The sequence below is a fragment of the Antarctobacter sp. genome (assembly GCF_048262615.1).
In the GTDB taxonomy this organism is placed as follows: Bacteria; Pseudomonadota; Alphaproteobacteria; order Rhodobacterales; family Rhodobacteraceae; genus Antarctobacter.
The window spans coordinates 111,963-165,559 of sequence record NZ_JBLXFB010000001.1 but is presented as its reverse complement, the minus strand read 5'-3'; the positions used below and the strand labels follow the sequence as shown (position 1 = coordinate 165,559).

Here is a 53,597-nt window from a genome sequence, read left to right as displayed (position 1 = left end):
TCGCAGATCGGGCAATCCAGCGGGTGGTTGATGAGCAGGAACTCCATCACCCCTTCGCGGGCCTTCTTGACCATGGGAGAGTTGGTCTTGATCTCCGGCAGCTCGCCATTGCGGCCGCCGCGCACGTCGCGCACCTGCATCGCGCAGGAGGCGGCGGGCTTGGGCGGACCGCCCACAACCTCGACCAGACACATCCGGCAGTTTCCGGCAATCGACAGACGTTCGTGATAGCAGAATCGCGGGACTTCGACCCCGGCCTGCTCACAGGCCTGAATCAGGGTCAACGCCCCGTCCACTTCGACCTCTTGCCCGTCGATGATGATCTTTCGCAAATCGGACATGCCCGTGCCTCTCCCGTTCTTCGGCTGGCAGCGCCCACTGGCACGCAGGCCGCAGTCCTTCGGGTTCTAGCCTGCCCTGCCGGACGTTACCAGATGCAGGTGCAGCGAAAAGGCAGGAAAAAACGACGCGGCGCGCGGGTTTTGCCCCGGCACCGCGCTTTAGTTATTACAATGACTGAATACGTTACCGCCTGTTGCGCCGATTTCCCGACTCAGCGCAGGAAGTAGCCGACCGGCCCGCCACGGGCGATGTCGTCCCGTCCGAACTTGCACAACGCCTTTTCGTCGTTCGCCGCGATGCCCTTGGACGCCAGCCATGTTTCGGCCTTTTTGCGCATCCGCTTCTTTTCAGCTTTGGAGTTCACATAGGCGTCGATCTCTGCGTCGGAGTATCCCAGCGCCTTGGCGCGCTGCTCCAGCGCCTGAATCTGCCGGTAGGCCCGGATCATCCGCGCGCTGATATCGCCGCAGGATTTGCGGATTTCATCGGCAATGGCGATGGCCATCAGACCGTCATCGATTTCCGACACCTGACTGAGCGGCGTCTTGGCCCAGACCGGGGTGACAAGGGTCAGACAAAGGCCAAGGCAAAAGATCGGGGCAAGGAAAAAGCGCATGCGTGGAACTCCGTTTAGATTCTTGTTGCCCTGAGGTGGGGGCACCGGGCGCGGATATTCAATATCCGCGCCCGGTGCGCGCCCATTTGGGCGGGTTTCCACAGGCTCTGCGCGGGGAGTCGCCGGTCAGACGTCGCGGCAACGGCCCCGGAAGGTGATGGTGTCGCCGGTCACCGGCAGCGCCTGCGGATCGGTGTCCGGTCCCACGGTCCAGTCGATCTCGGATGTGCCGAAATACTGGATGCAGTGCTGGACGCTTTTGTATTCGCCAGCGGCGATTGCGCCTTTCATGGATTTCGACACCGTGCTGACCGTCACCGCAAATTCCTGACGGTTCTTGCGATCCGACGATACCTTGGTGCGAAACCGCTCACCGTCAAAAACCGGCGCGTTGCGGTTAAAGACACCGACGCGTTCACAACCGCCAACCGTGGCCGCAAGGGCCAGAATACAAATCACGCGGGTCATCATCTTATTGGCCTCCCCGGCACAGCACTTCGAATTCCGCCGCCGTTGTCGTGACCCCTGACAGGATCGTGGCCAGCGCCCGTTTGTCGCCGCAGCCCGCCTTGGCGGCAAAGGCCCCTGCCGCCTTGACCTGCCCCTGCGCCGGCACCGCGCCCGCGACCGTTTTCACGCTGACATAAGCCTGCACCGCGCGGGTCGCGCCCGCCCCGTCACGCGCCTGCAAAGTCATCGCGCGGCGCTGGATGTCCCCGACAAAGCTTTTTGACCGCACGGTTTCCGCCTGCGCCGCCGACGCCAGCGCCGCGATCAGCACTGCCGTCCCCAAAATCCGTTTCATGTCCCGTCCTGTTTTTCTAGCTCGCCCCGGTTGCGCGCTGCCACCCGGACTACATCCGCCTTTTGGCCCGATGCGTCCGGCAGGGCGCGCCGACACTGTCCCCGTTGCGCCGCAGGAGGTCAAGCCGCCCCAGACCGGGGTGTGGCCTTGGGCGATGTCCTGCCGGACCCCCGCTGATACATGCGGACCGCAACCGGCGCGCACCCTCCGATGCATCGCTGTACCGGTCGCCGCCCAAGGGGCCCGCCGCGCGTCAGTCCCCCAGTGGTTTGCGACCGTGCCAGGCCTTGTCGAGAAAGGACAGCGTCACCCCCGCACCGACAAGGACCAGACCGGCCACAGCCCCGTAGACCCAGACCGGGGCCAGCCCCGCGTCGATCGCCACATGGGCAAACCATGCGGGAACAAAGCAAAAAGCGGCGGCCAAGACCGCCGCCGCCAGATTTTGCAGGGTTCTCAGGACTCGTCCCAGAACAGACTTCACAGCGTCACTCCGCCGCGACGGCGCTCATCCGTCCGGTCTTTTGCGCCTTGATGCGGTCCTCGATCTCATCGCGGAAGTTGCGGATCAGACCCTGGATCGGCCAGGCCGCCGCGTCGCCAAGCGCGCAGATGGTGTGGCCCTCAACCTGCTTGGTCACGTCCCACAGCATGTCGATTTCTTCCGCGTCGGCCTCACCTTTGACCAGACGTTCCATGACCCGCATCATCCAGCCGGTGCCTTCGCGGCACGGCGTACATTGGCCACAGCTTTCGTGTTTGTAGAACTTGGCCAGACGCCAGATCGCCTTGATGATGTCTGTCTCTTTGTCCATCACGATCACCGCGGCGGTGCCAAGACCCGACCCCAGTTCACCGCGCAGATAGTCGAAATCCATGATCGCATCGCGCATCTTTTCGCCGCGCACACAAGGCACCGACGACCCGCCGGGGATCACCGCCTTGAGGTTGTCCCAGCCGCCTCGAATGCCGCCGCAATGCTTTTCGATCAACTCCTCAAAGGAGATCGACATCGCCTCTTCGACAACGCAGGGGTTGTTGACGTGGCCCGAGATGGCGAACAGCTTGGTGCCCTTGTTGTTGTCGCGGCCAAAGCCAGAGAACCATTCGGCCCCGCGCCGCAGGATCGTCGGCACGACGGCAATCGATTCGACGTTGTTCACCGTGGTCGGGCAGCCGTACAGACCCGCGCCCGCCGGGAACGGCGGCTTCATCCGGGGCATGCCCTTCTTGCCTTCAAGCGATTCCAGCAGGGCGGTTTCCTCGCCGCAGATGTAGGCACCCGCGCCGTGCGCCACAAACAACTCAAAGTCCCAGCCGGACCCGGCGGCGTTCTTGCCCAGAAGCCCCGCGTCATAGGCCTCGTCAATGGCGGCTTGCAGGGCCTCCCGCTCACGGATGTATTCGCCGCGAATGTAGATGTAGCAGACATGCGCCTGCATCGCGAAAGAGGCGATCAGGCATCCCTCGATCAGCGTGTGCGGATCGTGGCGCATGATCTCGCGGTCCTTGCAGGTGCCGGGCTCTGATTCGTCCGCGTTCACCACCAGATAGGCGGGTCGGCCATCCGATTCCTTGGGCATGAAGGACCATTTCAGACCGGTCGGAAATCCGGCGCCGCCGCGGCCGCGCAGGCCAGAGGCCTTCATTTCCTCGACGATCCACTCACGCCCCTTGCCAATGATGTCCTTGGTGCCGTCCCAATGGCCGCGCTTTTTCGCGCCATCAAGCGTCCGGTCATGCATGCCATAGAGGTTGGTAAAGATCCGGTCCTGGTCCTGAAGCATCTCTCAATCCTTGTCTTTCTGGCGGTCCCGCCAGAGCCCGTATACCATCCACAGCGCCCAGACAAAGCCCCCGAGTGCGGCAAGGTCGAAAAGCGCGCGCAGGCGCTGGCTCCAGTCCAGCGCCCCGCCGATTGCCGTGGCCGCGATCCAGCCGACGCCGGTCCCGGCGATGACCAACGCGATAACGCGGCCCCGTCGGTTGAAATCCTGCTGATCGGCCATGCGCGGTCCCGGCTTTATTTAATCAGGTCGGCGGCCTGAGCCACCCATCCGTTGCGCGAGGCGCGGCCGCGCACTCCGGCGAGGTTTTCGTCAACCCATGCCACATTGGCCTTGGACCATGCGGCGATCTGGGACAGCTTGTAAATCCCTTCGGCGTTCAGCGCCTCGGCCAGCTTGGGTCCGACACCGTTCAGGACGGTCAGATCGTCCGCGCCGTCTTTGGGAGCGGCCAGCATCGAGGGCTTTGTCATGGCGGGCGCTACTGCCTCTGCCGCAACCGGCGCGGCAACAGCTTCGGCCTTGACCGGCTCGGACACGGGCTTGGCTGCGTTCGTCACGGGTTTCGCCGCTTCCGCCACCGGTTTCGCCGCGTCGGTCACGGGTTTCGCCGCTTCCGCAACGGGCTCGGCCGCTTCCGCAACGGGCTTGGCCGCTTTCGCTACCGGCTTCGCCGCTTCCACCACGGGCGTTACGGTTTTGGCCACCACCTTGGCGGGTTCCGCCGCCTTGGGTGCGGTCGCCACGGGCGCGACCGGCTCGGCGGTCTTTGCCACGGCTTTGGCCACCGGCGCGACGGTCTTAACCGGGGCCACGGCAACGGTTTCGGCGGGTTTGGCCGCGTCCACGGTCTCGGCCACGGCATCGATCACCTTGTCGGTGGTCGCCACGACCGTTTCCGCAACAGGTGCCTTGATCGTTGCAACCGAGGCGGCGACGCCAAAGCTGCCCATCGGCGTGCGCACGGCTCCATAGCCCTTGGGCAGTCCGGCCCAGGGCAGCATCGCCAGCTTGAACATGCCTTGGCTTGCCTCCATGGCAAACCGGGTCTGAAGCTCGATCAGACGCAGGAAAGGGGTAAAATTGGGTGTTATCGCATAATTTGGGGTCGTCATGGTCACGTCCTCGCTCCACTAATCGGGCGCAGTCTACTGCGCGGGTCTTAGCGCCGTTCCTCCCCAACAGAGCCGGTGCCACGCCTTGCATACTGCGGCGCGGCACGCAAGACATGGCGTTGTCGCACGGGCCCGATCGGCGGGTTCCGGACACCGTGCTGACCAATCAGTAGACGTCGCCGTCCTTCACCCGCGACGAAAACTCTGTCTGGCCCCCTTCGGCCAGCACCCTGGCCTGCGCGACCCACTGATCGCGGCTGACCCGCCCCTTGAAACCTTCGAGGTTGGCATCGACCCATGCGATTTCCTGATCGGTCCAGTTGGCGATCTGGTCGAAATGGTAAATGCCCAGCGAGTGACACAACTGTTCCAGCTTGGCCCCGATGCCTTTGACCTGCTTGAGATCGTCGGCCCCGCCGTCGCGCGGAGCATCCAGCATTGCGGGTTTTTCGCCCTCGTCCTTGCCTTCGAAGATACCGTCCCTGTCATAATCCTCGCCCATGGGCGCGGCTGTCGGTTCAGCGGCGGGCGCGGTGTAGACCCATGTCCCCTTGCGGCTGGCAAGCTCTGCCTGCCCGGCCAGCGGGGTCGAGGGCAGAACCCGTGGTCCGGCATCCTCGGGGGTCTCCGCCACAGGTTCGACCGAGGGCGGCGGCGCGACCGGGTCCGGCGTGGCCTCGATCACCGGATCGGGCGTCGGCTCCGGCGTGGCCTGTGGCCGGGCCGCGGGCGCGGCACCGGTATAACGCCACTCGCCCTTGCGCTCTGCCAGTTCGGCCTCTCCGGCCAGCGGCGTCGAGGGGGCAACGCGCGGGCGCTCCTGCGCCGCCGGGGCCGCGTCCGTCACAGCGGTGGCCGGCGCCTCTGGCGCGGCCTCCGGCGCGGGGTCCGCCGGGCCGGTCTTGGCGCGGGCCGGAGTCGCGGTCGCTGCCCTTGGCGCGGGCACCGAAGGCGCGCCGCACAGGAACCGGTTCAACAGAACCCCCAGCCCCACCAGCAGCACAACCGCCACAACCAGCGCCGCGAAAAAGCCCCACTCCCCCACCGCCAGCAGCAGCACAAACGTCAGCAACGCCGCCAGAGCCGCAAGGCCCCAGCAGATCTTGGGGCAATCGCCCCGTTCCGTCGTATTGGTCATCAATTGGCCTCCCAACCCTTTTTCACGACGATACATGCGGGCACGACCGTCGCAAAGTGGGATGAAAGTACCAGATCAGCCTTTGGCGTTATTGGCCAGATCGCGCGCCTGAGCCACCCACTCATCCCGAGTCGCGCGCCCCTTGAAGCCTTCAAGGTTGTCATCGACCCAGGCCAGTTCCTTGTCCGTCCAGGCCGCAACCTGATCGAAATGAAAGAACCCGAGCGAGTTCAGAAGCTTTTCAAGCTTCGGACCGACGCCCTTGATTTCCTTGAGGTCGTCCGGCTTGCCATCGCGCGCGGCTGCCAGACCTGCGGGTTTGTCGCCGGCTGTCGGCGCGGCCTCCGCCGCAGGCGCGGATTTGGTTTGCGGGGCCTCGTAGCGCCATGTGCCCTTGCGCGCGGCCAGCTCTGCCTGACCGGCCAAAGCGGTGCTCGGCTGGATCAGCGCATCTTTGACCACGGCCGGGGCCTCGGCCAGTTTTTCCGGCACCGGCTCGGGCTTGGCGTCCTCGGGAACGTCCGCCTCGGGGGCCTTGGGCTGATCGCGCATCGCCTCGCGGGTGCCGGACTGGTCGTTCCACGGGGCGGCCAGCGGCACTTCGGTGCCGTCGATCCGCTTGACCGTATCGCCGATGTCATGCGCCAGTTGCGCGCTGGCATTCAGGGTGATCGAGCCGTTGACATACTCTGTCAGCGTGGTGATCCCCGATTTTGGTTCCGAGGCAAAGCGCCCGTTCTGCGGCCCCGCCTGCGGCACCTCTCCGCGCGCCAGCGCGTCCAGCAGATTGCCCAGCGTTTCCGCGGTCAGATCCTCGTAATAATCCTTGCCGATCTGGGCCATGGGCGCGTTGGCGCAGGACCCAAGGCATTCGACCTCTTCCCAGCTGAACTTGCCATCCGCCGACAGCGCGTGCGGCTTGGCCGCGATCTTGTCACGGCAGACCGCCATCAGATCCTCGGCCCCGCAGATCATGCAGCTTGTGGTGCCGCAGATCTGGATATGCGCGACAGAGCCCACCGGCTGAAGCTGGAACATGAAGTAGAAGCTCGCCACTTCCAGCGCCCGGATATAGGCCATGCCCAGCATGTCGGCGACATATTCGATGGCCGGGCGGGTCAGCCAGCCCTCCTGCTCCTGCGCGCGCCACAGCAGCGGAATGATCGCGCTGGCCTGACGGCCCTCGGGGTACTTGGTGATCTGCTCCCGTGCCCATGCCAGATTGGCGGGTGCGAAGGCGAAACGATCGGGTTGCTCGGGGTGCAGTCGGCGCAGCATGGCTTTCGGCTTTCCGTCTTACGTCGGGCGCTGCCGGACAGCGCCCCCTTGGGTTACATCTTTGGTCGTCCGGCCCCGTGGGCCGCAGTCATCAGGTCGCCGCGGGCGCGGCTTCGGCCCCGTGGGCCGCAGTCATCAGGTCGCCGCGGGCGCGGCTTCGGTCTTGGGGGCGCAGGCACCGGTCACAAGGCGCACGCCGCCGTTCGACAGCGTCACCGCTTCGCCCTGATCGACCTTGTATTGCGCAACAGTCACCAGCTTTTCACGCGGCATCCCGGTTTGCAGTTCCACCGGCAGGTAATCGCTTTCCGTCGCCAGATCGCACCCGATAGAGGTGACGGCGGCGTCAAAGGACAGCAGGTCTTCCTCTGTCACGCCTTCGGGCAGGATACAGCCCGACACCAGCGCCACCGCGACCATGGCAATTGCAGTCTTCTTCATCCTGTCGTCCCTCACGTCACACAGCCATTTTCGTGGCACACTTCCCGGCCCGTATTACGGGCAGTCCAATAGCCGCGCCGTCCCTGCGTCGCGATCCACAACAACCTGACCGTTCCGGACCAGCCGTTCGGCGGCATCTTCGGTGATTTCCCCGATTTCTTCGATGCCGTCGGGCGTGAGCGGCCCCTTGTATCCGGTCATCGTCGCCAGATTGTCGGCCAGAACGCTTTGAAACTGGTCTTCGCCTTCGCGGAAATTCACCACGCAGCTGACGTCTTTCAGCGACTTGATCACCGCCGGCAGCAGCGTCTCGATCGGCATACGCTCCAGCGCCTCGATAAAGTCGCCCTCATCGGTCAGTTTCGCCATCCGCGCCTTGGACATCTTGGCGGCGGCCTCGGGGCCAAGGACGGGCACGCATCTGCTCATGAAAAGATAGGCCTCGTCCGGTCCCTCATCGAGCTCGCAGTAAAAGATGTGGCGGCCGCTCTCGATGACCAGACCGTCATCGATGACGCCCTTGATCTCATAGCTGAAGCGTTCGTTGAACTCCGGCAGGTCCTGCGCCAGCGCAGGGGCCGCAACCAACGAAAAGAGGGCCAGCCAAGCTCTCATCTGTCGATCTCCCCGAACACCACGTCCATCGTGCCGATGATCGCCGCCACATCGGCCAGTTGATGGCCCTTGGCGACGTGATCCATCGCTTGCAGGTGCAGATAGCCCGGTGCGCGGATCTTGGCGCGGTAAGGTTTGTTGCTGCCATCGGCCACAAGGTAGACGCCGAATTCGCCTTTGGGGGCCTCGACGGCGGCGTAAACCTCACCCTCGGGGACGTGAAAACCCTCTGTGTACAGCTTGAAGTGGTGAATCAGCGCCTCCATCGAGCGCTTCATCTCGCCGCGTTTGGGCGGGGTGATCTTGCCACGGGCCAGAACCTCGCCCTGCCCTTCGGGGGCGCGGAGCTTTGCAATCGCCTGATGCATGATCTTCAGCGACTGACGCATCTCTTCCATGCGGACCAGATAACGGTCATAGCAGTCGCCGTTCTTGCCGACAGGGATCTGGAATTCGAACTCGTCGTAGCATTCATAGGGCTGCGCGCGGCGCAGGTCCCACGCAAGGCCAGAGCCCCGCACCATGACGCCGGAAAAGCCCCATTCGTTGATCTCTTCTTCGTTCACCACGCCGATATCGGCGTTGCGCTGCTTGAAGATGCGGTTTTCGGTCAGCAGCCCGTCGATGTCCGCCAGAACGCGCGGGAAGTCATGCGCCCATTCCTCGATATCGTCGATCAACTCGGGCGGCAGGTCCTGATGCACGCCACCGGGCCTGAAATAGGCCGAGTGCAGCCGCGCGCCGCAGGCGCGCTCATAGAAAACCATCAGCTTTTCGCGTTCCTCAAACCCCCACAGCGGCGGCGTCAGCGCGCCCACGTCCATGGCCTGCGTGGTCACGTTCAGCAGGTGGTTCAGGATGCGGCCGATTTCGGAATACAGCACCCGGATCAGCGAGGCACGGCGCGGCACCGGCGTGCCGGTCAGCTTTTCGATGGCCAGACACCAGGCGTGTTCCTGGTTCATCGGCGCCACGTAATCCAGCCGGTCGAAATACGGCAGGTTTTGCAGATAGGTCCGCGATTCCATCAGCTTTTCGGTGCCACGGTGCAGCAGGCCGATATGCGGGTCGCAGCGCTCGACGATCTCGCCATCCAGCTCCAGCACAAGACGCAGCACGCCGTGGGCCGCCGGGTGCTGTGGGCCGAAGTTGATGTTGAAATTGCGGATCTTCTGCTCGCCCGTCAGGGCGTCTTCGAAACCTTTGGAGCCGTCCATCATGGGATCATTCCTTCAATCAGACCAACGCGCCGATCAGCACCGCAATCACGCCGCCCACAGCCCCGAAAGCCAGTGGCAACGCAGTGAGTTTCCAGAACTCCGACCGTTCCGGCTGGCGGGATTCGGCACGTGTCGGCGCGGATCGGCCTTCCCGCGTCATCCCTTTGCCTCTTCCGTCTTCTCGTCACCCGGCAGCACGTAGTGCGCGCCTTCCCACGGAGACATGAAATCGAACTGCCGGTATTCCTGCACCAGGCTCACCGGCTCATAGACGACGCGTTTCTGCTCATCGTCATAGCGCACCTCGGTGTAGCCCGTCGTCGGGAAATCCTTGCGCAGCGGATAGCCCCGGAACCCATAGTCCGTCAGGATGCGGCGCAGGTCCGGGTGGCCGGAAAACAGGATGCCGAACATGTCGAACACTTCGCGTTCGAACCAGTTGGCGCTGGGATGCACCGTCACGATGGACGGCACCATCTCATCCTCGCGGATGCCCACCCGCAGGCGGATGCGGTGGTTCTGGTACATCGACAGAAAGTGATAGACCACGTCAAAGCGTTTGGGCCGCGCCGGGTAATCCACCGCCGTGATATCCACCAGAGTGGAAAACCGGCAGGTCGGGTCGGTCTTGAGAAACTCGACAAAGCCGCGAATGTTCGACGGGGCCACGTCGACGTTCAGCTCGCCATGGGTGACGTCCCATGTGATCACGCAGTCGGGGCGCTTGCTCTGGATATGGCCGCCCAGTTCGTTGAGTGCGTCTGTCATGGCTTTCCCCTTAGCGGACCAGCGTGCCGGTGCGGCGGATCTTTTTCTGCAACGCAAGGATGCCGTAGACCAGCGCCTCTGCCGTCGGCGGGCAGCCGGGCACATAGATATCCACCGGCACAACACGGTCGCAGCCGCGCACGACGCTGTAGGAATAGTGGTAATAGCCGCCACCGTTGGCGCAGGACCCCATCGAGATCACATAGCGCGGTTCCGGCATCTGGTCGTACACCTTGCGCAGCGCCGGGGCCATCTTGTTGGTCAGCGTCCCGGCGACGATCATCACGTCGGACTGGCGCGGGCTGGCGCGCGGGGCAAAGCCAAAGCGTTCCACATCGTAACGCGGCATCGCGGTGTGCATCATTTCGACCGCGCAGCAGGCCAGACCGAATGTCATCCAGTGCAGCGACCCGGTGCGCGCCCAGTTGATGATATCCTCGGTCGAGGTCAGCAGGAATCCCTTGTCCTGCAAATCGCGGTTCAGGGCCTGAGTGGCCACCTCGCGGTCAGGCCCCGCGGTGTTCGCTCCGGTCATCACTCCCATTCGAGCGCCCCTTTCTTCCATTCGTAGGCAAAGCCGATGGTCAGCACGCCCAGAAACACCATCATCGACCAGAAGCCCAGCATCGACACATCCTTGAACGCCACCGCCCACGGGAACAGAAAGGCAATCTCAAGGTCGAAGATGATGAACAGGATCGAGACAAGGTAGAACCGGACGTCGAACTTCATCCGCGCATCGTCAAAGGCGTTGAAGCCGCATTCATAGGCCGACACCTTTTCCGGATCGGGATTGCGCACGGCGATGATCACCGCGGCAAGGATCAGGACAAGACCTAGACCGATGGCAATGGCCAGAAAGACAAGGATGGGAAGGTATTCCCGCAGCATCTCTTCCAAGACGTGGCTCCTTTAGGGATCGGGCGCATGGGCGCTTGGCTTACTGTCCCATATAACCGCCTCATGGCAGGGTCAACACAGCCCGAAAGCATTCAAATCCCTGCGAATAAACAGATTTCGCACGCGCAGCGAGATTTCCCTTTATACACAATAGGATGCGGAAAATGCCGGAAAAATCACCGGATTAATCCCGCGCCCAAGCGTCGCGCCCGCCCCCTGCTCCAAGGCGTCCTTGGCTGGTCCCCGGAGCCGTGCCGCCACAACAGGCCAAGGACATGTCGCCGGTACAGAATGTCCTGCCAAAGGGCTGGCGGCTGGGCGATGGGCTCCCGAGTCCCCGCCCGTCCCCTCACACCATGGTGGAAATCATCACATAGGCCGCCAAGCCCGCCATCACCAGAACCACCGGAAACCACAGCGCCCGCTCCGGGGCCGAGGGCGTCACGCCATTCAACACCGCGCTGACCGCGCTCACCGTCACCGCCGCCCACCCGGTCCAGCGCGGCCAGTCCAGACCGGGGAACCCCGCCGCCGACAGCACCGCAAGCGCCTGAAACAGCAGCACCGGAACCGAAACCGCCGCCACAATCCGACCCGACAGCAGCAACCGTCCCGGATGCCGCCCGCCCTGGGTCCAGCGCCCCAAGGGCGCGCCACCGATCAGCGCGCACTGGAAAAACACGACCGCCAGACAGGCGGTGGCATAGAGATGGGCCATCTGGACGATCATGTCCCGCTCCGTCACATTCTCGACTTTGGACAGGGGCCTGCCCCATGATACCCTTCACCGCAACCGCCCCACGACAGGACACATGCCTTTGACCCGCCACTGCCTGATCCTTTTGCTCTGCCTCCCGGTGCCGCTGCCGGCGCAGCACAACCTGTCGGAAACGGGCGAAACCGCGCTGCCCTGTCCGGGGCCGTCACGGGCGATACCGCTCACCCCGGCGGGCGATCTGGATCTGGACGGCAGGACCCGCCACCTGACCTTTGGCCCCGACCTGCGGGTCTGCTTTAACGCGACCGATGTGACGGTGATGGACGGCGCAACCGAACCCATGGCCATTGCCTGCACCGCCATCCGCGACAGCGACGATGAGGGGCTCGGGCATTATTTCACCGCCGAAGGCATCCCCCATCACCTCTGGTTCCACATCGACGCCACCGAACCCGCGCCGTCGCTGCAAATCGGCCTCTACCGCGAAGAGGCCGAACTGGCCTGGATCGACACCGCCGTCCCGATCTGCGGCGGCTAGGCCCGCGTCAGGCCCAGGGGGCGGGGCGCTTGTCGAAAAAGGCGGCGATTCCGGTGCGCGCCTCCGTGGTCTCCCAGCGCTCGGCCAAGGCGTCGATGGCCCCCTCCACCGCCTCCGGCGTGACCTCCCCCGCCAAACGGCGCAACAGCGCCTTGGCGTCGCGCACGGCACCGGGTGCGCAACCCAGATAGGGGGCCACCTCGGCCTCGACGGTCTCGTCCAGCGCATCCGCCCCGGCGACCCGGTTCACCAGCCCCAGCCGCACCGCCTCATCCGCCCCGAAGATGCGCGCGTTCATGAACACCTCCTGCGCGTTCCGCGCGCCCATCCGGTGGATCACATAAGGCCCGATATTGGCCGGGATCAGTCCCAGCTTGACCTCCGTCAGACCGAATTTCGCGGTGTCCACGGCGACCGCAACATCACAGACAGAGATCAACCCCAGCCCGCCGCCAAAGGCGTTGCCCTGCACCCGCCCGATCAGCGGCTGCGGCAGCGCATGCAGCGCGCCCAATGCCGTGGCGATACGCGCCGATTCCACCCGCCGCGTGGCCCGGTCCATCTCGAACTGTTCGCGCATCCATGCCAGATCGCCCCCGGCGCAGAAACTCCGCCCCTCGGCGGCCAGCACCACCACCCGCACATCGTCGTCGGTCGCCAGCGCCTTGGCCGCCGCCTCCAGCTCTGTCATCATCTGCGCCGACAGCGCGTTGTGCTTGTCGGCGCGACACAGCCGGATCTCCGCCACGCCGCGCCCGTCCCGGCGCACTTCGATATAGTCCATACTGTCCCTCATTGCTCTTTCTCCCGCCGCAACAGGCTGATCTGAAACCGCTGTTCACCGCCGCCGGGCGTCACATGCACAAACCGCTCCGACGCCTCCAGCCGCAGACCGGCCCCCAGCGCCGACAACAGATCCTCCGGCGCATAGCGCCTCACCGGCAGGCCGGAACACCGCTCCGGCCCGTCCTCGGCAAAGGTCGCGATCACCGCCGCCCCACCCGGACGCAGCCCCGCCCGCAGGCCGTTTGCATAGGCCAGACGATCCTCCGGCGTGGTCAGGAAATGAAACACCGCCCGGTCATGCCAAAGGTCAAAAGGCACAGCGGCGCGCCAGCGCGTGATATCCCCGGCAACCCAGGCAATCTGCGACGCCCCCGCGCCCAGTCTCTCCTGCGCCAGGTCCAGCGCCGTGGTGGAAATATCCAGCACGGTCACCTCCCAGCCCATCCCGCGCAGACGACCCGCCAGCGCCGAGGTGCCACCGCCGACGTCAATCGCCCGCCCCGGCACCAACCCGGCCCGCGCGATCATCCGCAAAGAGGCCTCGGGCGCGGCCTCAAACCAACTGACGCGATCTCCGGCGCAATAGGCCGCGTTCCAGTGCGCGCGATCCATCTCAGCCGCGCCGCATCGCCTGCGCCATCTCTGCCCCGCGCCTCAGGACCGCCCGGTCCAGACCGGTCTCGTAGCCAAGCGCGACCAGATGATCGTGCACCGCCTCTGTCGCCACGTTCCCCGCCGCGCCGGGCGCATAGGGGCACCCGCCAAGCCCGCCGACCGCCGCATCAAAAACCCGCACCCCCCGCGCCAAGGCCACGTCGATGTTCTCCAACGCCCGGCCAGAGGTGTCGTGAAAATGCCCCGCCAGCCGTGCGGCAGGCAATTCCTCTAGCACCGCGCCCAACATGGCCTCCACCGCCTCCGGCCGTCCGCGCCCGATGGTGTCGCCCAGCGACACCTCGTAACACCCCATGTCCCGCAACGCGGCGACAACCCGCGCCACCGCCTCCGGCGCCACCGCCCCGTCATAGGGACAGTCCACCACGCAGGACACATAACCCCGCACCGGCAGCCCCGCCTTACGCGCCGCCTCGGCCACCGGCACAAACCGCGCCAGCCCCTCATCCACCGAGGCATTGATATTGGCCCTGGAAAAGCCCTCCGAGGCCGCGCCAAACACCGCCACCTCATCGGCCTTCGCCGCCAAAGCCCGCTCCAGCCCCGTCAGGTTGGGCGTCAAAGCGGCGTAGGACACCCCCTCCACCCGGCGGATCCCGGCCAGAACCGCGCCACTGTCGGCCATCTGCGGCACCCATTTCGGACTGACAAAAGACGCGCACTCGATCCGCCGGAACCCGGCCCCCGCCAACAGATCGACCAGGGCCACCTTCTCCGCCGTGGGAATGGCGCGCTTTTCGTTCTGCAAGCCGTCGCGCGGCCCGACCTCAAAGATCTCGACGTAGTCCGCCATCACAGCCCCCGGTTTCTTCTGTCCAAAAATATCCAAAACCCCCGAGCACACCGCCGCAGGCGGGGCGCGAGACAACCAGCGCGCCGCAGGCGCACAATCGGATCCCCCCCTATGCCTCGGGCACGGGATAGAAATCCTTGTCGTAGAACCGCTGCGGCCCTTCGCGCGCCACCGCGCGGCGGTTCGCCTCGCGCGCCTCGATCCGCGCCTTGTAAGCGGCCACCCGCGGGAACCCGTCCAACCGGACATAGTAGGGCACCGCAAACAGGTTGAACCCCATCATCACATCCGCCGCCGAGAATCCCGAGGGCAACAGCCAGTCCCGCGCCCCCAGCCGGTCCTCCATCCCCTGCAAGGTCTGGCGCAAACGTGCCACGGTCAGCTTGACCACCACCGGAGAGGGTTTCGCCGGGGGCCGCAGAAACACCATCATCAGGTTGAGCTGTTCGATCAGGCTCGCCTGCGTTTCGGCGTAATGAATCCATTGCAGGTAGGCGGGCCGCTCCGGATCGCCGGGCGGACGGCCCAACGCAGGCGCATAGGTCTCTGTCATGTATTGAACGATGGCGCCGCTCTCGCTCATCTCCAGACCGTCGATCACCACCGCCGGAATCCGCACCGCCGGTGAGATCCGGCCCAGATCGCTCTCGCGCATCTCCTTTGTGCCGATCCGGTGCTCGACGATCTCCAGCCCGCCAAAGCGCTCCAGCCCGATCTCCTCCAGCAGCCAGAGCACCCGGAAGGAGCGCCCGTATTGCACATGGTGCAATGTCACTGTCGGTTTCGCGTCCCTCATGCGTCTTCCTCCTCGACCAGCACCACCAAGGGCGCGCCCGCCTCGACCTGATCGCCCTCCGTCACCAGCACCTCGGCCACCTGCCCGGCGCGGCCCGCGCGCAGCGTGTGTTCCATCTTCATCGCTTCCAGCACCACCAGCCGGTCGCCTTCTTCGACCGCCTGCCCGACGGCCACATGCACCGACACGACCCGCCCCGGCATCGGCGCAAGCGCCCCCGCCGCCGCCTGCGCGCCTGCGCCGCGCGCCAGGGGATCGGGCCGCGCAAAGCCGACGCCATAGTTGGCATACACCGTCACACGCTCTGGCGTCACAAAGGCACCGGCAGCGGGCTGCCCGTCAAAGGTCCAGCCCCGCGCGCCGCGGAGCGCCGCAACCTCCTGCTCCGAGACCAGCACCAGCGCGCTGTCCGGCCCGCGCAGCTTGACGCCAATTTCGCGGGTCTCGCCGCCCTGTTCCAGCACCACCGCGCGCCATTCCGGCCCCCATAGGGTGAACCCCGCGTCCCAGCCCTGCGCGTTCAGCAGACCCAGCGCCGCCATCGCCGCCTCGGCCCAGACCTGCGGCGTCACCTCTGCCGCAGCCGTCAAAGCCTCAAGGTCACGCCCGATCAACCCGGTGTCCACCTCACCACGGGCAAACCCCGCGTGTTCGGCCAGCGCGCCCAGAAACCCAAGGTTGGTCACCGTCCCGGCCACCCGCGTGTCGCGCAGGCCGCGCGCCAGACGGCGCAGCGCCACCGCGCGGGACGGCCCATGCACCACCAGTTTGGCAATCATCGGATCGTAATGCGGGCTGATGGCATCGCCCGAGCGCACCCCGGCCTCGGCCCGCACGCCTTCGGGAAAGGCCAGTTCCGCCAGCGTCCCGGTGGCGGGCAAAAAGCCTGCGGGCACATCCTCGGCATAAAGCCGCGCCTCAAAGGCATGGCCGTTGATCGTCAGATCGTCCTGAACCGCGGGCAGAGGTTCCCCCGCCGCCACGCGAATCTGCCATTCGACCAGATCGACGCCGCAGATTTCCTCGGTCACCGGGTGTTCCACCTGAAGCCGCGTGTTCATCTCCATGAACCAGAAGCCATCGGGCCGCAGCCCGTCGGAGCCGTCGACGATGAATTCCACCGTGCCCGCGCCCTTGTAGGCGATGGCCTCGGCGGCCTTGACCGCCGCCTGCCCCATGGCGGCGCGCATCTCGGGCGTCATGCCCGGCGCGGGGGCCTCTTCGATCACCTTCTGGTGGCGGCGTTGCAGCGAACAATCCCGTTCGAACAGATGCACCGCACGATTGCCGTCGCCAAAGACCTGCACCTCGATGTGGCGCGGACGCTGGATGAACTTTTCCAGCAGCACCGCGTCATTGCCAAAGGCGGTGCGCGCCTCGGCCTTGGCCCGCTCCAGCGCGTCGACAAAATCCTCTGGCCGCTCGACCAGCCGCATCCCCTTGCCGCCGCCGCCCGCGACCGCCTTGATCAGCAGCGGATAGCCGACCTTCTGCGCCTCGACCTCCAGATGGCCGGGGTCCTGGTCTTCGCCCATGTAGCCGGGCACAACCGGCACCCCCGCCGCCTGCATCAGCCGCTTGGCCGCGTCCTTGAGACCCATCTGCCGGATCGCCTGCGCCGATGGCCCGATAAAACTCAGCCCCGCCGCCTCGACCGCCTGCACAAAGTCCGGGTTTTCGCTGAGAAACCCATAGCCGGGATGGATCGCCTGCGCGCCGGTGGCCTTGGCCGCCTCGATGATCACATCGCCGCGCAGATAGCTTTGCGCGGGGGCCGCCCCGCCGATGCAAACCGCCTCATCGGCCAGTTCCACGTGCAGCGCATCCGCGTCCACGTCGGAATGCACCGCGACACAGCGCACCCCCATGGTTCGGGCGGTCCGGATCACGCGGGCCGCGATCTCGCCCCGGTTGGCAATCAGGATGGTGTCAAACATGGTTTTGTCCTTCCGACCGGTGCGCCGGTGTTCCGGCTGTGCCATCGCAGAGGCGGATGGCCTGTGCATGGGTTGTGCATGGGTTGTGCATGATGTGTGTCCCCTGCAAAATCACATCCGGAACACGCCAAAGCACGTGTCCTCAATGGGCGCATTCAGCGCCGCGCGCAGGCTGAGCGCCAGCACGCCCCGCGTCTTGCGCGGGTCGACGATGCCGTCATCCCACAGCCGCGCCGAGGCATACAGCGGGTGCGACTGGCGTTCGAACATGTCCAGCGTCGGCTGTTTGAACGCGGCCTCTTCCTCTGCCGACCAAGAGCCGCCGGACCGTTCGATCGCGTCGCGTTTCACGGTGGCCAGAACCCCCGCCGCCTGCGGTCCGCCCATGACGGAAATACGGCTGTTGGGCCATGTCCACAGGAACCGCGGCTGATAGGATCGCCCCGCCATGCCGTAGTTGCCCGCGCCAAAAGAGCCGCCCACCAGCACCGTGACCTTGGGCATCGAGGTCGAGGCGACAGCCGTCACCATCTTGGCCCCGTGCCGGGCGATGCCCTCATTTTCGTATTTGCGCCCCACCATAAAGCCGGTGATATTTTGCAGGAAAACCAAGGGGATCTTGCGTTTTGAGCACAGTTCGACGAAATGCGCGCCCTTCGCGGCGCTTTCACTGAACAGCACGCCGTTGTTGGCGACGATGCCGACATCCATGCCGTGCACCTTGGCAAAACCGCAAACCAAGGTCTCGCCGAAGCGGGGTTTGAACTCATCAAAGTAAGAGCCGTCCACCAGCCGCGCGATGACCTCGCGGATGTCATAGGGCGTGCGCAGATCGGCGGGCACCACACCCAGCAATTCGTCGGGATCATAGGCCGGGGCCTCGCCGATCATCGACAGGTCCGCCGCGCCGCCACCCAGTGAGCCGACCGCGCGCCGGGCCAGCGCCAGCGCGTGGGCGTCATCCTCGGCCAGGTAATCCGCCACGCCGGAAAGGCGCGTGTGAACGTCGCCGCCGCCAAGGTCCTCGGCGGTGACCACCTCGCCCGTCGCCGCCTTGACCAGTGGCGGACCGGCCAGAAAGATCGTGCCCTGTTCCTTGACGATGATGGAAACATCAGACATCGCAGGCACATAGGCCCCGCCCGCCGTACACGACCCCATCACCACGGCAATCTGCGCAATGCCCTTGGCCGACATCCGCGCCTGATTGTAAAAGATCCGGCCAAAGTGGTCGCGGTCCGGAAACACCTCGTCCTGATTGGGCAGGTTCGCACCACCTGAGTCCACCAGATAGACGCACGGCAGGCGGTTTTCCTCGGCGATCTCCTGCGCGCGCAGGTGTTTCTTGACCGTCATCGGGTAGTAAGTACCGCCCTTCACGGTGGCGTCGTTGCAGACCACCATGACCTGCCGCCCCTCGACCAGCCCGATCCCCGCGATCACCCCCGCGCAGGGCGCGGCCCCGTCATACATGCCATGCGCCGCCGTAGCGCCGACTTCCAGAAACGGCGAACCGGGGTCCAGCAGGTTTGTCACCCGCTCACGCGGCAGCATCTTGCCCCGGCTCACATGCCGGTCGCGGGATTTCTGGCCACCGCCCGCCGCCGCCTGTGCCGCTGCGGCCTCGATCTGCGCCAAAGCGTCCAGATGGGCCTTGCGGTTCGCGGTAAAGGCCTCGCCCGCTGTCAGCACCTGGGATTGCAGTTTCATGTCCTCGACCCCTTGTTATTCATCTCGCAGATGGGCTGTTTCATGTCGTTTCCGCCGCCGCCATGGCCTTGAGCTCCTTGCGGATCACCTTGCCGGTGACCGTCATAGGCAGCGCCTCGACAAAGGTGATTTCCCTTGGATAGGAATAACTTGCCAGCCGTTCCTTCACCCATGACTGAAGTTCCTCCGCCGTGACCGTCACCCCCGCCTTGGGCACCACGTAGGCCTTGACGATCTCGGTGCGCAGCGCGTCGGGTTTGCCCACCACCCCCACCGTCGCCACGCCGGGATGGGTCAGCAGGCAATCCTCGATCTCGGCGGGTCCGATGCGATACCCCGCAGAGGTGATCACGTCATCCTCACGCCCGACAAAGCGGATGAACCCATCTTCCACGACGCCGCGATCCCCGGTCACCAGCCAGTCGCCGCGAAACTTGTCCGCCGTCGCCTGCGGGTTCTGCCAGTACTCCAGCATCATCGAGGCACAGCCGCGCCGCACGGCAATGTCGCCCTCACCATCGGTGACCTGCCCTGCCGCGTCGATCACCGCCACGTCAAACCCCGGCACCGCGCGGCCAAGGCAACCGGGCCGCGCGCCGAACAATGCGCCGCAGGAACTGGCCACCATGTTGCATTCGGTCTGGCCGTAGAACTCATTGATGGTGACGCCAAAGGCCTGACGCCCCCAGGCCAGCATTTCCGCACCCAAGGGTTCACCGCCGCTGGCGACAGAGCGCAGGCCCGGCAAACGCATGTCCGCCGCCTTCATCATCCGCAAAGCTGTGGGCGGGAAAAACACATTCCGAACAGAGTGTTTCCGGACGATCTTTGCGCAGTCATCCAGATTGAACCGCCGCATCCGCACGGCGACAACCGGTACCCCCAGCGCAAGCCCCGGCATCAAAACGTCGAACAACCCACCAATCCATGCCCAATCGGCGGGCGTCCACAACAGGTCGCCGGATTGGCCGAGGAAATCATGGCTCATCTCGACCCCCGGCAAATGGCCCGTCAGGACGCGGTGCCCGTGCAAGGCCCCCTTGGCCTTGCCGGTGGTGCCGGAGGTATAGATCAGCACGGCGGGCGTGTCCGGACCGCTGTCAATCGCCGGACCCTCTGCACCGTCAGCGGGCAGATCACTCTCGCGCAGGACGTCCAGATCAAAGGGGGCCAGCATACCCGCGCCCTCCTCATCCGTCACAACAACCCGCGCGCCGCTGTCCTCCAGCCGGGCGCGCAGGGCGTCCTCACGGAACAGCATGAACAGCGGGACAGAGATCGCGCCCATCCGCCAGCAGGCCAGATGCGCGGCGGCACAGAGCGGCGACTGGCTGAGCAGCACCCCCACCCGGTCGCCCGCCTGCACACCACGCGCCACCAGCCCCGCCTGCACCCGGCGCGACAGATGCGCCAGTTGGGCGTAGGTCACGTCCGCGCCGCTGGCGTGGTCGATGATCGCCACCCGGTCAGGCGCGCGCAGCACCCAGCGGTCACAGGCCTGCTCGGCCATGTTCAGTCGGGCGGGCAGATCCCAGCGAAACCCGGCGCGCAAGGCGTCATATGTGGGCGCGGGTGTCAGCATCAGCCGGGGGTCACCATGCTTTCGATGTACCATGTCTGCTTTGCGGTCTCGCGCATCATACATTCCGCACCCGCCGGTCCCGCCCCGGTGCCGCCGCCCCAATGGCTGCGTTCATAGGCACAGGTCGCGTCGCGGAACCTGATCCAGGCGCGCTGCATCTCACGCAGGGCATCCACCTGCGAGGGGCCAAAGCCGCCGTTGTCCACATCGGATTGTTTGGCGAAATCCATCGCAAAGCCATACGACAGGTTCAGCCGGTCGTCCCACCATTCGAACTCGCGGCTGTAACAGCCGCTCATCCCGACGGTGCTGTAACCGCCGTCCGTGTCGGTGATGCAGGCCTCGGCGGACAGGCCGATGCAGCTGCGGAAATCGGCGCCGGACCCAAGGCAGGTTTCGGTCGCATCGGATGAAAACGCCAGTTCCTGCGCCGCCGCCGGGGCAGCACACAGGGTCAGGGCAAGGATCGAAAAAGCGCGCATTGCGGATCTCCTCAGGTTTCTGGGCGGCGCAGGCCACTGTCCGGCGCGACGCCTGTACTATGCGGGGTCAAGCCTCGCACAAACTGACCCAAACGGTCGACGTCGTATTGATACTGCCGGGACGGATCATTCGACGGTCCGCAGAATATGCGCAGCCAGATCCCCGTGTCCTCGCCGGGGTAGGCCACACAGTCGCTGACCCGCGCGCCGGTCCCGGTGCCATCCTGCGCGCGGTCCTTCAGATACCGCTGCGCGTAGGCCGCGATCACTTCGCCCTCTGTCAGGTTGGCGGCGATCCAGCCCAGCCGGAAAAAATGCACCGCCATCAGCGAGACCAACGCCACAAGCGGCATCCACCATACCCAGCCCGGCATCATCCCCCCTTTGCGATCCGCCACCCGCCTACTCCAGTGCGCGCCGCAGCCCCGCCCCTATTTTCACAGCATGGCCGACATCAGTTCGCGCCCGACCAGCATCCGGCGAATCTCGGACGTGCCTGCGCCGATTTCCATCAGCTTGGCATCGCGGAACAGCCGCGCCACCGGCGCATCGGCAAGGAAGCCCGCGCCGCCAAGCGCCTGCACCGCCTGATGCGATTGCACCATCGCCTGTTCGGAGGCGTACAGACAGCAGGCCGCCGCGTCCTGCCGCGTGACCTGCCCCCGGTCGCAGGCCTTGGCCACCTCGTAGACATAGGCGCGGGCCGAGTTCATCGCCGTGTACATGTCGGCGATCTTGCCCTGCATCAGCTGAAAGTTCCCGATCGGCTGGCCGAATTGCTTGCGCTCGGACAAGTAGGGCATGACCTCATCCAGACAGGCCGCCATGATCCCCAGACCGATGCCCGCCAGCACGACGCGCTCATAATCAAGGCCCGACATCAGGACGCGCACGCCCTTGCCCTCTTCGCCAAGGATGTTCTCGAACGGCACTTCGACGTTGTCAAAGATCAGCTCGGCTGTGTTCGACCCACGCATCCCCAGCTTGTCGAAATGCGGGCTGGTGCTGAAGCCGGTCATCGACTTTTCGATCAGGAAGGCGGTGATGCCCTTGGCCCCGGCCTCTGGGTCCGTCTTGGCGTAGACCACCAGAGTGTCGGCGTCCGGCCCGTTGGTGATCCAGTACTTGTTGCCATTCAGAACAAAGCGGTCGTTCCGCTTTTCGGCGCGCAGCTTCATGCTGACTACGTCCGATCCGGCTCCCGGTTCGGACATCGCCAATGCGCCGACATGTTCGCCCGAGATCAGGCCCGGCAGGTATTTCTGCCGCTGCGCATCCGTGCCGTTCAATTTGATCTGATTCACGCAGAGGTTGGAATGCGCCCCGTAGGACAACGACACGCTGGCAGAGGCGCGCGCGATCTCTTCGACCGCGACGGTATGGGCCAGATAGCTCATCCCGGCACCGCCGTACTCCTCAGGCACGGTCACGCCTAGCAGACCGAGGTCGCCCATTTCCTTCCACAACTCAGGCGGAAAGACGTTCGAGCGGTCAATCTCTGCCGCCATCGGCTTGACCCGCTCCTGCGCCCATTTGTGGACCATCTCGCGCAGCGCCTCGACGTCTTCGCCAAGGTCGAACTTCATCGTTGCCGTGAACATTGCCGCTCCCCCCCCTCCCCGGTTAATGAACAACTGTTCAATAAATTCGTATCAGGCCTGCGCGAGTCGGTCAATCCGGGACTTTCGCGGCCCCAAAATGCAAAAAGGGCGGCTCCGCAGAGCCGCCCGAGGCAGGTTAAAGTCCTGTGTGGCTTAGCGCACCACGTAAACGATGGTCCGTTCGGTCGGGTCCACCAGCACCGGCTGACCGTTCACGTAGACATAGCGCAGATCCGAGTCGGGGATCTCGACCAGTTCGACCGTTTCCGGCAGGATCGCGCCGGTCACGACTTCGCCTTCGAGATAGACAGGCTCCACCGTGTTGGTGCGCACATAGGTCACGACGCGCGCGTCCGGTTGGGCGGCAGCGCCCGCGCCCCCGGCCAGAAGACCGCCCGCCACGGCACCGACCGGCCCGGCGATCAGGGCACCTGCCACGGCCCCCACGGTGCCCGCGCCGGCAAAGGCCTCGACGTCTTTCGAATTGTCATAGGTCACGGTGCCTACGATCACCTCGGCTTCCGGCTCGACGATCGCGGTTTCGGCGTCTTCGATCATGGCGGTCAGATAGGCACCATAGGCCCAGCCCTCCTGGCCTTCATAGCTCACCTTGCACCAGTTGACCTCGTCAAGGCAGCCGTCGACCTCGGCCTGATCCTGCCCGGTAATCACACCGGTGATCTCATACTGCGGGCCCGGGCCGGAACGGATGTTGAGGTCGGTCACGGCAGTTGCCGTGGTTGCGGCAGCCACGGAACCGGCGGCGAAAATGGCGGTCGAGGCGGTCAGCATTGCTGTACGAAGCATTGGTTTCTCCTTCTCTATCCTGTTTGACGAAGCGCAAGCAGCGCGGCGTTCGAGGGCACAATCAATTTCCCCCCGCCTTGGTTCCAACCTCTCCACTATATTTTCCCCGCGCGCGAAATTGCGCCAAAACAGGTGGTTACAGCGGCAACTTCACGCTGACCCGAAAAACAGAATGGAACCCTGGGCGCAACCGCGCTGACCCGCGCCGCAGTGTTGCGGAACTGCCCGGACCGGCCGGGCATTTGCACCGCAAGGCCATGACGCGCCCATGACAGGAGGGACTGAAATGTTCCATCTCCGCCTTTGTGCCCCCGCGATGATCGCCCTTTCCCTGACTGGCCCGGCGCCGGCCGAACAGGTCGGCGAAATCGGCGTCGACTGGGTCGGCAACGACATCATCATAGAGGCCATCGCCGATCCCGACGTGGACGGCGTCACCTGCCACCTTGCGTATTTCGAACGTGGATTGCTGGACCGCCTGGGAAAAGGCAACTGGTTCGAGGACCTGTCCGACGCCTCCATCTGGTGTCGTCAGAGCGGGCCGATCGGGACGAAATTGGCGAGGACGGTTTTCGCACATCGCCCTCCATGACCTAAAAATCGCTGTGCGTCGTCAAACGTATCTTCGACGCGGCCAACCAGACGTTTATCTACGTCGGCCAGGCGCGCGAGCTGACCGAGGGCTCTGCCAAGGTGTCGATGTCCACCGTTCCGCTCTACAACTCCGGCGCTGGCAACTGGAACACCGCGCCCACCTCGGCCCGGATAATCCGCGCGACCTGTGCGCAGTCTTCAAGGCTGAAGGTCAGCGGCAAGCGCATGTCGACAATCCCGCGCAGCACCCGGTCGCTGGCGGGCATCGGCTGCGACGGCGCATAACGCCAACTGTCATAGCGAGAGGTAAACCCCGAAGGTTCCGCGCCGCCGAACCACTTCAGCTCGACCCCGCGTGCCGCGCAGCGCGCCAGCACCTCTTGCACCGCCTCGCGCGTCCAGTCCAGCAACAGGAACTGGATCGAAGAGCCGACAAAGCGCTCGGCTGCCGGACGCTCGGTCAGGCGCAGCCCCGGCGTCCCGCGCAGGCCCTGCTCGACCACGGCGTAGCGGTCGTTCCACCGCGTGACCTGTGCCTCCAGCGCGCGCATTTGTGGCCGCAGGATGGCCGCGCGCAGATTGTCCATCCGCCCGGAAATGTTCGGCGTCACGTATTTCACCCGCTCAAAGACCTCCGGTCCCGGCGCGGCCAGATGGCGTTCGTACAGCATGTAAGACCCCGACAGCATGATCGCGCGCGCGGCGATCTCTGCGTCATCGGTCACCAGAAAGCCGCCCTCGCCAGAGTTGACGTGTTTGTAGGTCTGCATCGAATAACAGCCGACCGCACCGTGCCGCCCCGATGGCTTGCCGTTCCATTCCGCGCCCATGGTATGGGCGCAATCCTCGATCACGGTGATCCCGGCGGCGTCGCAGATCCGCATCAAACGGTCCATGTCACACAGATGGCCGCGCATATGCGACAGCATCAAAACCTTGGCCCGGTCCGCCTTGGCGGCCAGATCGTCAAGGTCGATCACCAGATCCTCTGTTACCCCCACATAGACCGGCACCGCGCCGACGCCTGCGATGGCGCCGGGCACCGGGGCCAGCGTAAAGGCATTGGTCAGCACGGTCTCTCCGGGCTGGACGCCCACGGCGCGCAGCGCGCAGCCAAGCGCATAGCCGCCAGAGGCCACCGCGACGCAATAGCGCGCGCCGGTTTGCGCCGCGAATTCCTGCTCCAGCAGGGCCGTCTGTGAGATCTCGCCCGGCGCGGTGTTGTAGCGATGCAACCGACCGCTCTGCATGACCTTAACCGCCGCGGCGATGGCCTCTGCCGGGATGGGTTCTTGCTGGGTGAAACTGCCGGTGAAACGTTCTGTCATGACGCTGTTTTGGCGCAGGCGCGGCGCGGCGGTCAATCCATTCGCGACCATTGTCCCGCCGCGCAGGTCGCTTTTCGCGAAATGGCTCTGCGCCGGTGGCGCTAGGCTGATGACATGACAGTCGCTGATTTCATCCACGGGTTACGCTGGTCTGACCTGCCCGACGCGGTCCGCGCGCAGGCACGGCGTTGTCTGCGCGACCTTCTGGGGGTCGCCGCCGGAGGACTGGGGACCAGGATGTCCCGGATCATCCGCGACCATGCCGCCGAGGATTTTACCGGCGCGACGCCCCTCCTGTTCGACGACCGTCGCGCGGCCCCCGCCGCCGCCGCAATGGCAATGGGCATCAGCATCGACAGTCTGGATGGCCACGACGGTTATAACCCCTCGAAGGGGCACATCGGCTGCCCGCTGCTGCCCGCGCTGCTGGTGTTCGGGCATCAGGCGCAGATCTCGGGCGAAGAGTTCCTGACCGCGCTTGTCATGGGATACGAATTTGGCGCGCGCGCCGCCGAGGCACAGCACGCCACCTGCCCCGACTATCACACCTCTGGCAGTTGGGGCGCGGTGACGGCGGCGGCGGCGGGCGCGCGGCTGTTGGGGCTGGACCGGGACCAGACGCGGCACGCGCTGGGGATCGCCGAATATCACGGCCCGCGCAGCCAGATGATGCGCTGTATCGACTGGCCCACCATGGTCAAGGACGGCTCTGGCTGGGGCGCGATGTGCGGCGTGTCGGCCGTGCAACTGGCGCGGCGCGGCTTTACCGGCGCGCCCGCGATCACGGTGGAGGACGCGCCGGGGTTTTGGACCGGGCTGGGTGAGGACTGGCGCATCCTGCGGCAGTATTTCAAACCCTACCCTGTCTGCCGCTGGGCGCAGGCCCCGGTCGAGGGCGTTCTGGCGCTGCGGCGGGCGCATGGGCTGACCTCAGTCGATGTGGATCACATCGAAGTAGACAGCTTTCACGAGGCGACCCGGCTGGCGACGGCGCGGCCCCTCACCACGGAAGAGGCGCAGTATTCGACCTCATTTCCCTGCGCCGTGGCGATGACGCGTGGCGCTCTTGGCCCCGAGGATCTGGACGGCCCGGCGCTGCGCGACCCTGAGATCCTGCGCCTGTCCGAGGGGCTGGTCATGGCCGAGGATGCGCAGGCCAACGCGGTCTTTCCGGGCACGCGGCTGGCGCGGGTCAGGCTGGTGCTGCGGGACGGGCGGGTATTGGAAAGCGACTGGATGACACCGCGATGGGACGCCGAGGCGCCGCCCTCGGAGGCGGAGCTTTCAAGGAAATTCCATGCCCTTGCCGACCCGGTTCTGGGCCGGGACCGGGCCGAGGCGATCGAGGCGGCCATCGCCCGGCTGGAGGCGGCCCCCCTGACGGCGCTGACGGAGCATCTGTTTCATGCGCCTTGAGGCGGTGTCCACGCGTGGCGCGGAATCGCGTCTATAAAAATCAATGGGTTACAGAGACGGTTTTATCTCTTGTTAACCACCCCCACAGGCGCGGGACGGTCACATGGCGCGGCTCAAGGGGTGCCGATCAGCCGCCCCACCGCGCCCTGCAACTCGTCGAAATGGTCGATCAAGGCCTCGGGGTCCAGCGCGCGCACCGCCTGTCCCTCTGGCGAGAAGGTAACAAGCACGCAAGGAACCCCGGCCGCCCGCGCGGTGGTGCGGTCGGTGTCACTGTCGCCGACCAGCAGGGACGCTGACCGCCGACCGCCGCATTGATCGACCGACGCCCAATAAGGCGCGACATCGGGCTTGCGCGTGGGGCCGGTATCCGCGCCGATCAGCGAGCCGAACAGGTCGCGCACCCCAAGGCGCTGCAACAGGGTCTCTGCCAATGCCTCGGGCTTATTCGTGCAAATGCCCACGGCGTAATCCGCCGCGCGCAGCGCCTCGACCGCCGCGACCGCGCCGTCGTACAGGTGCGTGTGGACGTCGATAGCCTCGCCGTAGATGTCCAGAAAGCGGGGAAACCATGCCTCGACCGCCGCGTCGCTGTAGCGCCCCGCCCGCGTCAACCCCTCTGTCAGCATGCGGCGCGCACCGCGCACCGCGATGGCCGCATCGGCCACCGGGTCCAGCCGCACCGCCTCTCCCATCCCGGCAAAACAGGCATTGGCCGCCGCGATCAGATCGCCGCTGGTGTCGGCCAGCGTGCCGTCCAGATCAAAAATTACACAATTCCGGGCCATTCGCGTCTCCTGTCACATGCCGCAATGCAGAGTGAACGACGCCACCTTGCGCCACCATGCCAACCCGATAGAACGGGCAACGAAAAGACGCAATTACGGAGCAGGCCATGCGCACCGCCCTCATCATACTGGCTGCCGGCAAGGGCACCCGCATGAAATCGGATTTGCCCAAGGTCCTGCACCGGATTGCCGGGGGCCCGATGCTCTGGCACGCCATGCGCGCAGGCGCTGCATTGGAGCCTGAGCGCACGGTGGTTGTCGCCGGGCACGGGTTTGACGCGGTTGCCGCCTCGGCGCGCGACTACGACCCCGACGTGGCGGTTGTCGAACAGGCCGAGCAACTGGGCACCGGCCATGCGGTGTCACAGGCGCTGCCCGCGCTGGAGGGGTTCGAGGGCGATGTGGTGGTCCTGTACGGGGATACGCCGTTTATCTCCGAGACCACGCTGGAGGCAATGCGCGCCGCCCGCGCCAGCCATGACGTTGTGGTGCTGGGGTTCGAGGCGGCAGACCCGGCGCGTTATGGCCGGTTGGTGGTGGACGGCGACGATCTGGTCAGGATTGTCGAGTTCAAGGATGCCACGGATGAAGAACGCGCCATAACCCTTTGCAATTCAGGCGTGATCTCCGCCGATGCCGGTCTGTTGACCGCCCTGCTGGGCAAGGTCAGCAACGACAATGCCAGCGGTGAATATTACCTGACGGATGTGCCGGGCCTTGCCCGCGCCGAGGGACACAGCGCCACGGTTGTGCGCTGCCCCGAGGCCGAGACGCTGGGCGTCAATTCGCGCGCCGATCTTGCCTTTGCCGAGGCGGCGTTTCAGACCGCCGCCCGCGCCGCACTGCTGGATCAGGGTGTGACCCTGCAAGCGCCCGACACGGTGCAACTGGGCTGGGACACGGTGGTGGGCCGCGACGCGGAGATCGAGCCCTATGTGGTCTTTGCCCCCGGCGTGACCATCGAATCCGGCGCGCGCATCCGCGCGTTTTCCCATCTTGAGGGCTGTCACGTCAGCCGTGGGGCGGTGGTGGGCCCCTATGCCCGCCTGCGCCCCGGCGCGGAACTGGCCGAGGACGTGCATGTGGGCAACTTTGTCGAGATCAAGAACGCCCACCTGCACGAAGGGGTCAAGGCCAACCACCTGACCTATATCGGCGACGCGGACATAGGGGAAAAAACCAACATCGGCGCAGGCACCATCACCTGCAACTATGACGGTGTGTTCAAACACCGCACGGTGATTGGCAAAAACGCCTTTATCGGGTCCGACACCATGCTGGTGGCCCCGGTGACGGTGGGGGACGGCGCGATGACCGGGTCGGGATCGACCATCACGGCGGATGTGCCTGCCGGTGCGCTGGCGCTGGCGCGCGGCAAGCAGGAGGTCAAGCCCGGCTTTGCCACCAAGCTGATGAACATGCTGCGCGCGAAGAAGGCAAAACAACAGCAGACGCAGGGCTGACCGGCCCCGCGTGGTTTTACAGGCAAGGGATTTGAAAACATGTGTGGAATCGTAGGCATTCTGGGCAATCACGAGGTCGCCCCGCAACTGGTCGAATCGCTGCGGCGGTTGGAATATCGCGGCTATGACAGCGCGGGCATCGCCACCGTGCACGACGGGCTATTGGACCGGCGGCGCGCCATGGGCAAACTGGTGAACCTGTCGGATCTGCTGGTGCATCAGCCTTTGGCCGGGAAATCCGGCATCGGGCACACCCGCTGGGCCACCCACGGCATCCCGTCGACGGACAACGCGCATCCGCATCGCTCTGGCCCCGTGGCGGTTGTCCACAACGGAATTATCGAGAACTACAAGGAGTTGCGCGCCGAAGTTAAGGCGGCAGGTCTGGACCCGCAGACCGAAACCGACACCGAAACCGTTGCCCTGCTGACCCACCACCTGATGCAAAGCGGGCTGGGCCCGGTCGAGGCGGCCATGGCCTGTATCGACAAGCTGGAGGGGGCCTTTGCGCTGGCCTTTCTGTTCGACGGCGAAGAGGATCTGATGGTGGCAGCGCGCAAAGGCTCGCCCTTGGCGGTGGGGCATGGCGAGGGTGAGATGTATATCGGGTCGGACGCCATCGCGCTGGCGCCGCTGACGCCGCATATCACCTATCTCGAAGAGGGCGACCGCGCGGTGCTGACCCGCGCCGGCGCCACGATCCGCGACGGTGCCGGGCGGCTGGTGAACCGCGAAATGCGCACCGTACAGATGGACGCGGCGCGGGTCGACAAGGCCGGATACAAACACTTTATGGCCAAGGAAATCGCCGAGCAGCCCTCGGTGCTGTCCAACGCGCTGAACGCCTATCTGACCGACGACGGCATCGCCCTGCCCGATCCCGGCATCGATTTCACCAAGATCGACCGGCTGACGATGGTTGCCTGCGGCACCGCCTATTACGCCTGCTTCACCGCGAAATACTGGTTCGAACAGCTGGCCGGATTGCCGGTCGAGGTCGATGTCGCGTCCGAGTTCCGCTATCGCGAACCGCCGATTGTGCCGGGCACCGCGGCGCTGTTTGTGTCGCAGTCGGGCGAAACCGCCGATACGCTGGCGGCGCTGCGCTTTTGCCGCGACAAGGCGGACAGCATCCTGTCGGTTGTGAACGTGCCCAACAGCTCGATCGCGCGGGAAAGCGATCTGGCGCTGCCGATCCACGCGGGCATCGAAATCGGCGTCGCCTCGACCAAGGCGTTTACCTGCCAGTTGAACGTGCTGCTGCTGCTGGCGCTGAAGGCGGCAGAGGCGCGCGGACGGCTGACCCCGGACCGGCGCGACGCGGTGCTGGCGGGGCTGCGCGCGCTGCCCGGCACGATCAACGCCGCGCTGGACCGCGACGAGGTGATCGCAAGCGTGGCGCGCAAGCTGGCCGAGGCGCGCGACATCCTGTTTCTGGGACGCGGGCTGATGTATCCCCTGGCGCTGGAAGGCGCGCTGAAACTGAAGGAAATCAGCTATATCCACGCCGAAGCTTATGCATCTGGAGAGCTGAAGCACGGCCCCATCGCGCTGATCGACAAACACGTGCCGGTGGTGGTCATGGCCCCCAAGGATGCGCTGTTCGAAAAGACCGTGTCCAACATGCAAGAGGTCATGGCGCGCGGCGGCAAGGTCTGCCTGATCACCGACGCCGAAGGGGCGGCGGCGGCGGGTCAGGACGTCTGGCGGGTGATCCAGATGCCAACGGTGCCCGATGTGCTGTCGCCCATCCTCTACGCGCTGCCCGCGCAGCTATTGGCTTATCACACAGCCGTCGCCAAAGGCACGGACGTGGACCAGCCGCGCAACCTTGCGAAATCGGTGACGGTGGAGTGACCTCATCACCAATCGACCCGATGACCGCCGACGCGGCAATAGACTCGCTTCGCACAGCAGGCGATCCTGAGAAGGCGGCCCAGATGGCCGCCTATCACAAGGTCGACCGCCCCTATCTGGGGGTCGCCAACCCGGTTCTGGACGAGATGGCCCGGAACTGGCGGCGTGAAACGGACCTGCCGTCGCGGGTGGCGCTGGCCGACGCCCTTTGGCAAAGCAACATCCATGAGGCGCGGGTGGCGGCCGCCAAGCTGCTGACACAGGCGCGCATCCGGCCCGACGACGCGGTCTGGCGGTTGATCTGCTCCTGGGTGCCGACGTTTGACGCCTAGGCCATAGCCGATCACGCCTGCCTTGCCGGGCAGCGCCGTGTGATGGCCGATCTGACCCGGCTGGACGAGATCGAAGGCTGGACCACCGGCGCGCAGATGTGGACCCGGCGCGCGGCGCTGGTGATCACCCTGCCGCTGACAAAGCTGAACTTTCCCAAACCCGACGAGGCCACCGCACGGGCGCGGGTGCTGGACTGGGCGGCGGGCTATGTGCAGGACCGCGACTGGTTCATCCAGAAGGCCGTGGCCTGGTGGATTCGCGACCTGTCGAAACATGACGCCGAGGCCGCGCAAACCTTTCTGGACGCCCACGGCAAAGAGATGAAAGCCTTTGCCCGCAAGGAAGCGGGCAAATACCTGCGCTGACGCGCCTCAGCCGCCGGTAAACACCTTGAGCGTGGGCAGATCGGTCAACGGTGCCTCGATCAGCCGCATGGCGGCCAGAGAAATGCGGCTGCCTGCCGTCTTGGGCCCGTCGATCGGAATCAGGTCGACCTGCGCGGATTTGCCGGTGGCCGGGTTCAGCACCCTGCCCTTGGCCGGTGCCGAAACCAGCGGCGTTTCCAACCAGAATCCAGGCGCGGCGGGATCGCCAAGGCTGGCCACGGTGTCACCCAAGGCTTGTTCGCCCCCCGGTTTCGGCGCGGCAGCGGCCTTTTTGCGCTCATCCGCCGTGGTGGTGTCGAACTGCTCGACAGTGCGCGCACCGGCGGGCGGCGCGCTGGCCGGCTCCGGACGGGTGACAGCCGCCGGTGTATCGGGTCCGGCCTCCGGGCGGTCCTTGAAGATCGGCAGTTTGCCGCAGGCCGCCAGCGACAGCCCCCCCAGGATCGCAATCCCCACTCTTGCGTTGCGCACTGATCGTCTCCCTTCACCGAAACGCGACCTTGGTCACTCTTGCCCATACAAGGGCCGACAGCTAGTGTCACGCCCATGACACAGCCCCTCATCGACCCGTTCCAGCGCCCGATCTCTTATCTTCGGGTTTCCGTCACAGACCGCTGCGATTTCCGCTGCGTGTACTGCATGTCGGAGAACATGACCTTTCTGCCGAAGAAAGAGCTGTTGACGCTCGAAGAACTGGATCGCATGTGCACCGGATTTGTGCGACTGGGGGTTGAGAAATTGCGCATCACCGGCGGCGAACCGCTGGTGCGCCGCGATATCATGACGTTTTTCCGCGCGATGACCCGGCATCTGGACAGTGGCGCGCTGAAGGAACTGACCCTGACAACCAATGGATCGCAACTGGAGCGGTTCGCGGATGATCTGGTGGACGCGGGCGTGCGCCGGGTGAATGTGTCGCTGGATACGCTGGACGAGAAGAAATTCGCCGACATCACGCGCTGGGGCCGCCTGCCACAGGTGATCAAGGGCATCGACGCGGCACAGAAGGCCGGTTTGCGGGTCAAGATCAACGCGGTGGCGCTGAAAGGGTTCAACGAGGACGAGCTGTTCACCATCACCGAATGGTGCGCCGAGCGGGACATGGACCTGACATGGATCGAGGTCATGCCGATGGGCGATATCGGCAATGAGGACCGGCTGGATCAATACTGGAAGCTCGACGATCTGCGCGCGCGGCTGGCGGACCACTATTCCCTGACCGACCTGCCAGAGCGGACCGGCGGCCCGGCGCGCTATGTCCGGCTGGACGAGACCGGGCAAAAGATCGGCTTCATCACGCCCCTGACGCATAATTTCTGCGAAAGCTGCAACCGGGTGCGGCTGACCTGCACCGGTGAGTTGTTCATGTGCCTCGGGCAAGAGGACAACGCGGACCTGCGCGCCGCCCTGCGCAATTTCCCCGAGGACGATGCCCCGCTGGAGGAGGCGATCCGCGCCGCCATCTCACGCAAGCCCAAGGGCCATGATTTCGACTACTCCCGGCAAACCGTGGACGGGCGCGTGTCCCGCCACATGAGCCACACGGGCGGCTGAAACCAGCGGAGCGGCTGCGCCGCACAGGTTTGTTTGACGAGGGGCGCGGCCCCTCGTGCTCCCCGGGATATTTCCGGACAGAAGAAACCGGGGCCGGAGCGCGCAGGTCCGCCCCGCGGCGCGAGACGGACCCGGGAAGCGATTGCTTCTCCTGTCGCGGTCATCGGCGTCCCCGCCTGTACCGCAGACTCATCCTCGGGCATCGTGGTTAACATAAGGTTAGTGTCTCGCCGCCATCGGTGACGCGGCCACGCAGATGTCTGCTCCCGCGCCCGGATTTCTTCTGTCTGAAAATATTCCCCGCCGGAGGCCCCGCGCCGCAGGCGCGACTCAGGGCTCGACGCTTTCGGGGCGGCTGATTTGCCCGCCGCCCACCGGCGTGGCCACCCCGGTGGTGCCGGGGGCCGAGGTTGGCAGGCCGCGCGCCACCCGGACCGCGAGGTAGGCAAAGGCCTGAGCCTCCAGCATGTCGCCATCAAGACCCACATCCTCGACCGGGTGGACCGGGCAATCCAGTCCTGCCGACAGCATCCGCATCATCACCGGGTTCTTGCGGCCACCGCCGGTGACCAGAACCCGGTCCGGCGGACTGGGGCAATGTTCCATGCCCTGCATGACGGCGGCGGCGGCCATTCCGGTCATGGTGGCCGCCGCGTCCGCGTCGGAGAGTTCGCGCACAAGATCCATCATCAGGGAAAAATCGTCCCGGTCCAGAGACTTGGGCGGCATCTTGCGAAAGAACGCCTCATCGAGGAAAAGTTCCAGTGCGCCCTCTTCGACCTGTCCCCTGCGGGCCAGTCTTCCGTCGCGGTCGCAGTCGAGGCCCAGCCGCTCTGCCACCAGATCGTTGATCGGCGCATTGGCCGGGCCGGTGTCAAAGGCCAGCAGCGCGCCGTCTGCCTCGGGGCGGTCCGCCGAAGGGTCGACCCATGTCAGGTTGCCGACGCCGCCAAGGTTCAGAAAGCACAAAGGGCGGGTGGCACCGATGCTGCGGGCGCAGGCCCAGTGAAAGAACGGCGCAAGCGGCGCGCCTTCGCCCCCAAGACCAACGTCGGCAGAGCGGAAATCCCAGACCACCGGGCGGTTCAGCCGCTGCGCCAGTGCGGCGCCGTCGCCCAGTTGATGGGTGCCGCGCCCCTTTGGTTCATGCGCCAGCGTCTGGCCGTGAAAGCCGACGATCTGCGCGCCGGGAAATTGCGACAGCAGTTCGGCATGGGCCGATTGCACCACGGCCAGCGCCGCGTCCAGCCCCGCGCCCGGCCAGCGGCCAAGCGCCGCTTTCAGGGTGGCGCGTTCATCGGCGGAATAGGCGCGGTAGCCGCAGGTGCCGAAATCAAGGATGCGCAGGCCATCGGTGTGCAGCATCGCCGCATCCACCCCGTCCAGAGAGGTCCCCGACATGGCGCCAAGCGCCCAGACGGCCCCATCCTTCAACATGCTCTTTCCCTCGGCTCTGCCCGTGCTTATAGGTGGCGCGCACAGTATACAGAGGCTCTGGCATGACCTACCATCCCAAATCGGACTTCATTGCCGTCATGATGCAACGCGGCTTTCTGGCGGATTGCACCGATTATCAGGGGCTGGACGAGGCGTTCGCCAAGGGCTGTGTCCCCGGCTACATCGGGTTTGACGCAACCGCCAAATCGCTGCATGTCGGATCGCTGATCCAGATCATGATGTTGCGCTGGTTGCAGAAGACCGGGCACCAGCCGATCACCCTGATGGGCGGCGGCACGACCAAGGTGGGCGACCCGTCGTTCCGGGCCGAGGAGCGTCCGTTGCTGACGCCGGACCAGATCGACGACAATATCGCCGGGATCAAATCGGTCTTTGCCAAGTACCTCGACTATGACAGCGGGCCGAACAAGGCCCTCATGCTGAACAATGCCGAGTGGCTGGACGGGCTGAACTATCTCGATTTCCTGCGCGACATCGGGCGGCATTTCTCGGTCAACCGGATGTTGTCTTTCGAATCGGTGAAATCGCGGCTCGACCGGGAACAGTCGCTGTCGTTCCTTGAATTCAACTACATGATCCTGCAAGCCTATGACTTCCTTGAGCTGAACCGCCGCTATGGCTGTCTCTTGCAGATGGGCGGCAGCGACCAGTGGGGCAATATCGTCAACGGGATCGACCTGACCCGCCGGGTGCTGGATCACGAAATCTATGGCCTGACCTCGCCGCTGCTGACCACCAGCGACGGCAAGAAGATGGGCAAGTCGCAGGATGGCGCGGTCTGGCTGAATGCCGACATGCGGTCGTCTTATGAGTTCTGGCAGTTCTGGCGCAACACGACGGATGCCGACGTGGGGCGCTTCCTGAAGCTCTATACCGAACTGCCGCTGGACGAGTGCGCCCGGCTGGGCGCGCTGGCCGGGTCCGAGATCAACGACGCCAAGATCGTGCTGGCCAATGAGGTCACCACCCTGTGCCACGGGGCCGAGGCGGCGGCGGCGGCCGAGGCGACGGCGCGCGAGGTCTTTGAAAAGGGCGGCGTCGGGGACGATTTGCCAACGCTGGTGCTGACCCGCGACGAGATCGGCGACGGTGTCTCTATTGTGCAGATGATTGTCCGGTCCGGGTTGGCGAAATCCGGCAAGGAGGCCAAGCGCCTGATCGCCGAAAACGGCGCGCGGATCGACGATGCCCCGCTGACGGATGCCGGTCTGATGCTGGACGCGGGGGCCTTGGCCTCTCCGGTGAAACTCTCGGCGGGCAAGAAGCGGCACGCGCTGGTCAAGCTGGCGGATTGAGTCGGATACCCCGCGCCTGACGGAGCGTGGTTTCTTGCGGGCACTCCACTGGTTTGGCCCCTCGGCGCGGCACCTGTGCCGCGCCTTATCGTTTGCAATTCTTCCCGGTCTTGGCGCAGGCTGAAAGATCATGAGATTTTTCAAACGAGTTTCGACATGCGCTTTCGTGCCCTGCTGACCACGCTGCTGACCACAATCTGGTGCCTTGCCGGCCCTGCCTTTGCCGCCACCCTTGAAACCGACATCACGCCCGAGATGGCCGAGATGGGCTGTACCGCGCGGTTGAACGGCCCCATCGAAGCGGGCGATCTGGAGCGCATTCAGCCGTTCCTTGAAACGCCCTTGTCGCCGAATTTCGGCGCGCCCGGTTTTGATCAGGCGATTGTCAATCGACGGTTCAGCCCGGCGCTGGACTATGCGCCGGACGGGTTTTTCACCCATCGTCTGTGCCTGAACAGCCCCGGCGGGTCGCTGGTCGAGGCGCTGCGGATCATTGATTTCATCCGCCGCCAAAGCACCACCACAGAGGTCGGCGGGCCAAGCGGCATCCAGACCGGCATCGCCCGCGACGACATCTGCGACAGCGCATGCGCCTATATCTTTCTGGCCGGGCGTTTTGTCCGCTTCGCCGGGCTCAGCCACTACGAAGGGTGGTCAAACCACGTGCTGCATCCGCTTGGACGGCTTGGATTTCATGCCCCGTTCCTGAATTTCGACGAGCCGAGCTATTCGGGTGATCAGGTGCGGGACATCTGGCGGATCGGCATGAATGCGACCTCGCTGATCTCGCGCCAGATCGCCAGCGGCAATATTTTCATGACCAACGATCTGTTTTCGGAAATGGTGACCTATCTGCCGTCCGAGATGCTGGTGGTGGAAACGGTGGGTCAGGCGGTGCGCTGGAAAATCGCGGTCGAGCCCAATCTGCTCAGCTTCAACTCATACCCCTATTCGCGTGAGGCGTTTTTTGAGGCCGCCTGCCTGAACGCGGCGGCGCGCGCGCCCACGTTCATCGACCTGACGCCAGTGTCAGAGCGCCTGACCCTGCGCGAGGATGGCGCGATGCAACGGTCCGTGGGTGGCTTTGTCGACGCGCTTTCCGGGCGCGGCTATGACTGCGAGATCGCGACCAAGGCCTGGGACGATCTGCAAACCCACCTGAGTTTTGACGACTATGGGGCGGATTGGTTGCCCCGGTCAGAGTTCATTTGCTACACGCCGCAGGTCTCGCTGGTGCCCAGCGACCTGTCGTTCGAGTGCGAAGATTGCGCAATCGAGGTGGACATCGGGTGTCTTGGCATCCTGCCGCCGCAGACGCCGATCCGCGAGATCCACATGGACCCGCCGGACTGAGTGCGCCTATCGGGTCGACGCTAGAACAGCGCCTGTAGCAGCGCCAGAGCGGCAAAGGGCACCGACAGCATCACCGCCACCAGCAGGGCGCAGGCGGCGGTGGGCCGGGGACGGGCCAGCGCGGCGGTTTTGGGGCGGGAGGATGCGGGGCGCAGGAGATGTCGTGTCATGCGGTGCAGTTAACAGCATGGAAACTTTCCATCACGTTAATGCGGGGCATGTCGACGTCGCTTGCCCTGCCCCTGCCCCAGTCCGAGGAATTTGCCGCCACCTGTCAGGCGCTTGGCAAGCCGTTGCGCCGGTGCAAACAGGAATCCGGGCGGCGGCTGCGGCTGTGGTGGCAAATCCAGTCGCATCGCTTTGGCCCCCTTGGGCGGGTCGATCTGGTCTCTCGCGGGCCGGTGGCGGCGGAGGTGGCGGATTTGCAGGACTGGACCGCGCGCTGGCAACGCTGGCATGACGGGCGGCCCTTGGTACTGAACGCCGACGGGCTGGAGGCCGGCGCGTTGCGCGCTGCCGGGTTCTGGCCGCTGATGACCCCGGCCAGTCTGGCGCTGTTGCCGCTGGGGTCAGAGCACGCGATGCGCGCGGCCATGGCGCAGAAATGGCGCAACCGGCTGAACCGCGCGAGCCGCGAGGGGCTGGAGGTGCGTGAGACCGCGTTGACGCCGGATCACTGGCTGTTGGCGGCGGAGACCGCGCAGGCGCGCGCACGGCGCTATCGCGGGCTGCCGCCCGGTTTCAGCGCCGCCTTTGCGCAGGTCAATCCGGGTGCGGCGCGGGTCTATGAGGCGCGGCTGCGCGGTGCGCCGGTGGCGGCGGCGCTGATGTTGCGCCATGGCCGCATGGCCACATGGCAGATCGGCGTGACCACCCCCGAGGGGCGGCAACGGCATGCGATGAACCTGCTGCTGTGGCGGGCGATGCAGGGGCTGGCGGCGCAGGGGCATGATTGCCTCGACCTTGGTATCCTGAACGCGCAGGATGCGCCGGGACTGACGCATTTCAAGCTGGGCACCGGCGCGCGGGCGCACCGGCTGGGCGGGACATGGCTGCATCTGGGGGCGCTGGCGCCGCTGGCGCGGTGCCTGCCGCGTCGGTTGACGGGATAGCGTTGAGCGGGCGGTGGGGTGGAACCCCACCCTACGGGCCGTGATTGACGGGATGGTGATGGGGGCGGTGGGGGGAACCCCGCCCTACGGGCCGTGATTGATGGGAGGGTGTTGGGCGGGCGGTGGGGTGGAACCCCACCCTACGGGACGCCGGTCGTGTCAGTTGCCCAACATCCATTCCCCGTCCGGCCAGAAGGCGTGAAAGGCAAAGGCGAACAGCACATCATGCGGCAGGTCCGCGCCGCTGGCGTCGCGCACGCGCACCGATCCCACGTCGCGCCCGGCGGCAATCACCCCGGCATCCAGCGCCGAGGCCTGTCCTTTGCGCCAGCTCAGCACCACCCCGCCCTCGCGGATTTCCCCGGCCTCGGCCAGTCGGTCCATCGGCCAGGCGCGCTCGCCCACGCGGACCACCCGCATCAGCGGCGGCACGCCATGCGGCGGCATCTCACCCGAATAGAGGAAGGGCCGCTTGGAACTGTCGTAATTGCGGTAGGGGTTCTGGCCGTAGGGCCGGTTCCACGCCGGTTCCGCCATGACAACGCCGTCCGGATGACGTTCGGCGAACTGGGCGAAGCCCTCCATCCAGCTGGGCAGCAGGGTCAGTTCGGTGCCGGTCATCTCACCGACAATGCCGGTGCCGATGGCCTGCTGCCACCAGCTTTGGGTTTCGCGGTCGTACATCACCATGTCCGAATTGCGCAACTTGCCCGAGACGCCAAAGGTCAGCACGCGGCTCCCGACGCGGCGGTCAAAGCTCAGCGCGGAATTGCACAGCGGGCAAAAGGTGACGGCGACGGGCACATCTCCAATCGTGTCATTCACGATCTCATGCCATGTCAGATAGCGGATCGGATAGGCGCGCGGGCGCTGGCCCTCGACCACCACGGTGATGACCGGCTCATTGCCCTTGATGCGGGTTTCCTGAGCGACCTCGATGAATTGCGGGTCGGACAGCGCGGGAATGCCGTCCTTGGGCGGGCCGCCGGACATGATCTCGACCCAGTTGGTGATCGTGGTTGTCTCAAAGTCCGTGTCGGGCCATTCGTGTTTCCAGAATGACGGATCGGCGGCGGCGGGCAGCGCCAGCGACAGGGCGGTGGCGAGCGTGAGCAGTAGGCGCATGAGGTCTCCTCCTGATCCAGAGGATGCCCGCTAAAGCGCCATCTGCCCAGTCTTTCCCACGCGCTCGTGACTGCGCGTGGGATCAGGGTCATTCGGTGACTGTCACCTTGACCATGCGGTCGGGTTCACCTGTCACAGAGCCGTTGGCGCGTTCATCACCGCGCTTGATGGCGTCGACAATCTCCATTCCTTCGGTCACGCGGCCCACCACCGTGTATTGCCCGTTCAGGAAGGAACCGGGCGCAAACATGATGAAGAACTGCGAATTGGCGCTGTCCGGGCTTTGCGAGCGTGCCATGCCAACGACACCACGTTCAAAGGGCACGTCGGAAAACTCGGCCTTGAGATCCGGCAGTTCCGAACCGCCCATGCCCGCGCGGCGCATGTCGAACGCCTCGGCCCCGACGCGGCCAAATTCGACATCGCCAGTCTGGGCCATAAAGCCGTCGATGACGCGGTGAAAGACAACGCCGTCATAATAGCCCGCCCGCGCCAAGGCCGCGATCTGGGCCGCATGGCCCCCGGCGACATCCTCGAACAGGTCGATGACAATGGTGCCGTTGGCCTCACCCGCCACCTCGATCCGCAGGCCAAGGTCGGTGCCTTCGGGGATCGGCGTCACCTCTGGCACGGCCAGCGGTGCCGCGACCTCTGGCGTTTCGGGCACCACGACCACCGGGTCGGGCGTGACCGTTTCCGGCGCATCCCGGCCAGACAGGACCACGTAGACCCCGGCGGCGACAAGCCCCGCCGCCAGGATTGCCAGAATGCCCTTAGTCGGCAACATCGGCGGCCACCTTCACCGAGATCATGCGGTCAGGCGCGGCGGGCGGCTCACCTCGGGTGATCGCGTCGACGTGTTCCATGCCGGAAATCACGCGGCCATAGACCGTGTACTGGCCGTTCAGGAAATGGTTGTCGCCAAAGTTGATGAAGAACTGCGAGTTGGCGCTGTTGGGGTTCTGCGAGCGCGCGGCACCCAATGTGCCCCGGTCATGCGGCAGCTTGGAGAACTCGGCCTTGAGGTCCGGCAGGTCCGACCCGCCGGTGCCCGCGCGGCGCAGGTTGAAGTCCTTTTCCATATTGCCGTTGGCCACGTCGCCGGTCTGGGCCATGAAGCCGTCGATCACGCGGTGAAAGCACACGTTGTCATAGGCACCGGCGCGGGCCAGTTCCTTCATGCGGGCGCTGTGATCGGGGGCCACGTCGGGCAAAAGCTCGATTGTGACGGTGCCGTCCTTGAGTTCCATCAGGATGGTGTTTTCGGGATCCTTGATCTCGGCCATGTCTGTCTCTCCGTTTTCAAACTGCGACGAGAGGTAGCCCGGACCGCGCGGGATGCCAAGACGGCGTTGACCTGCGGCGCGGATCGGGTCTAGTGGACCGCGACAGTGGATCGGAGGGATAAAGATGGCCTGGAACACCCTTGATGACTTGGATCTGGAAGGCAAGCGCGTGCTGACCCGGGTCGACATCAACGTGCCGATGGAGGATGGGCGTGTCACCGACTCCACCCGGATAGAGCGGATCGCCGCCACGGTGCAGACCATCCTAGACAAGGGCGGCAAGCCGGTGCTGCTGGCCCATTTCGGTCGCCCCAAGGGCGAGCGGCGCGACGACATGAGCCTGCGCCACCTGATCCCCGCGATGGAAGACGTGCTGGGCGTGTCGGTGGTTTTTGCCGCCGATTGCGTTGGACCGGCGGCGGCGGCGGTGATCGACGCGCTTGGTGAAAATCAGGTGGCCCTGTTGGAAAACACCCGCTTTCACGCGGGCGAGGAAAAGAACGACCCGGAACTGGTGGCCGGGATGGCGGCGCTTGGCGATATCTATTGCTCGGATGCGTTTTCCGCCGCGCACCGGGCGCATGCCTCGACCGAGGGGCTGGCGCATGCCCTGCCCGCTTGTGCCGGGCGGCTGATGCAGGCCGAGCTTGAGGCGCTGGAAAGCGCGTTGGGGACGCCGGAACGGCCGGTTCTGGCGGTGGTTGGCGGGGCCAAGGTCTCGACCAAGCTGGAGCTGTTGGGCAACCTTGTCGAAAAGGTCGACATGCTGGTGATCGGTGGCGGCATGGCCAACACCTTTCTGGCCGCGCAGGGCATCGACGTGGGCAAATCGCTGGCCGAACATGAAATGACCGGCACCGCCAAGGAAATCATGGCCAAGGCAGAGACCGCCGGCTGCCGTATCCTGTTGCCGGTGGACGTGGTTGTCGCGCGCGAGTTCAAGGAAGGTGCCGAGAATGAGATCGTCGCGGCAGACGCCTGCCCGCCGGATGCGATGATCCTTGATGCCGGGCCGAAGTCGGTCGAAACCATCATCGAGGCCATCGACGAGGCGGCCACGCTGATCTGGAACGGCCCGCTGGGCGCGTTCGAGATCGCGCCGTTCGACACCGCCACCAATGCCGCCGCCAAACATGCCGCCGACCTCAGCGAGGTGGGCAAGCTGGTGTCGGTCGCCGGGGGGGGTGACACGGTGGCGGCGCTGAACAAGGCGGGCGCGGCCTCGGGCTTTTCCTATATCTCGACCGCCGGTGGCGCGTTTCTGGAATGGATGGAAGGCAAGACCCTGCCCGGCGTTGCGGCGCTGGAAATGGCGACCGACGCCTGACTGTTCAGGACAAGCGCCGCGCTCAGCGGCGCTTGTCGATGCCGCGCTCCAGCTCGTACAGCAATTTGATCGCCGCCGGTGCGGTGAAGGCGGTGTTGTGCTTGCGTTTGTCGCCGCCGCTGAACTCTGTCAGATCGACAACATCCACGGGCAGGCCCGCCAGCCGGGTCTTGTCCCGCATCGACCCCAGCCGCCACTGTTTGCCTGTCAGCCATGCCGAGGCGTTGAGCGCCGAGTCGGCGGTCGACACCAGCACCAGAAACGGCTCTGGAAAGGGTTTGATGCGCGAGGCCTGCTGGATGAACACGTCCTCGTCGATGTCCGGGCTGATCAGGGCCACGCCGCGCAGCGCCTTCAGCGGTTTGGTGTTGCCGGCAATCGCCGCCTGCCGCAGCGTCTCAATCGTCAGGTGCGAGCCCATGGAATGCGCCACCAGCGTCACCCGCCAGCCGTTGTCGGCCAGATCGGTCAGCACCTGTTCCAACCCGTCGCGGGAATAAATCACGCTGTCGCGGTCGTAGACATAGCCGCGCAGCTTGCCCGCCGAGGCCCATGAATACAGGACCACCGGGATCTGCGCGTCGAAGTCATGCGAGACCTGCGCCACGCGGTAAACCGCCTCGGCGTTGTTGACATTGAACCCGTGCACAAAGACCACCACGTCCTTGCGCCCCGGCTGCGAGGCGGCTGTGAGACCGCCGAGAAAGCTTTGCCGGGCCTTGTCCGCGGTGCCGGGATAGGGGCCGCCGTCACGGGTGACGAAATGGCGGCGCGGATCGGGCTTGGCCCGGCCGGGCCATTCGATTTCGCCCTGTTGGTGCGTGGGCGGGATCGAGACATCCGCCCAGCCATAGCGCAGTTCGCGCGACCGTGGCGCGCCAAAGTTCTGCCGCACAAGGTTCAGGTCGCCATCCGGCGCGAGGTTGCGATTGGTCGCGACAAACACCCGCCGCATCGCGGCCTCACCGCCCACCGCCAGCGGCACATGGTCGATCTCGCCCCTTGGGGCGCAGCCCGCAATCAGCAGACCAAGCAAAACGATGAATAACCCTCTCTTCATGCGGGGAAATTTACCGACAAGGTGATTCGACGCCAGCCTTTTGTTGCGGCAGCCCCTGAGAGGTGTGCAGGATTGCAACGACGCCTAGGTCGGCCCCAGTTCCTGCAACAGGCGAATGGCGGCGGGCGCGGTAAAGGCGGTGGAATGCCCGGCCCTGTCGCCGCCCTCAATGTCGCTGAGGTCGATGATCTCGATCGGCAGACCCGCGAGGCGTGACGGGTCCTGAATAGAGCCCAGCCGAGAGGGTTTTCCGGTGATCAGCGCCGCAAGCCCTAGTGCCTTGTCGCGAGTCGACACCATCAACATGAACGGTTCCGGAAAAGGTGAGATCCGGTTGGCCTGCCGCAAAAAGACGTCTTCGTCGATATCGGGGCTGATCAGCGCCACGCCCGCGATGGGCCGCAGCGCGTCACCCTTGCCGGAAATCGACATCTGGCGCAGCGTCTCCATCACCAGTTGGCCCCCCATCGAATGCGCAAGGATCACCGTCCTGCGCCCGTCCCGCGCCAGTCCCAGCAACAGGGTTTCCAGATCGTCGCGGGCAAAGATCACGCTGTCGCGGTCGTAGACATAGCCGCGCGCATCCCCCGCCGACGGCCATGAAAAGGAAATCACCGGCGTTTCGGTTTCATAGTCATGGGCGATCTGCGCCAGTCGATAGATCGCCTCGGCGTTGTTGACGTTGAACCCGTGTACGAACAGCACCACCGACCCTGACGTTCCCCGAGGGATGTCGTTCAGAAATGCGGTCTGGTTGGTGTAACGCGTCCCGGACCGGGCGACAAAATGTTGCGCGGGATCAGGTGGCCGGTTGCCGGGCCATTCGATCTGACCGGGCACATGGGTCGGCGGGATGGAAATGTCGATCCGTCCGTAACGCAGCTGCGGGTCGCGCGCCTCACCAAAGCGCTGTTCGATCAGCGCCGCCGGTCCCGCCCCCTCAACCCGCCGGTCGGTGGCGATAAAGACCGTCTGAACCGCCGACGTGTCCGCGCCGGTTTTCGCACCCGGCAAAACGGTGATGACACCGCGCGGCCCGCAACCGGCAAGGACAATGGATGCACTCAGAAAAAGGGTCAGGATCACACGAGTCATACCCGCACAATCCACCAAGCACGCGCCGAGGTCGATCCTTTCCTTTGGCCCGTCACGGCGGGCCGGTCACGATGTCTTTTGCCGGCCCTGCGACTCCCCGCAACGTGCAGAAATGCAACGCACCAAGCCTTAATTGCCGCCCCACGCCGGGCGGCTGCGGCGCGGGATTCACATTGACCAAAGCCTGTGCCACAGTCCCCTCACGCGCCCGGTCAATGAGGCGCGGGCTTGAGGCAGAAACATGACAACCCGTCGACCGCGCCCCACCTTTGGCGTTATCGTCTTTTTCATCGCGACACTGGGTCTGGCCGCCTATTTCACCTTTGCCGCCGTGCAGGGCGACTTTGGCCTGTTCCGCCGCGCCGAGATCGCCGTCGAGGGTGAGCGGCTGGACAAGGAACTGACCGGCCTGCGCGCCGAGGTGGCCCGGATGGAAAACCTCACGCATCGGCTGTCGGATAATTTTCTGGACCTCGATCTGCTGGACCAACAGGCCCGCGACGTGCTGGGACTGGTGCGCAGCGACGAAATCGTGGTGCGCTGACCTTCGTCACGATGCCCCTTCGGTGACCGCGAGGCTTTACGCCGCCGCCCACCCCGCCTATCCTTTCCAAAAATAGTTCAGCCTTGAACGAGTCCTTGGGAGGAGACGACATGGCGGCCCGAAAGACGAGCGTGAAACCCAATGTCGCGCCCGAGGAACTGACCCGGTTCTACCGTGACATGCTGCTGATCCGCCGGTTCGAGGAAAAGGCAGGCCAGTTGTACGGCATGGGTCTGATCGGCGGGTTCTGCCACCTCTATATCGGCCAGGAGGCCGTGGTCGTCGGTCTGGAGGCCGCCGCCGAAGAGGGCGACAAGCGCATCACCTCTTACCGCGATCACGGTCACATGCTGGCCTGTGGCATGGACCCCAAGGGGGTGATGGCCGAACTGACCGGGCGTGAGGGCGGCTATTCCAAGGGCAAGGGCGGCTCCATGCATATGTTCAGCCGCGAAAAGCATTTTTACGGCGGGCACGGCATCGTCGGCGCGCAGGTTCCGCTGGGCGCGGGGCTGGCGTTTTCGGACAAGTACCGGGGCAACGACCGGGTGACATTCACCTATTTCGGCGATGGCGCGGCCAATCAGGGGCAGGTCTACGAGACCTTCAACATGGCGGCCCTGTGGGAGTTGCCGGTGATTTTTATCATCGAAAACAACCAGTACGCCATGGGCACGGCGATGAAACGATCGACCTCGACGCCGGATATCTACCACCGCGGCGCGGCCTTTGGCATCCCCGGCGAGATGGTCGACGGCATGGACGTGTTGGCGGTGCGCGACGCCGGTCAGAAAGCGGTCAAACACTGCCGATCCGGCAAGGGGCCGTATATCCTAGAGGTCAAGACCTACCGCTATCGCGGCCATTCCATGTCCGATCCGGCCAAGTATCGCACCCGCGAAGAAGTGTCGAAAATGCGCGAAGAGCGTGACGCCATCGACCATGTGCGCGAACTGCTGGTGCAGGGCGGCCATGCCTCGGAGGAGGATCTGAAGGCCATCGACAAGGAGATCAAGGCGGTGGTCAGCGCCTCGGCGGACTTTGCCCGCGAAAGCCCGGAACCGGCGCTGGATGAGTTGTGGACGGACATTTACGCGGAGGTCGGGTGATGCCGCACTTTGAAATCCACGCAACCGACACGGCGCGCGCCCGGCGGTTTTACGGCGGGCTGTTTGGCTGGGAATTTGCCCCGATGCTCGGTGCCGAAGAGGTCGATTACCACCTGATTTCCGGCCCCAACCTTGGCGCGGATCTGACCGGCGGCATGATGAAACGCATGGGCGTGGCCCCTGCCCCGAATGGCCCCGTTCGCGGATGCACCCTGACCTTTGCGGTGGCGGATGCGGATGAACGTTATGCCTGGGCGCTGGACAATGGCGGGGCGGAGGCGCTGCCGCCCATGGACTATCCCGGCATCGGGCGCGCGGCCTATGTCGAGGACGGCGAAGGCAACATCGTGGGCTTTATCACGCCCGTAACCGGGGAAGACTGACGATATGGCAACCGAAATCCTGATGCCCGCCCTTTCCCCGACAATGGAAGAAGGCACGCTGGCCAAATGGCTGGTCAAGGAAGGCGATACCGTCACCGCGGGCGACGTGATCGCAGAGATCGAAACCGACAAGGCGACGATGGAATTCGAGGCGGTGGATGAGGGCTTCATGGGCCGCATTCTGGTGGCCGAGGGCACTCAGGGTGTCGCGGTGAACACCCCCATCGCGGTGCTGGTCGAGGATGGCGAGGAGGTCCCGGATCAGGTCCGGGACGCGGGCTCTGCGGCCAAACCCGCCGCCACCTCCGAGACGTCGCCCGCCCCGGCTGCTGCCCCGGCCCCTTCGCCTGCCACCGCTGCCCCGGTTGCGGCTGTCCGCCCGGAACCCGACTGGCCCGACGGCACCAAGACAAAGAAACAAACCGTGCGCGAGGCGCTGCGCGACGCCATGGCCGAGGAAATGCGCGCCGATGGCGACGTTTTCCTGATGGGCGAAGAGGTGGCCGAATACCAAGGGGCCTACAAGATCAGTCAGGGCCTGCTGGAAGAGTTCGGATCGAAACGGGTGATTGATACGCCGATCACCGAACACGGCTTTGCCGGGATCGGCGTCGGCGCGGCCTTTGGCGGGCTGAAACCGATTGTCGAGTTCATGACCTTCAACTTTTCCATGCAGGCGATGGACCAGATCATCAATTCCGCCGCCAAGACGCTGTATATGTCCGGTGGGCAGATGGGCTGTCCGATCACCTTTCGCGGCCCCAATGGGGCCGCCGCCCGCGTCGGCGCGCAACACTCGCAGGACTTTGCGGCGTGGTATGCGCATATTCCCGGATTGAAAGTCGCGATGCCCTATTCCGCCTCGGACGCCAAGGGCCTGCTGAAAAGCGCCATCCGTGACCCGAACCCGGTGATTTTCCTCGAAAACGAGATCCTTTACGGGCGCAGCTTTGACGTGCCGGTGATGGAGGATTTCACCGTCCCCTTTGGCAAGGCCCGCATCTGGCAAGAGGGTACGGACGTGACGCTTGTCAGTTTCGGCATCGGCATGACCTACGCGCTGGAAGCAGCCGAGAAACTGGCCGAAGAGGGCATCAGCGCCGAGGTGATCGACCTGCGGACCCTGCGGCCGCTGGATACCGCCGCGGTCGTCGCCAGCGTGCAAAAGACCAACCGCTGCGTGACCATCGAAGAGGGCTTTCCGGTGGCCTCCATCGGCAACCACATCTCTGCCGTGCTGATGCAAGAGGCCTTTGATTACCTCGACGCGCCGGTGATCAACCTGACCGGCAAAGACGTGCCGATGCCCTATGCGGCCAACCTTGAACGCCACGCGCTGATCACCACACCCGAGGTGATCGCCGCCGCCAAGAAGGTTTGCTACCGGTGACCGCGCGGGTCGAGGTCCGGGGCCGTGACGTGGCGCGCGAGGCGTATCGGATCGAAACCGATGCCGGGCGCGCCTGGGTGCCCGAATGCCTGATGGCGCAGGCGCTGCGCCCCGGTGGCAGACCGTCCCATCAGGACGCCTATGAATGGATTGCCGCGCACAGGCAGGCGCTTGTCCGCGCGGTGACCCAACTGGCCTGCGGTGCGACGCCGCGCCCGCCCTACGACATCATGACCCTGATCGAGGCTCGCTGACCATGCGCCGCCTTCTTGATATAATTACTCAATCACGCGCCGCGCAGGCACGTTGAGAGGAGGATCTGAATGCCCATCGAAATCCTCATGCCCGCTCTGTCGCCCACCATGGAGGAAGGCACGCTGGCCAAATGGCTGGTCAAGGAAGGCGACGTCGTGGCCTCCGGTGACGTGATCGCCGAGATCGAAACCGACAAGGCGACGATGGAATTCGAGGCGGTGGATGAGGGCACCATGGGCCGCATCCTCGTGGCCGAAGGCACGGCGGAGGTTAAGGTCAACACCCCCATCGCGGTGCTGCTGGAAGAGGGCGAAAGCGCCAGCGACATCACCGACGGCCCCGTGGCCACAGCGCCACAGGCGCAGGCCACAGCGGCTGCCGAGGCGGCCCCCGCTTCCGGGGGCTCCGAGAAAGCCGCCCCGCCAGCGCAGGCCAAGGACGGTGCCCGCGTCTTTGCCTCTCCGCTGGCGCGCCGTCTGGCGGAACAAAAGGGACTGGATCTGGCGCAGATCACCGGCAGCGGCCCGCGCGGCCGCATCGTCAAGGCCGATGTCGAGGCCGCCGGCGCGCAGTCTCCGCAGCCAGCCGTCGCCGCCGCCGCTCCGGCAGCGCCCGGCCCCTCCGCGCAGGCCCCGCAGATCGCTGCCAGCGCCGATGCGGTGCTCAAGACCTACGCCGACCGCCCGCACACCGAAATCGCGCTGGACGGGATGCGCCGCACCGTCGCCGCCCGCCTGACGGAAGCAAAACAGACGATCCCGCATTTCTACCTGCGCCGCGACATCCGTCTTGACGCACTGTTGGCGTTCCGCACGCAGATCAACGCCCAACTGGCCCCGCGCGGCGTCAAACTTTCGGTCAACGATTTTATCATCAAGGCCTGCGCCGACGCCTTGCAGCAGGTGCCCGCCGCCAATGCCGTCTGGGCCGGGGACCGCATCCTGCAACTGACCCCTTCGGATGTGGCTGTGGCCGTGGCGGTCGAAGGCGGGCTTTACACTCCGGTCCTGAAAGACGCGCATCAGAAATCCCTCTCGGCGCTCTCGGCGGAAATGAAGGACCTCGCCAGCCGCGCCCGCGACCGCAAGCTTGCCCCCCACGAATATCAGGGCGGCAGCTTTGCCATATCCAATCTCGGGATGTTCGGGATCGAGAACTTCGATGCGGTCATCAATCCGCCACACGGGGCCATTCTAGCCGTCGGCGCAGGGATCAAGAAGCCTGTCGTCAGCGAGGACAACCAGATCACCGTCGCGACGGTGATGTCGGTCACGCTGTCGGTTGACCACCGGGTGATCGACGGCGCGCTTGGCGCGGACCTGCTAAAGGCCATCGTGGACGGCCTTGAAAACCCGCTGGCCCTGTTGGCCTGAGCCGACTGACCGGGTTTGAGAAGCAGGCCGCACCTGCGGCAGAGGGGTGACGACCCTGACCCCGAAAAAAAAGAGGCCCCCCGAATGGGGCGCCTTCAACATTTAGCCGATACTCTTTGCGCCGCGCTCAGCCGCCGCGCAAGATCTGGTCCATGCTGATTGACGGCTGGGCACAGCCAGCCTCGCCAACCACCTTGGCTGGCACCCCCGCGACGGTGGTGCATGGCGGGACGTCCTTCAACACCACCGACCCGGCGGCAATGCGCGAGCAGTTGCCCACCTTGATATTGCCCAGTACCTTGGCACCCGCCCCGATCAGGACCCCGTCACCGATCTTGGGGTGGCGGTCCTCTTCTTCCTTGCCCGTCCCGCCCAGCGTGACCGAATGCAACATCGAGACGTTGTCACCCACCACCGCTGTCTCACCGATGACGATCGAATGGGCATGGTCGATCATGATGCCCTTGCCGATCCGCGCCGCGGGATGGATGTCGATTCCAAAGACCTCCGAACTGCGCATCTGAAAGAAATAGGACAGATCCTTGCGCCCTTCGGTCCACAGCCAATGCGCGACGCGGTAGGCCTGCACCGCCTGGAACCCTTTGAAGAACAACACAGGTTGCAGGAACCTGTGGCAGGCCGGGTCACGTTCATAGGTGGCCGTGATATCCGCGCGCGCGGACAACGCCAGTTCTGGCGCAAGACCATAAGCCTCATCACAGATTTCCCGGAGGATCTGTTCAGACATCTCCCCATTCGCCAGTTTCAGCGACATGCGGTAACTCAGGGCCCGTTCAATCGAAGGGTGGTGCAGAATCGAATAATGCACCAGTCCGCCCAGCAGCGGTTCATCGATCACCGCCTGCTCTGCCTCGCTGCGGATACGGGCCCAGACCGGGTCAAGTTCCGCAAGATGCGCGCGCGTTTCAGCCATGGCTGTCCTCCTTTGACGCCGTAAGCCTATCAGATAGGCTATGGGGACCGAAACGCAAATCTGTGATGTGGGTTATGTCAGATCAAGATGACGCTGCAACGCTGCGATTCAAAAGCCTAATCCACGCCCGGCTTGCCGCACTGGACGACGAAGATGCGCTTGGCCGGGCGGGACAATCCACGGTCGAGCTGGACCAGCAGGCGGTGGGGCGGCTGTCGCGGCAGGATGCGCTTTTGAACCAATCCATGGCAAAGGCCAGGCAGGCACGTCGCGACGGACTGCGCCGCGCGCTGGAGGCCGCACTGGTCCGAATAGACCTTGGGGAATTCGGTTACTGTGATGAATGCGGCGACGCCATCGCGGTCAAACGGCTGGAACTTGACCCAACCGCACAGCGTTGCATTTCCTGCGCGTCGGGCTGACGGACGGCGCGCAGGGCAGCCAGGATCGCCAACTGGCAATCGAGGTAATCGGGATCGTCAAAACTGACTTCGCGACCCATTGGATGCCCATGGGCCGCCGCCATCAAGGTCCCGTTCCCCCAGCGACCATGCGCCCGCCCCGTCCGGCGACAGAACGCATCCGCCGCTCTGGCCTCGCTGATCAACCGGCTGGCCTGCGCTGCGCGAGCATGCGGCGGCACGGGCAAAAGCGCCCGCGCCGCCGCGCTCACGTCACCGGGCAGGACCGGTCTCATGCTGTTATCTCGCGTTCGGCATAGGGTCCGGGACCATAGCGTTCGGAGACTTGTGCAACCGCCAGAGTGAAGGCCCCACTGACGCCATCGGCGGTTTGATCCGCGGCGCTGTACACCCAGGATGGCGCATTCACGATCTGGGAGCGCAGAACTGTGGACCCTTGCCGGACCTGTACGCTGTAGGCTTCGCTGGCTTCGCCAAGCGGCACCTCGGACAGACCCCAGCCGTCCCCGTCAATCCGCGAGCGCCGGGTCCAACTGAGGCCAAGATCGCCGCCCTGATCCACAACCCGCAGATGCGCGGGCCGGTACGGCCGCAGACCATTGCCATCAAAGGCATGGACCCGGTGTTCATACGCGGCATGATCATAAGGTTGCGACGCCGGCCCAACCCGGTAGTGCCGCGCGACCCCGCGTTGCAACGTCTTCAACCCGATCTGAACGGGTGTCCCGTCCAGCAAGACCACCAAGGACCCAGCGGGCCAGACCGCAGGCATCAATCCGTCGCTGCCCGCCTGTCCGCGCAGCCGGTGCGACAGCCGCCAGCGGCCTTCAGACATAAGCTCTGCATCCCGAAACTGGATCAGTTCCCAGTTGCCGGGCGTTCCATCGCCGATCGCCATCAGATTGCCACCGGACAGCAGCGCGGCATCACTGATCGACTGCAAACCGCCGCTTGCCAGTCGCACCTCCAATGCCGGACCGGAGTCGATTTTTCCGGGCCGCGCCGCGATCAGGTCTGTCTCAGTCACGCCAATCACCGACTGGCCCGCAATGAGAGTGTTCAAGGCGTAATCCGAATCCTGCGGCGCGTCATAGATCGCCACAGCACCCGGCCAAGGCGTGGCCGTCAGCGCCAAATGCGGCGCATGAGGCACCTCGTCCCCGCTCATCATCGGCAGGTCAAGAAAGACCGGAGTTACCGGCGCGGCAGAGAGGACAAGCCGCACCGGGGCCGCGTCTTCGGGCATCTCTGATGGTTGAAATACCTCTGGTTCGATCCGCACCGCGTCGACGATCTGGTGTTCCATGACCTCGATCTTGTCGATCCGGGCCAACGTCCCACCGTTCCCGATCGGCAGCCGGACGACATCCCCCGCGCCCAGCGCAAGCTGCGACGGCGGCAAGGCAAATCGCAGGGTATCGCGGGCCACGCGCGCCTCGGTCAGGCAACGTTCTGCGGTCTGTCGTCCTTCGCCTCGCGTCATTGCCAGCGCCATATCGGTCTCGGCCACCGCATGCGTGGCCTCATCGGGCAAGACCGCTTCTTCTGACGCGATCTGGTGATCCGCGTCGGCCAGAATGAATTGCACGCGAACGCGGCCTGCCATCTCTGCCTCGGCGGCGCGCGTCTCCAGCAGATCGCCCTCGATCTCGTCACTGACAGCAAGCGCATCCAGCGGAAGGTCAATCGCGCCCGCTCCGCTGCGCATCCGGAAAACCAACGTGCCGTCCCGCTCAATCGCATCGAACCCATGGGCCAGCATCAATGGCTGTAGCGCACGCCGTGCGTCCGACACTTGCGGCACAACATAGCCGCGCACAAACCCATACAAACGGCTGGTATCAACGTCGGTCAATCCGACTCGCGCACAGATTTCCTCGACAACGGAGGCAAGACTGCGGCCCGAAACCCGACCGTTCAACCAGTGCCCGCGCCGATAGTTCGGTCCATCCGACCAAAGCGCCTCGTTCGCGGGAAACCACGGATAAGGTCGCGCGTCCCAAGCCCAGACAAAAGACCGTCCGAGGTCCAGCATCGGCCCGCCATAGACCGAAGACTGGGGGTTGTGCGCGGCTTCCGCCCAATATCCCAACTGCGCGCGGAGATATTGTTGTGGGATCAGATCGTCACGCAAGCCATTGGAGTAAAACGGCAGATCGGACTCCGATGATTTCGGGTCAAGGAATTTGTTCGGTTGGTTGGTCGCCTTGTCGACGGCTGCACACCCCAGTTCCGTAAACCAGATCGGTTTGGATTCCGGCTGCCATACCGTTGCCTGCGCCTGCCGGACGCCACCTATGCGCTCGTGATGAGGGTTCCCCCACCAATTGCGGATGTCCTTGTACCGCCAAACCCATGGCTCGCCATGTGTCCCGTCGGAAATCGGCGTCCGGATCTGGGCATCCCGGTCCGCTTGCGACGCATAGTACCAGTCATATCCCTCACCACCCTCGATGTTGGACCGCAGATAACCCAGATCATGCACCGCGCCCCATATAGCGTCAGCGTGGTCCTCGCCGTCACGCCAGTCCGACAGTGGCATGTAATTGTCGATCCCGACAAAATCGATCTCGGTATCAGCCCAAAGAGGATCGAGGTGAAACAACAAATCGCCCGAGCCATCCTGCGGATGATAGCCGAAATACTCGGACCAATCCGCCGCATAGCCAATCTTGACCGATGCGCCCAGCAGGGTCCGGCACTCGGCCGCAAGGTCTTGCATGGCCGCAACTGCGGGAAACCCATGTTCACCGCGAATCTGGGTCAGTCCGCGCATCTCGGACCCGATGCAAAACGCCTCGACACCACCGGCCGCCGCGCAAAGTGCCGCCTGATACAGGATGAACCGGCGGTAGCCCCATTCATCCGGTCCGCTGTAGCTGACCGACCCGCTGGACACCGTGAAAT

Annotated in this window: 57 protein-coding genes and 2 pseudogenes (1 of these 59 only partly in view); 18 read left to right on the top strand and 41 right to left on the bottom strand. The window is 65.1% G+C overall.

The features are described from left to right. The 18 genes from ACN0S5_RS00850 to ACN0S5_RS00765 all read right to left on the bottom strand — a co-directional run. A partial coding sequence (locus tag ACN0S5_RS00850; RefSeq protein ID WP_417205089.1) for a 2Fe-2S iron-sulfur cluster-binding protein occupies positions 1-341 on the bottom strand: 341 nt, incomplete at its 3' end. 212 nt (positions 342-553) lie between these two features. After that, positions 554-958 (bottom strand): DUF5333 domain-containing protein, encoded by a 405-nt coding sequence (locus ACN0S5_RS00845; protein WP_417205088.1) that lies wholly within the window; start codon positions 956-958, stop codon positions 554-556. A 126-nt stretch (positions 959-1,084) separates the two neighbouring features. Further along, positions 1,085-1,429 (bottom strand): hypothetical protein, encoded by a 345-nt coding sequence (locus ACN0S5_RS00840; RefSeq protein ID WP_417205086.1) that lies wholly within the window; start codon positions 1,427-1,429, stop codon positions 1,085-1,087. 1 nt (position 1,430) lies between these two features. Continuing rightward, positions 1,431-1,763, bottom strand: coding sequence for a hypothetical protein (locus tag ACN0S5_RS00835; RefSeq protein WP_417205085.1), 333 nt, complete (start codon positions 1,761-1,763; stop codon positions 1,431-1,433). A gap of 253 nt (positions 1,764-2,016) precedes the next feature. Further along, the gene (locus ACN0S5_RS00830) at positions 2,017-2,247 is read right to left on the bottom strand and encodes a hypothetical protein (protein WP_417205083.1); all 231 of its coding nucleotides are present in this window, start codon (positions 2,245-2,247) and stop codon (positions 2,017-2,019) included. Positions 2,248-2,251: 4 nt separating this feature from the next. Next, positions 2,252-3,550 (bottom strand): NADH-quinone oxidoreductase subunit NuoF, encoded by a 1,299-nt coding sequence (nuoF, locus tag ACN0S5_RS00825; protein ID WP_417205082.1) that lies wholly within the window; start codon positions 3,548-3,550, stop codon positions 2,252-2,254. A 3-nt stretch (positions 3,551-3,553) separates the two neighbouring features. Beyond that, positions 3,554-3,772 (bottom strand): DUF5337 domain-containing protein, encoded by a 219-nt coding sequence (locus tag ACN0S5_RS00820; RefSeq protein WP_417205081.1) that lies wholly within the window; start codon positions 3,770-3,772, stop codon positions 3,554-3,556. 14 nt (positions 3,773-3,786) lie between these two features. After that, on the bottom strand, positions 3,787-4,665 hold the full coding sequence (locus ACN0S5_RS00815; protein WP_417205080.1) for a hypothetical protein: 879 nt from the start codon (positions 4,663-4,665) through the stop codon (positions 3,787-3,789). A gap of 166 nt (positions 4,666-4,831) precedes the next feature. Then, positions 4,832-5,803 carry an endonuclease gene (locus tag ACN0S5_RS00810; protein WP_417205079.1) on the bottom strand — a complete coding sequence of 324 codons (972 nt, stop codon included), beginning with the start codon at positions 5,801-5,803 and terminating at the stop codon, positions 4,832-4,834. Between the two features lie 75 nt (positions 5,804-5,878). Further along, positions 5,879-7,081, bottom strand: coding sequence for an NADH-quinone oxidoreductase subunit E (locus ACN0S5_RS00805; protein WP_417205078.1), 1,203 nt, complete (start codon positions 7,079-7,081; stop codon positions 5,879-5,881). Positions 7,082-7,216: 135 nt separating this feature from the next. Then, positions 7,217-7,522, bottom strand: coding sequence for a hypothetical protein (locus tag ACN0S5_RS00800; protein ID WP_323770114.1), 306 nt, complete (start codon positions 7,520-7,522; stop codon positions 7,217-7,219). Positions 7,523-7,576: 54 nt separating this feature from the next. After that, a complete protein-coding gene (locus ACN0S5_RS00795) occupies positions 7,577-8,137 on the bottom strand; it encodes a hypothetical protein (protein WP_417205076.1) in 561 nt (186 codons plus the stop codon). After that, positions 8,134-9,354 (bottom strand): NADH-quinone oxidoreductase subunit D, encoded by a 1,221-nt coding sequence (locus tag ACN0S5_RS00790; protein WP_417205508.1) that lies wholly within the window; start codon positions 9,352-9,354, stop codon positions 8,134-8,136. The genes ACN0S5_RS00795 and ACN0S5_RS00790 overlap by 4 nt, the downstream gene beginning before the upstream one ends. A 19-nt stretch (positions 9,355-9,373) precedes the next feature. Beyond that, positions 9,374-9,517 carry a hypothetical protein gene (locus ACN0S5_RS00785; protein ID WP_417205075.1) on the bottom strand — a complete coding sequence of 48 codons (144 nt, stop codon included), beginning with the start codon at positions 9,515-9,517 and terminating at the stop codon, positions 9,374-9,376. Further along, a complete protein-coding gene (locus ACN0S5_RS00780) occupies positions 9,514-10,125 on the bottom strand; it encodes an NADH-quinone oxidoreductase subunit C (protein ID WP_417205074.1) in 612 nt (203 codons plus the stop codon). The genes ACN0S5_RS00785 and ACN0S5_RS00780 overlap by 4 nt, the downstream gene beginning before the upstream one ends. A gap of 10 nt (positions 10,126-10,135) precedes the next feature. Then, the gene (locus tag ACN0S5_RS00775) at positions 10,136-10,669 is read right to left on the bottom strand and encodes a NuoB/complex I 20 kDa subunit family protein (protein ID WP_094035600.1); all 534 of its coding nucleotides are present in this window, start codon (positions 10,667-10,669) and stop codon (positions 10,136-10,138) included. Next, positions 10,660-11,025 carry an NADH-quinone oxidoreductase subunit A gene (locus ACN0S5_RS00770; protein WP_323770111.1) on the bottom strand — a complete coding sequence of 122 codons (366 nt, stop codon included), beginning with the start codon at positions 11,023-11,025 and terminating at the stop codon, positions 10,660-10,662. Before ACN0S5_RS00770 ends, ACN0S5_RS00775 begins: the two co-directional genes overlap by 10 nt. A 349-nt stretch (positions 11,026-11,374) precedes the next feature. Then, the gene (locus tag ACN0S5_RS00765) at positions 11,375-11,755 is read right to left on the bottom strand and encodes a hypothetical protein (RefSeq protein ID WP_417205072.1); all 381 of its coding nucleotides are present in this window, start codon (positions 11,753-11,755) and stop codon (positions 11,375-11,377) included. 88 nt (positions 11,756-11,843) lie between these two features. Here ACN0S5_RS00765 and ACN0S5_RS00760 point away from each other — a divergent pair, with 88 nt between their 5' ends. Next, on the top strand, positions 11,844-12,281 hold the full coding sequence (locus ACN0S5_RS00760) for a hypothetical protein (RefSeq protein ID WP_417205071.1): 438 nt from the start codon (positions 11,844-11,846) through the stop codon (positions 12,279-12,281). Between the two features lie 7 nt (positions 12,282-12,288). Here the strand turns inward: ACN0S5_RS00760 and ACN0S5_RS00755 are convergent, their stop codons facing one another. The 11 genes from ACN0S5_RS00755 to ACN0S5_RS00705 all read right to left on the bottom strand — a co-directional run bounded on the left by ACN0S5_RS00755 (position 12,289) and on the right by ACN0S5_RS00705 (position 23,450). Beyond that, positions 12,289-13,065 carry a crotonase/enoyl-CoA hydratase family protein gene (locus ACN0S5_RS00755; RefSeq protein WP_417205506.1) on the bottom strand — a complete coding sequence of 259 codons (777 nt, stop codon included), beginning with the start codon at positions 13,063-13,065 and terminating at the stop codon, positions 12,289-12,291. An 8-nt stretch (positions 13,066-13,073) separates the two neighbouring features. Then, positions 13,074-13,679, bottom strand: coding sequence for a class I SAM-dependent methyltransferase (locus tag ACN0S5_RS00750; protein WP_417205070.1), 606 nt, complete (start codon positions 13,677-13,679; stop codon positions 13,074-13,076). Between the two features lies 1 nt (position 13,680). Then, positions 13,681-14,535 (bottom strand): hydroxymethylglutaryl-CoA lyase, encoded by an 855-nt coding sequence (locus tag ACN0S5_RS00745; protein ID WP_417205069.1) that lies wholly within the window; start codon positions 14,533-14,535, stop codon positions 13,681-13,683. Between the two features lie 109 nt (positions 14,536-14,644). Continuing rightward, positions 14,645-15,331 carry a glutathione S-transferase family protein gene (locus ACN0S5_RS00740; protein ID WP_417205067.1) on the bottom strand — a complete coding sequence of 229 codons (687 nt, stop codon included), beginning with the start codon at positions 15,329-15,331 and terminating at the stop codon, positions 14,645-14,647. Further along, positions 15,328-17,268: an acetyl/propionyl/methylcrotonyl-CoA carboxylase subunit alpha gene (locus tag ACN0S5_RS00735; protein WP_417205065.1), complete on the bottom strand. Its 1,941-nt coding sequence runs from the start codon at positions 17,266-17,268 to the stop codon at positions 15,328-15,330. Before ACN0S5_RS00735 ends, ACN0S5_RS00740 begins: the two co-directional genes overlap by 4 nt. Positions 17,269-17,379: 111 nt before the next feature. Next, on the bottom strand, positions 17,380-18,978 hold the full coding sequence (locus ACN0S5_RS00730; RefSeq protein WP_417205064.1) for a carboxyl transferase domain-containing protein: 1,599 nt from the start codon (positions 18,976-18,978) through the stop codon (positions 17,380-17,382). 40 nt (positions 18,979-19,018) lie between these two features. Then, positions 19,019-20,593, bottom strand: coding sequence for an AMP-binding protein (locus ACN0S5_RS00725; RefSeq protein WP_417205062.1), 1,575 nt, complete (start codon positions 20,591-20,593; stop codon positions 19,019-19,021). After that, entirely contained in the window at positions 20,560-21,042 is a 483-nt protein-coding gene (locus ACN0S5_RS00720; RefSeq protein ID WP_417205061.1) for a lysozyme inhibitor LprI family protein, read from the bottom strand. Before ACN0S5_RS00720 ends, ACN0S5_RS00725 begins: the two co-directional genes overlap by 34 nt. A gap of 11 nt (positions 21,043-21,053) precedes the next feature. Then, a complete protein-coding gene (locus ACN0S5_RS00715; protein ID WP_417205059.1) occupies positions 21,054-21,440 on the bottom strand; it encodes a hypothetical protein in 387 nt (128 codons plus the stop codon). A 39-nt stretch (positions 21,441-21,479) separates the two neighbouring features. Next, positions 21,480-22,643: an isovaleryl-CoA dehydrogenase gene (locus tag ACN0S5_RS00710; RefSeq protein ID WP_417205057.1), complete on the bottom strand. Its 1,164-nt coding sequence runs from the start codon at positions 22,641-22,643 to the stop codon at positions 21,480-21,482. Positions 22,644-22,796: 153 nt separating this feature from the next. Further along, entirely contained in the window at positions 22,797-23,450 is a 654-nt protein-coding gene (locus ACN0S5_RS00705) for a DUF1236 domain-containing protein (RefSeq protein WP_417205055.1), read from the bottom strand. 316 nt (positions 23,451-23,766) lie between these two features. On the opposite strand from ACN0S5_RS00705, the pseudogene ACN0S5_RS00700 reads away from it, so the two are divergent. Beyond that, positions 23,767-24,176 (top strand): annotated as a pseudogene (locus ACN0S5_RS00700) (CreA family protein); the annotation flags it as partial. Here the strand turns inward: ACN0S5_RS00700 and ACN0S5_RS00695 are convergent. Next, positions 24,167-25,372: a DegT/DnrJ/EryC1/StrS family aminotransferase gene (locus ACN0S5_RS00695; RefSeq protein WP_417205054.1), complete on the bottom strand. Its 1,206-nt coding sequence runs from the start codon at positions 25,370-25,372 to the stop codon at positions 24,167-24,169. The pseudogene ACN0S5_RS00700 and the gene ACN0S5_RS00695 sit on opposite strands and share 10 nt — an antisense overlap. Positions 25,373-25,486: 114 nt before the next feature. Between ACN0S5_RS00695 and ACN0S5_RS00690 the strand changes: the two genes are divergently transcribed. Then, positions 25,487-26,788, top strand: a complete 1,302-nt coding sequence (locus ACN0S5_RS00690) for an MmgE/PrpD family protein (RefSeq protein ID WP_417205052.1) — start codon at positions 25,487-25,489, stop codon at positions 26,786-26,788. 113 nt (positions 26,789-26,901) lie between these two features. On the opposite strand, the gene ACN0S5_RS00685 is transcribed toward ACN0S5_RS00690, so the two are convergent. Further along, positions 26,902-27,576: an HAD-IA family hydrolase gene (locus ACN0S5_RS00685; protein ID WP_417205051.1), complete on the bottom strand. Its 675-nt coding sequence runs from the start codon at positions 27,574-27,576 to the stop codon at positions 26,902-26,904. A 107-nt stretch (positions 27,577-27,683) separates the two neighbouring features. Here ACN0S5_RS00685 and glmU point away from each other — a divergent pair, with 107 nt between their 5' ends. From glmU to ACN0S5_RS00670, 3 genes and pseudogenes are all read left to right on the top strand, one after another. Then, positions 27,684-29,039: a bifunctional UDP-N-acetylglucosamine diphosphorylase/glucosamine-1-phosphate N-acetyltransferase GlmU gene (gene glmU / locus ACN0S5_RS00680; protein WP_417205049.1), complete on the top strand. Its 1,356-nt coding sequence runs from the start codon at positions 27,684-27,686 to the stop codon at positions 29,037-29,039. A gap of 39 nt (positions 29,040-29,078) precedes the next feature. After that, positions 29,079-30,896 carry a glutamine--fructose-6-phosphate transaminase (isomerizing) gene (glmS, locus tag ACN0S5_RS00675; protein WP_417205047.1) on the top strand — a complete coding sequence of 606 codons (1,818 nt, stop codon included), beginning with the start codon at positions 29,079-29,081 and terminating at the stop codon, positions 30,894-30,896. Positions 30,897-30,916: 20 nt separating this feature from the next. Beyond that, a pseudogene (locus ACN0S5_RS00670) lies at positions 30,917-31,594 on the top strand (DNA alkylation repair protein). 6 nt (positions 31,595-31,600) lie between these two features. Here the strand turns inward: ACN0S5_RS00670 and ACN0S5_RS00665 are convergent. Beyond that, positions 31,601-32,086: a hypothetical protein gene (locus ACN0S5_RS00665; RefSeq protein WP_417205045.1), complete on the bottom strand. Its 486-nt coding sequence runs from the start codon at positions 32,084-32,086 to the stop codon at positions 31,601-31,603. Between the two features lie 75 nt (positions 32,087-32,161). Between ACN0S5_RS00665 and moaA the strand changes: the two genes are divergently transcribed. Continuing rightward, complete coding sequence (gene moaA / locus ACN0S5_RS00660) at positions 32,162-33,169, top strand: GTP 3',8-cyclase MoaA (RefSeq protein WP_417205044.1); 1,008 nt, start codon at positions 32,162-32,164, stop codon at positions 33,167-33,169. A gap of 330 nt (positions 33,170-33,499) precedes the next feature. Here moaA and ACN0S5_RS00655 read toward each other — a convergent pair whose 3' ends face one another. Further along, positions 33,500-34,606 carry an anhydro-N-acetylmuramic acid kinase gene (locus ACN0S5_RS00655; protein ID WP_417205043.1) on the bottom strand — a complete coding sequence of 369 codons (1,107 nt, stop codon included), beginning with the start codon at positions 34,604-34,606 and terminating at the stop codon, positions 33,500-33,502. 62 nt (positions 34,607-34,668) lie between these two features. Between ACN0S5_RS00655 and tyrS the strand changes: the two genes are divergently transcribed. Beyond that, positions 34,669-35,922, top strand: coding sequence for a tyrosine--tRNA ligase (tyrS, locus tag ACN0S5_RS00650; RefSeq protein ID WP_417205041.1), 1,254 nt, complete (start codon positions 34,669-34,671; stop codon positions 35,920-35,922). A gap of 156 nt (positions 35,923-36,078) precedes the next feature. Then, positions 36,079-37,275, top strand: a complete 1,197-nt coding sequence (locus ACN0S5_RS00645) for a hypothetical protein (protein WP_417205040.1) — start codon at positions 36,079-36,081, stop codon at positions 37,273-37,275. A gap of 20 nt (positions 37,276-37,295) precedes the next feature. On the opposite strand, the gene ACN0S5_RS00640 is transcribed toward ACN0S5_RS00645, so the two are convergent. Next, positions 37,296-37,445 carry a hypothetical protein gene (locus ACN0S5_RS00640; protein ID WP_417205038.1) on the bottom strand — a complete coding sequence of 50 codons (150 nt, stop codon included), beginning with the start codon at positions 37,443-37,445 and terminating at the stop codon, positions 37,296-37,298. A gap of 48 nt (positions 37,446-37,493) precedes the next feature. Here ACN0S5_RS00640 and ACN0S5_RS00635 point away from each other — a divergent pair, with 48 nt between their 5' ends. Then, entirely contained in the window at positions 37,494-38,387 is an 894-nt protein-coding gene (locus ACN0S5_RS00635; protein ID WP_417205036.1) for a GNAT family N-acetyltransferase, read from the top strand. Positions 38,388-38,546: 159 nt separating this feature from the next. Here ACN0S5_RS00635 and ACN0S5_RS00630 read toward each other — a convergent pair whose 3' ends face one another. The 3 genes from ACN0S5_RS00630 to ACN0S5_RS00620 form a co-directional block, all read right to left on the bottom strand. Next, entirely contained in the window at positions 38,547-39,512 is a 966-nt protein-coding gene (locus ACN0S5_RS00630) for a DUF3179 domain-containing protein (protein ID WP_417205035.1), read from the bottom strand. 88 nt (positions 39,513-39,600) lie between these two features. Next, a complete protein-coding gene (locus ACN0S5_RS00625; protein ID WP_417205033.1) occupies positions 39,601-40,299 on the bottom strand; it encodes a peptidylprolyl isomerase in 699 nt (232 codons plus the stop codon). Continuing rightward, positions 40,286-40,798: a peptidylprolyl isomerase gene (locus ACN0S5_RS00620; protein WP_417205031.1), complete on the bottom strand. Its 513-nt coding sequence runs from the start codon at positions 40,796-40,798 to the stop codon at positions 40,286-40,288. The genes ACN0S5_RS00625 and ACN0S5_RS00620 overlap by 14 nt, the downstream gene beginning before the upstream one ends. Before the next feature lie 124 nt (positions 40,799-40,922). On the opposite strand from ACN0S5_RS00620, the gene ACN0S5_RS00615 reads away from it, so the two are divergent. Continuing rightward, positions 40,923-42,125, top strand: a complete 1,203-nt coding sequence (locus tag ACN0S5_RS00615) for a phosphoglycerate kinase (protein WP_417205029.1) — start codon at positions 40,923-40,925, stop codon at positions 42,123-42,125. 22 nt (positions 42,126-42,147) lie between these two features. Here the strand turns inward: ACN0S5_RS00615 and ACN0S5_RS00610 are convergent, their stop codons facing one another. Together ACN0S5_RS00610 and ACN0S5_RS00605 are read right to left on the bottom strand one after the other, a co-directional pair. Further along, complete coding sequence (locus tag ACN0S5_RS00610; RefSeq protein WP_417205028.1) at positions 42,148-43,185, bottom strand: alpha/beta hydrolase; 1,038 nt, start codon at positions 43,183-43,185, stop codon at positions 42,148-42,150. 84 nt (positions 43,186-43,269) lie between these two features. Next, positions 43,270-44,280: an alpha/beta hydrolase gene (locus ACN0S5_RS00605; protein ID WP_417205026.1), complete on the bottom strand. Its 1,011-nt coding sequence runs from the start codon at positions 44,278-44,280 to the stop codon at positions 43,270-43,272. Between the two features lie 241 nt (positions 44,281-44,521). Between ACN0S5_RS00605 and ACN0S5_RS00600 the strand changes: the two genes are divergently transcribed. From ACN0S5_RS00600 to ACN0S5_RS00575, 6 genes are all read left to right on the top strand, one after another. Continuing rightward, the gene (locus ACN0S5_RS00600) at positions 44,522-44,824 is read left to right on the top strand and encodes an FtsB family cell division protein (protein WP_417205025.1); all 303 of its coding nucleotides are present in this window, start codon (positions 44,522-44,524) and stop codon (positions 44,822-44,824) included. A gap of 110 nt (positions 44,825-44,934) precedes the next feature. Then, positions 44,935-45,933: a pyruvate dehydrogenase (acetyl-transferring) E1 component subunit alpha gene (pdhA, locus tag ACN0S5_RS00595; protein WP_417205023.1), complete on the top strand. Its 999-nt coding sequence runs from the start codon at positions 44,935-44,937 to the stop codon at positions 45,931-45,933. Beyond that, complete coding sequence (locus tag ACN0S5_RS00590; protein ID WP_417205022.1) at positions 45,933-46,316, top strand: VOC family protein; 384 nt, start codon at positions 45,933-45,935, stop codon at positions 46,314-46,316. The genes pdhA and ACN0S5_RS00590 overlap by 1 nt, the downstream gene beginning before the upstream one ends. A 4-nt stretch (positions 46,317-46,320) precedes the next feature. Beyond that, positions 46,321-47,706: a pyruvate dehydrogenase complex E1 component subunit beta gene (locus ACN0S5_RS00585; protein WP_417205021.1), complete on the top strand. Its 1,386-nt coding sequence runs from the start codon at positions 46,321-46,323 to the stop codon at positions 47,704-47,706. Continuing rightward, a complete protein-coding gene (locus ACN0S5_RS00580) occupies positions 47,703-47,960 on the top strand; it encodes a hypothetical protein (protein WP_417205504.1) in 258 nt (85 codons plus the stop codon). The genes ACN0S5_RS00585 and ACN0S5_RS00580 overlap by 4 nt, the downstream gene beginning before the upstream one ends. Positions 47,961-48,029: 69 nt before the next feature. Then, a complete protein-coding gene (locus ACN0S5_RS00575; protein ID WP_417205020.1) occupies positions 48,030-49,334 on the top strand; it encodes a pyruvate dehydrogenase complex dihydrolipoamide acetyltransferase in 1,305 nt (434 codons plus the stop codon). A gap of 127 nt (positions 49,335-49,461) precedes the next feature. Here ACN0S5_RS00575 and cysE read toward each other — a convergent pair whose 3' ends face one another. Then, positions 49,462-50,268: a serine O-acetyltransferase gene (cysE, locus tag ACN0S5_RS00570; protein ID WP_417205019.1), complete on the bottom strand. Its 807-nt coding sequence runs from the start codon at positions 50,266-50,268 to the stop codon at positions 49,462-49,464. Positions 50,269-50,342: 74 nt separating this feature from the next. Here cysE and ACN0S5_RS00565 point away from each other — a divergent pair, with 74 nt between their 5' ends. Then, positions 50,343-50,690: a TraR/DksA family transcriptional regulator gene (locus ACN0S5_RS00565; protein WP_417205018.1), complete on the top strand. Its 348-nt coding sequence runs from the start codon at positions 50,343-50,345 to the stop codon at positions 50,688-50,690. 271 nt (positions 50,691-50,961) lie between these two features. On the opposite strand, the gene ACN0S5_RS00560 is transcribed toward ACN0S5_RS00565, so the two are convergent. Continuing rightward, positions 50,962-53,597, bottom strand: the 3' portion of a protein-coding gene (locus ACN0S5_RS00560; RefSeq protein WP_417205016.1) for a baseplate multidomain protein megatron. Its footprint extends 1,300 nt past the window's final position; the window shows 2,636 of its 3,936 coding nt (coding positions 1,301-3,936); the start codon falls outside the window, past its right edge — the gene reads right to left on this strand; the stop codon is at positions 50,962-50,964.

Coding starts and splice junctions, on each gene's coding strand:
- ACN0S5_RS00845 (WP_417205088.1), bottom strand. CDS start 958: ATGCGCTTTTTCCTTGCCCCGATCTTTTGCCTTGGCCTTTGTCTGACC.
- ACN0S5_RS00840 (WP_417205086.1), bottom strand. CDS start 1,429: ATGATGACCCGCGTGATTTGTATTCTGGCCCTTGCGGCCACGGTTGGC.
- ACN0S5_RS00835 (WP_417205085.1), bottom strand. CDS start 1,763: ATGAAACGGATTTTGGGGACGGCAGTGCTGATCGCGGCGCTGGCGTCG.
- nuoF (WP_417205082.1), bottom strand. CDS start 3,550: ATGCTTCAGGACCAGGACCGGATCTTTACCAACCTCTATGGCATGCAT.
- ACN0S5_RS00820 (WP_417205081.1), bottom strand. CDS start 3,772: ATGGCCGATCAGCAGGATTTCAACCGACGGGGCCGCGTTATCGCGTTG.
- ACN0S5_RS00815 (WP_417205080.1), bottom strand. CDS start 4,665: ATGACGACCCCAAATTATGCGATAACACCCAATTTTACCCCTTTCCTG.
- ACN0S5_RS00810 (WP_417205079.1), bottom strand. CDS start 5,803: ATGACCAATACGACGGAACGGGGCGATTGCCCCAAGATCTGCTGGGGC.
- ACN0S5_RS00805 (WP_417205078.1), bottom strand. CDS start 7,081: ATGCTGCGCCGACTGCACCCCGAGCAACCCGATCGTTTCGCCTTCGCA.
- ACN0S5_RS00800 (WP_323770114.1), bottom strand. CDS start 7,522: ATGAAGAAGACTGCAATTGCCATGGTCGCGGTGGCGCTGGTGTCGGGC.
- ACN0S5_RS00795 (WP_417205076.1), bottom strand. CDS start 8,137: ATGAGAGCTTGGCTGGCCCTCTTTTCGTTGGTTGCGGCCCCTGCGCTG.
- ACN0S5_RS00790 (WP_417205508.1), bottom strand. CDS start 9,354: ATGGACGGCTCCAAAGGTTTCGAAGACGCCCTGACGGGCGAGCAGAAG.
- ACN0S5_RS00785 (WP_417205075.1), bottom strand. CDS start 9,517: ATGACGCGGGAAGGCCGATCCGCGCCGACACGTGCCGAATCCCGCCAG.
- ACN0S5_RS00780 (WP_417205074.1), bottom strand. CDS start 10,125: ATGACAGACGCACTCAACGAACTGGGCGGCCATATCCAGAGCAAGCGC.
- ACN0S5_RS00775 (WP_094035600.1), bottom strand. CDS start 10,669: ATGGGAGTGATGACCGGAGCGAACACCGCGGGGCCTGACCGCGAGGTG.
- ACN0S5_RS00765 (WP_417205072.1), bottom strand. CDS start 11,755: ATGATCGTCCAGATGGCCCATCTCTATGCCACCGCCTGTCTGGCGGTC.
- ACN0S5_RS00755 (WP_417205506.1), bottom strand. CDS start 13,065: ATGGACTATATCGAAGTGCGCCGGGACGGGCGCGGCGTGGCGGAGATC.
- ACN0S5_RS00750 (WP_417205070.1), bottom strand. CDS start 13,679: ATGGATCGCGCGCACTGGAACGCGGCCTATTGCGCCGGAGATCGCGTC.
- ACN0S5_RS00745 (WP_417205069.1), bottom strand. CDS start 14,535: ATGGCGGACTACGTCGAGATCTTTGAGGTCGGGCCGCGCGACGGCTTG.
- ACN0S5_RS00740 (WP_417205067.1), bottom strand. CDS start 15,331: ATGAGGGACGCGAAACCGACAGTGACATTGCACCATGTGCAATACGGG.
- ACN0S5_RS00735 (WP_417205065.1), bottom strand. CDS start 17,268: ATGTTTGACACCATCCTGATTGCCAACCGGGGCGAGATCGCGGCCCGC.
- ACN0S5_RS00730 (WP_417205064.1), bottom strand. CDS start 18,978: ATGAAACTGCAATCCCAGGTGCTGACAGCGGGCGAGGCCTTTACCGCG.
- ACN0S5_RS00725 (WP_417205062.1), bottom strand. CDS start 20,593: ATGGTACATCGAAAGCATGGTGACCCCCGGCTGATGCTGACACCCGCG.
- ACN0S5_RS00720 (WP_417205061.1), bottom strand. CDS start 21,042: ATGCGCGCTTTTTCGATCCTTGCCCTGACCCTGTGTGCTGCCCCGGCG.
- ACN0S5_RS00710 (WP_417205057.1), bottom strand. CDS start 22,643: ATGTTCACGGCAACGATGAAGTTCGACCTTGGCGAAGACGTCGAGGCG.
- ACN0S5_RS00705 (WP_417205055.1), bottom strand. CDS start 23,450: ATGCTTCGTACAGCAATGCTGACCGCCTCGACCGCCATTTTCGCCGCC.
- ACN0S5_RS00695 (WP_417205054.1), bottom strand. CDS start 25,372: ATGACAGAACGTTTCACCGGCAGTTTCACCCAGCAAGAACCCATCCCG.
- ACN0S5_RS00690 (WP_417205052.1), top strand. CDS start 25,487: ATGACAGTCGCTGATTTCATCCACGGGTTACGCTGGTCTGACCTGCCC.
- ACN0S5_RS00685 (WP_417205051.1), bottom strand. CDS start 27,576: ATGGCCCGGAATTGTGTAATTTTTGATCTGGACGGCACGCTGGCCGAC.
- glmU (WP_417205049.1), top strand. CDS start 27,684: ATGCGCACCGCCCTCATCATACTGGCTGCCGGCAAGGGCACCCGCATG.
- glmS (WP_417205047.1), top strand. CDS start 29,079: ATGTGTGGAATCGTAGGCATTCTGGGCAATCACGAGGTCGCCCCGCAA.
- moaA (WP_417205044.1), top strand. CDS start 32,162: ATGACACAGCCCCTCATCGACCCGTTCCAGCGCCCGATCTCTTATCTT.
- ACN0S5_RS00655 (WP_417205043.1), bottom strand. CDS start 34,606: ATGTTGAAGGATGGGGCCGTCTGGGCGCTTGGCGCCATGTCGGGGACC.
- tyrS (WP_417205041.1), top strand. CDS start 34,669: ATGACCTACCATCCCAAATCGGACTTCATTGCCGTCATGATGCAACGC.
- ACN0S5_RS00645 (WP_417205040.1), top strand. CDS start 36,079: ATGCGCTTTCGTGCCCTGCTGACCACGCTGCTGACCACAATCTGGTGC.
- ACN0S5_RS00640 (WP_417205038.1), bottom strand. CDS start 37,445: ATGACACGACATCTCCTGCGCCCCGCATCCTCCCGCCCCAAAACCGCC.
- ACN0S5_RS00635 (WP_417205036.1), top strand. CDS start 37,494: ATGTCGACGTCGCTTGCCCTGCCCCTGCCCCAGTCCGAGGAATTTGCC.
- ACN0S5_RS00630 (WP_417205035.1), bottom strand. CDS start 39,512: ATGCGCCTACTGCTCACGCTCGCCACCGCCCTGTCGCTGGCGCTGCCC.
- ACN0S5_RS00625 (WP_417205033.1), bottom strand. CDS start 40,299: ATGTTGCCGACTAAGGGCATTCTGGCAATCCTGGCGGCGGGGCTTGTC.
- ACN0S5_RS00620 (WP_417205031.1), bottom strand. CDS start 40,798: ATGGCCGAGATCAAGGATCCCGAAAACACCATCCTGATGGAACTCAAG.
- ACN0S5_RS00615 (WP_417205029.1), top strand. CDS start 40,923: ATGGCCTGGAACACCCTTGATGACTTGGATCTGGAAGGCAAGCGCGTG.
- ACN0S5_RS00610 (WP_417205028.1), bottom strand. CDS start 43,185: ATGAAGAGAGGGTTATTCATCGTTTTGCTTGGTCTGCTGATTGCGGGC.
- ACN0S5_RS00605 (WP_417205026.1), bottom strand. CDS start 44,280: ATGACTCGTGTGATCCTGACCCTTTTTCTGAGTGCATCCATTGTCCTT.
- ACN0S5_RS00600 (WP_417205025.1), top strand. CDS start 44,522: ATGACAACCCGTCGACCGCGCCCCACCTTTGGCGTTATCGTCTTTTTC.
- pdhA (WP_417205023.1), top strand. CDS start 44,935: ATGGCGGCCCGAAAGACGAGCGTGAAACCCAATGTCGCGCCCGAGGAA.
- ACN0S5_RS00590 (WP_417205022.1), top strand. CDS start 45,933: ATGCCGCACTTTGAAATCCACGCAACCGACACGGCGCGCGCCCGGCGG.
- ACN0S5_RS00585 (WP_417205021.1), top strand. CDS start 46,321: ATGGCAACCGAAATCCTGATGCCCGCCCTTTCCCCGACAATGGAAGAA.
- ACN0S5_RS00575 (WP_417205020.1), top strand. CDS start 48,030: ATGCCCATCGAAATCCTCATGCCCGCTCTGTCGCCCACCATGGAGGAA.
- cysE (WP_417205019.1), bottom strand. CDS start 50,268: ATGGCTGAAACGCGCGCGCATCTTGCGGAACTTGACCCGGTCTGGGCC.
- ACN0S5_RS00565 (WP_417205018.1), top strand. CDS start 50,343: ATGTCAGATCAAGATGACGCTGCAACGCTGCGATTCAAAAGCCTAATC.